Origin of the sequence: Sphaerimonospora thailandensis, from assembly GCF_016863115.1 — a bacterium.
Taxonomy (GTDB): domain Bacteria; phylum Actinomycetota; class Actinomycetes; order Streptosporangiales; family Streptosporangiaceae; genus Sphaerimonospora; species Sphaerimonospora cavernae.
In genome coordinates this window covers 113,928-170,828 of sequence record NZ_BOOG01000007.1, presented here as the reverse complement: position 1 = coordinate 170,828, position 56,901 = coordinate 113,928, and the positions used below count along the sequence as shown (strand labels likewise).

General features: G+C 70.4%; 50 protein-coding genes, 1 tRNA gene and 2 riboswitches (2 of these 53 running past the window's edge). Of the genes, 15 read left to right on the top strand and 36 right to left on the bottom strand.

The window, feature by feature from the left end:
* Nucleotides 1-749 carry the 5' portion of a glutamate synthase subunit beta gene (locus tag Mth01_RS02720; protein WP_204010558.1) on the bottom strand. Its footprint begins 718 nt before the window's first position, so only the first 749 of its 1,467 coding nucleotides appear in the window; its start codon is at nt 747-749; the stop codon falls past the left edge of the window.
* 15 nt (nt 750-764) lie between these two features.
* Entirely contained in the window at nt 765-5,321 is a 4,557-nt protein-coding gene (gene gltB / locus Mth01_RS02715) for a glutamate synthase large subunit (RefSeq protein ID WP_204010556.1), read from the bottom strand.
* 186 nt (nt 5,322-5,507) lie between these two features.
* Here gltB and Mth01_RS02710 point away from each other — a divergent pair, with 186 nt between their 5' ends.
* Nucleotides 5,508-7,100 (top strand): bis-aminopropyl spermidine synthase family protein, encoded by a 1,593-nt coding sequence (locus Mth01_RS02710; protein ID WP_204010554.1) that lies wholly within the window; start codon nt 5,508-5,510, stop codon nt 7,098-7,100.
* Nucleotides 7,101-7,115: 15 nt separating this feature from the next.
* Here the strand turns inward: Mth01_RS02710 and Mth01_RS02705 are convergent, their stop codons facing one another.
* From Mth01_RS02705 to Mth01_RS02640, 14 genes are all read right to left on the bottom strand, one after another.
* A complete protein-coding gene (locus tag Mth01_RS02705) occupies nt 7,116-7,979 on the bottom strand; it encodes a hypothetical protein (protein ID WP_204010552.1) in 864 nt (287 codons plus the stop codon).
* Nucleotides 7,976-8,698, bottom strand: a complete 723-nt coding sequence (locus Mth01_RS02700; RefSeq protein ID WP_239089283.1) for a VIT1/CCC1 transporter family protein — start codon at nt 8,696-8,698, stop codon at nt 7,976-7,978. Before Mth01_RS02700 ends, Mth01_RS02705 begins: the two co-directional genes overlap by 4 nt.
* Nucleotides 8,695-9,714 (bottom strand): prolipoprotein diacylglyceryl transferase, encoded by a 1,020-nt coding sequence (lgt, locus tag Mth01_RS02695; RefSeq protein WP_204010549.1) that lies wholly within the window; start codon nt 9,712-9,714, stop codon nt 8,695-8,697. The genes Mth01_RS02700 and lgt overlap by 4 nt, the downstream gene beginning before the upstream one ends.
* Before the next feature lie 60 nt (nt 9,715-9,774).
* Nucleotides 9,775-10,524, bottom strand: a complete 750-nt coding sequence (locus Mth01_RS02690) for a DsbA family protein (protein WP_239089282.1) — start codon at nt 10,522-10,524, stop codon at nt 9,775-9,777.
* Nucleotides 10,521-11,054 (bottom strand): MauE/DoxX family redox-associated membrane protein, encoded by a 534-nt coding sequence (locus tag Mth01_RS02685; RefSeq protein ID WP_204010547.1) that lies wholly within the window; start codon nt 11,052-11,054, stop codon nt 10,521-10,523. The genes Mth01_RS02690 and Mth01_RS02685 overlap by 4 nt, the downstream gene beginning before the upstream one ends.
* A 247-nt stretch (nt 11,055-11,301) precedes the next feature.
* Nucleotides 11,302-12,096, bottom strand: coding sequence for a tryptophan synthase subunit alpha (gene trpA, locus Mth01_RS02680; RefSeq protein WP_204010545.1), 795 nt, complete (start codon nt 12,094-12,096; stop codon nt 11,302-11,304).
* 28 nt (nt 12,097-12,124) lie between these two features.
* A complete protein-coding gene (gene trpB, locus Mth01_RS02675; protein ID WP_204010917.1) occupies nt 12,125-13,357 on the bottom strand; it encodes a tryptophan synthase subunit beta in 1,233 nt (410 codons plus the stop codon).
* A gap of 139 nt (nt 13,358-13,496) precedes the next feature.
* Nucleotides 13,497-14,309, bottom strand: a complete 813-nt coding sequence (gene trpC / locus Mth01_RS02670) for an indole-3-glycerol phosphate synthase TrpC (protein ID WP_204010543.1) — start codon at nt 14,307-14,309, stop codon at nt 13,497-13,499.
* Between the two features lie 127 nt (nt 14,310-14,436).
* Nucleotides 14,437-14,868, bottom strand: a complete 432-nt coding sequence (locus tag Mth01_RS02665; RefSeq protein WP_204010541.1) for a DUF2752 domain-containing protein — start codon at nt 14,866-14,868, stop codon at nt 14,437-14,439.
* Nucleotides 14,868-15,218, bottom strand: coding sequence for a CD225/dispanin family protein (locus Mth01_RS02660; protein WP_204010539.1), 351 nt, complete (start codon nt 15,216-15,218; stop codon nt 14,868-14,870). The genes Mth01_RS02665 and Mth01_RS02660 overlap by 1 nt, the downstream gene beginning before the upstream one ends.
* 357 nt (nt 15,219-15,575) lie before the next feature.
* Nucleotides 15,576-16,199: a TIGR02234 family membrane protein gene (locus Mth01_RS02655; protein ID WP_204010537.1), complete on the bottom strand. Its 624-nt coding sequence runs from the start codon at nt 16,197-16,199 to the stop codon at nt 15,576-15,578.
* Nucleotides 16,196-16,576: a phosphoribosyl-AMP cyclohydrolase gene (gene hisI, locus Mth01_RS02650; protein WP_204010534.1), complete on the bottom strand. Its 381-nt coding sequence runs from the start codon at nt 16,574-16,576 to the stop codon at nt 16,196-16,198. Before hisI ends, Mth01_RS02655 begins: the two co-directional genes overlap by 4 nt.
* A 62-nt stretch (nt 16,577-16,638) precedes the next feature.
* Complete coding sequence (locus Mth01_RS02645) at nt 16,639-18,432, bottom strand: ABC transporter ATP-binding protein (RefSeq protein WP_204010531.1); 1,794 nt, start codon at nt 18,430-18,432, stop codon at nt 16,639-16,641.
* On the bottom strand, nt 18,429-20,267 hold the full coding sequence (locus Mth01_RS02640) for an ABC transporter ATP-binding protein (RefSeq protein ID WP_204010915.1): 1,839 nt from the start codon (nt 20,265-20,267) through the stop codon (nt 18,429-18,431). Before Mth01_RS02640 ends, Mth01_RS02645 begins: the two co-directional genes overlap by 4 nt.
* Nucleotides 20,268-20,505: 238 nt before the next feature.
* Here Mth01_RS02640 and Mth01_RS02635 point away from each other — a divergent pair, with 238 nt between their 5' ends.
* From Mth01_RS02635 to Mth01_RS02625, 3 genes are all read left to right on the top strand, one after another.
* A complete protein-coding gene (locus Mth01_RS02635; protein ID WP_204010528.1) occupies nt 20,506-21,153 on the top strand; it encodes a TIGR03085 family metal-binding protein in 648 nt (215 codons plus the stop codon).
* Between the two features lie 98 nt (nt 21,154-21,251).
* Nucleotides 21,252-21,416 (top strand): hypothetical protein, encoded by a 165-nt coding sequence (locus Mth01_RS02630; protein WP_204010526.1) that lies wholly within the window; start codon nt 21,252-21,254, stop codon nt 21,414-21,416.
* Between the two features lie 93 nt (nt 21,417-21,509).
* Nucleotides 21,510-21,671 carry a hypothetical protein gene (locus Mth01_RS02625; RefSeq protein ID WP_204010524.1) on the top strand — a complete coding sequence of 54 codons (162 nt, stop codon included), beginning with the start codon at nt 21,510-21,512 and terminating at the stop codon, nt 21,669-21,671.
* On the opposite strand, the gene Mth01_RS02620 is transcribed toward Mth01_RS02625, so the two are convergent.
* From Mth01_RS02620 to Mth01_RS02575, 10 genes are all read right to left on the bottom strand, one after another.
* Nucleotides 21,652-21,993 (bottom strand): chorismate mutase, encoded by a 342-nt coding sequence (locus tag Mth01_RS02620; protein ID WP_204010522.1) that lies wholly within the window; start codon nt 21,991-21,993, stop codon nt 21,652-21,654. The two genes, Mth01_RS02625 and Mth01_RS02620, sit on opposite strands and share 20 nt — an antisense overlap.
* Before the next feature lie 249 nt (nt 21,994-22,242).
* Nucleotides 22,243-23,013, bottom strand: a complete 771-nt coding sequence (hisF, locus tag Mth01_RS02615; RefSeq protein WP_204010520.1) for an imidazole glycerol phosphate synthase subunit HisF — start codon at nt 23,011-23,013, stop codon at nt 22,243-22,245.
* Nucleotides 23,010-23,429: a RidA family protein gene (locus tag Mth01_RS02610; protein WP_204010518.1), complete on the bottom strand. Its 420-nt coding sequence runs from the start codon at nt 23,427-23,429 to the stop codon at nt 23,010-23,012. Before Mth01_RS02610 ends, hisF begins: the two co-directional genes overlap by 4 nt.
* Entirely contained in the window at nt 23,426-24,151 is a 726-nt protein-coding gene (priA, locus tag Mth01_RS02605; RefSeq protein WP_204010516.1) for a bifunctional 1-(5-phosphoribosyl)-5-((5-phosphoribosylamino)methylideneamino)imidazole-4-carboxamide isomerase/phosphoribosylanthranilate isomerase PriA, read from the bottom strand. Before priA ends, Mth01_RS02610 begins: the two co-directional genes overlap by 4 nt.
* 114 nt (nt 24,152-24,265) lie before the next feature.
* Nucleotides 24,266-24,898 carry an imidazole glycerol phosphate synthase subunit HisH gene (gene hisH / locus Mth01_RS02600; protein ID WP_204010912.1) on the bottom strand — a complete coding sequence of 211 codons (633 nt, stop codon included), beginning with the start codon at nt 24,896-24,898 and terminating at the stop codon, nt 24,266-24,268.
* Nucleotides 24,895-25,047 carry a hypothetical protein gene (locus Mth01_RS02595; RefSeq protein WP_204010514.1) on the bottom strand — a complete coding sequence of 51 codons (153 nt, stop codon included), beginning with the start codon at nt 25,045-25,047 and terminating at the stop codon, nt 24,895-24,897. Before Mth01_RS02595 ends, hisH begins: the two co-directional genes overlap by 4 nt.
* Nucleotides 25,047-25,646, bottom strand: a complete 600-nt coding sequence (gene hisB / locus Mth01_RS02590; RefSeq protein ID WP_204010511.1) for an imidazoleglycerol-phosphate dehydratase HisB — start codon at nt 25,644-25,646, stop codon at nt 25,047-25,049. Before hisB ends, Mth01_RS02595 begins: the two co-directional genes overlap by 1 nt.
* Nucleotides 25,643-26,728, bottom strand: coding sequence for a histidinol-phosphate transaminase (locus Mth01_RS02585; protein WP_204010509.1), 1,086 nt, complete (start codon nt 26,726-26,728; stop codon nt 25,643-25,645). Before Mth01_RS02585 ends, hisB begins: the two co-directional genes overlap by 4 nt.
* Nucleotides 26,725-28,047 carry a histidinol dehydrogenase gene (gene hisD, locus Mth01_RS02580; RefSeq protein WP_204010507.1) on the bottom strand — a complete coding sequence of 441 codons (1,323 nt, stop codon included), beginning with the start codon at nt 28,045-28,047 and terminating at the stop codon, nt 26,725-26,727. The genes Mth01_RS02585 and hisD overlap by 4 nt, the downstream gene beginning before the upstream one ends.
* A gap of 389 nt (nt 28,048-28,436) precedes the next feature.
* The gene (locus tag Mth01_RS02575) at nt 28,437-29,015 is read right to left on the bottom strand and encodes a MarR family transcriptional regulator (RefSeq protein ID WP_204010505.1); all 579 of its coding nucleotides are present in this window, start codon (nt 29,013-29,015) and stop codon (nt 28,437-28,439) included.
* 583 nt (nt 29,016-29,598) lie between these two features.
* Between Mth01_RS02575 and Mth01_RS02570 the strand changes: the two genes are divergently transcribed.
* Both Mth01_RS02570 and Mth01_RS02565 read left to right on the top strand, forming a co-directional pair.
* Nucleotides 29,599-29,880: a ribbon-helix-helix domain-containing protein gene (locus tag Mth01_RS02570; RefSeq protein WP_204010503.1), complete on the top strand. Its 282-nt coding sequence runs from the start codon at nt 29,599-29,601 to the stop codon at nt 29,878-29,880.
* The gene (locus Mth01_RS02565; protein WP_204010501.1) at nt 29,861-30,295 is read left to right on the top strand and encodes a PIN domain-containing protein; all 435 of its coding nucleotides are present in this window, start codon (nt 29,861-29,863) and stop codon (nt 30,293-30,295) included. Before Mth01_RS02570 ends, Mth01_RS02565 begins: the two co-directional genes overlap by 20 nt.
* Here Mth01_RS02565 and Mth01_RS02560 read toward each other — a convergent pair.
* Both Mth01_RS02560 and ybaK read right to left on the bottom strand, forming a co-directional pair.
* Nucleotides 30,273-30,422 carry a hypothetical protein gene (locus Mth01_RS02560; RefSeq protein ID WP_204010498.1) on the bottom strand — a complete coding sequence of 50 codons (150 nt, stop codon included), beginning with the start codon at nt 30,420-30,422 and terminating at the stop codon, nt 30,273-30,275. The two genes, Mth01_RS02565 and Mth01_RS02560, sit on opposite strands and share 23 nt — an antisense overlap.
* A gap of 9 nt (nt 30,423-30,431) precedes the next feature.
* On the bottom strand, nt 30,432-30,935 hold the full coding sequence (gene ybaK / locus Mth01_RS02555) for a Cys-tRNA(Pro) deacylase (protein ID WP_239089280.1): 504 nt from the start codon (nt 30,933-30,935) through the stop codon (nt 30,432-30,434).
* 91 nt (nt 30,936-31,026) lie between these two features.
* Nucleotides 31,027-31,104, top strand: a riboswitch (S-adenosyl-L-homocysteine riboswitch).
* Nucleotides 31,105-31,119: 15 nt separating this feature from the next.
* Between ybaK and metH the strand changes: the two genes are divergently transcribed.
* The gene (metH, locus tag Mth01_RS02550; RefSeq protein ID WP_239089279.1) at nt 31,120-34,776 is read left to right on the top strand and encodes a methionine synthase; all 3,657 of its coding nucleotides are present in this window, start codon (nt 31,120-31,122) and stop codon (nt 34,774-34,776) included.
* 34 nt (nt 34,777-34,810) lie between these two features.
* Here the strand turns inward: metH and Mth01_RS02545 are convergent, their stop codons facing one another.
* A complete protein-coding gene (locus Mth01_RS02545) occupies nt 34,811-35,242 on the bottom strand; it encodes a type II toxin-antitoxin system VapC family toxin (protein WP_239089307.1) in 432 nt (143 codons plus the stop codon).
* 2 nt (nt 35,243-35,244) lie between these two features.
* Nucleotides 35,245-35,469: a FitA-like ribbon-helix-helix domain-containing protein gene (locus Mth01_RS02540; protein WP_239089278.1), complete on the bottom strand. Its 225-nt coding sequence runs from the start codon at nt 35,467-35,469 to the stop codon at nt 35,245-35,247.
* Between the two features lie 161 nt (nt 35,470-35,630).
* On the opposite strand from Mth01_RS02540, the gene Mth01_RS02535 reads away from it, so the two are divergent.
* Complete coding sequence (locus Mth01_RS02535; protein ID WP_204010493.1) at nt 35,631-37,025, top strand: amidase; 1,395 nt, start codon at nt 35,631-35,633, stop codon at nt 37,023-37,025.
* 6 nt (nt 37,026-37,031) lie between these two features.
* Here Mth01_RS02535 and Mth01_RS02530 read toward each other — a convergent pair whose 3' ends face one another.
* Nucleotides 37,032-37,529 carry a hypothetical protein gene (locus Mth01_RS02530; protein ID WP_204010491.1) on the bottom strand — a complete coding sequence of 166 codons (498 nt, stop codon included), beginning with the start codon at nt 37,527-37,529 and terminating at the stop codon, nt 37,032-37,034.
* Between the two features lie 89 nt (nt 37,530-37,618).
* Between Mth01_RS02530 and murA the strand changes: the two genes are divergently transcribed.
* Together murA and Mth01_RS02520 are read left to right on the top strand one after the other, a co-directional pair.
* Nucleotides 37,619-38,956: a UDP-N-acetylglucosamine 1-carboxyvinyltransferase gene (murA, locus tag Mth01_RS02525; RefSeq protein ID WP_204010488.1), complete on the top strand. Its 1,338-nt coding sequence runs from the start codon at nt 37,619-37,621 to the stop codon at nt 38,954-38,956.
* A 53-nt stretch (nt 38,957-39,009) separates the two neighbouring features.
* Nucleotides 39,010-41,745 (top strand): transglycosylase domain-containing protein, encoded by a 2,736-nt coding sequence (locus Mth01_RS02520; RefSeq protein ID WP_239089277.1) that lies wholly within the window; start codon nt 39,010-39,012, stop codon nt 41,743-41,745.
* Here the strand turns inward: Mth01_RS02520 and dnaE are convergent.
* Nucleotides 41,708-45,229 (bottom strand): DNA polymerase III subunit alpha, encoded by a 3,522-nt coding sequence (gene dnaE / locus Mth01_RS02515; RefSeq protein ID WP_204010486.1) that lies wholly within the window; start codon nt 45,227-45,229, stop codon nt 41,708-41,710. The genes Mth01_RS02520 and dnaE overlap by 38 nt on opposite strands.
* Before the next feature lie 69 nt (nt 45,230-45,298).
* Entirely contained in the window at nt 45,299-46,297 is a 999-nt protein-coding gene (locus Mth01_RS30325) for a chorismate mutase (protein WP_407695911.1), read from the bottom strand.
* A 297-nt stretch (nt 46,298-46,594) separates the two neighbouring features.
* Here Mth01_RS30325 and Mth01_RS02505 point away from each other — a divergent pair, with 297 nt between their 5' ends.
* From Mth01_RS02505 to Mth01_RS02495, 3 genes are all read left to right on the top strand, one after another.
* Complete coding sequence (locus Mth01_RS02505) at nt 46,595-49,021, top strand: serine/threonine-protein kinase (protein ID WP_204010484.1); 2,427 nt, start codon at nt 46,595-46,597, stop codon at nt 49,019-49,021.
* A gap of 131 nt (nt 49,022-49,152) precedes the next feature.
* Nucleotides 49,153-50,811, top strand: a complete 1,659-nt coding sequence (locus Mth01_RS02500; protein ID WP_204010482.1) for a serine/threonine-protein kinase — start codon at nt 49,153-49,155, stop codon at nt 50,809-50,811.
* 52 nt (nt 50,812-50,863) lie between these two features.
* Entirely contained in the window at nt 50,864-52,132 is a 1,269-nt protein-coding gene (locus Mth01_RS02495) for a serine/threonine protein kinase (protein ID WP_204010480.1), read from the top strand.
* Here the strand turns inward: Mth01_RS02495 and Mth01_RS02490 are convergent.
* The 3 genes from Mth01_RS02490 to Mth01_RS02480 are packed head-to-tail and all read right to left on the bottom strand — an operon-like array spanning nt 52,116 to nt 53,978.
* Nucleotides 52,116-53,045 (bottom strand): RluA family pseudouridine synthase, encoded by a 930-nt coding sequence (locus tag Mth01_RS02490; RefSeq protein WP_204010478.1) that lies wholly within the window; start codon nt 53,043-53,045, stop codon nt 52,116-52,118. The genes Mth01_RS02495 and Mth01_RS02490 overlap by 17 nt on opposite strands.
* A complete protein-coding gene (gene lspA, locus Mth01_RS02485) occupies nt 53,038-53,610 on the bottom strand; it encodes a signal peptidase II (protein WP_308440765.1) in 573 nt (190 codons plus the stop codon). Before lspA ends, Mth01_RS02490 begins: the two co-directional genes overlap by 8 nt.
* Nucleotides 53,583-53,978, bottom strand: a complete 396-nt coding sequence (locus Mth01_RS02480; RefSeq protein WP_204010476.1) for a TraR/DksA family transcriptional regulator — start codon at nt 53,976-53,978, stop codon at nt 53,583-53,585. The genes lspA and Mth01_RS02480 overlap by 28 nt, the downstream gene beginning before the upstream one ends.
* A gap of 287 nt (nt 53,979-54,265) precedes the next feature.
* Between Mth01_RS02480 and Mth01_RS02475 the strand changes: the two genes are divergently transcribed.
* Both Mth01_RS02475 and Mth01_RS02470 read left to right on the top strand, forming a co-directional pair.
* Nucleotides 54,266-54,339 (top strand) — tRNA-Ile (locus Mth01_RS02475).
* 258 nt (nt 54,340-54,597) lie between these two features.
* Nucleotides 54,598-54,824, top strand: a riboswitch (cobalamin riboswitch).
* 133 nt (nt 54,825-54,957) lie between these two features.
* Nucleotides 54,958-56,901: the 5' portion of a ribonucleoside-diphosphate reductase subunit alpha gene (locus Mth01_RS02470; RefSeq protein ID WP_239089276.1), read on the top strand. It continues 483 nt past the right edge of the window; only the first 1,944 of its 2,427 coding nucleotides appear in the window; it begins with the start codon at nt 54,958-54,960; its stop codon lies off the right edge, out of view.

The window sequence follows — 56,901 nt, the reverse complement described above, 5'->3', positions numbered from 1 at the left end:
TCGCGCCCGGGCGCCGGCAGGTCACGCCAGGCCGTGGCGCCGCCCGCGAGCACGATGGCGTCGTACTCCTCCCGGAGCCGCGCGGCGGTGACGTCCACTCCCACGTCGACCGAGGTGCGGAACCGGGTGCCCTCGGCCGCCATCTGCGCGAGACGGCGGTCGAGGTGGCGCTTTTCCAGCTTGAACTCGGGGATGCCGTAGCGGAGCAGGCCGCCGACGCGGTCGGCCCGCTCGAACACCACCACGTCGTGCCCGGCGCGGGTGAGCTGCTGGGCGGCGGCCAGACCGGCCGGGCCCGAGCCCACCACCGCCACCCGGCGGCCGGTCTTCACGACCGGCGGCCGCGGGGTGACCCAGCCCTCGGCGAAGGCCCGGTCGATGATCTCGACCTCGACCCGCTTGATCGTGACCGGGTCGGAGTCGATGCCGAGGACGCACGCCGCCTCGCACGGAGCCGGGCACAGCCGGCCGGTGAACTCCGGGAAGTTGTTGGTGGCGTGCAGCCGCTCGGCCGCCTCGCGCCAGTCGTCGCGGTAGACGAGATCGTTCCACTCGGGGATGAGGTTCCCCAGCGGGCAGCCGTTGTGGCAGAACGGGATGCCGCAGTCCATGCAGCGGGACGCCTGCGCGGTCAGCGCGGCCGCGGGAAAGTCCTCGTAGACCTCACGCCAGTCGCGGATGCGGACGTCGACCGGGCGGCGGGCCGGCAGCTCGCGCCCGTGTGCCAGGAAACCCTTCGGGTCGGCCATCGGTGTGTGCCCTCCTTATCCGTGTGCGGCAGCCATGACGGCCTGGTCGATGTCCCGGCCCTCGGCCTCGGCGGCGGCCCGCGCGAGCAGGACCCGCTTGTAGTCCGACGGCATCACCTTCGCGAACCTGCCGAGGGCGGCGTCCCAGTCGGCGAGCAGCGTCTCGGCGACCGTCGAACCGGTCTCCGTGAAGTGCTTCTCGACGATCTGCCGCAGGAACTCGGCGTCGCTCTCGTCCGGCGTCTCCAGCTCGGCCATCTCGCGGTTGACCCGCTCGGGCCGCAGGTCCAGGACGTACGCCACGCCGCCGGACATGCCGGCCGCGAAGTTGCGGCCGGTCGGGCCGAGGACGACGGCCCGGCCGCCGGTCATGTACTCGCAGCCGTGGTCGCCCACGCCCTCCACCACCGCGGTGGCGCCGGAGTTGCGCACGCAGAACCGCTCGCCCATCAGGCCGCGGACGAACACCTCGCCGGAGGTGGCGCCGTACAGGCCGACGTTCCCGGCGATGACCTGCGTCTCGGCGGCGAACGGCGCGCCGGGGTGCGGCCGGACGGTCAGGCGTCCGCCCGACAGGCCCTTGCCGAGGTAGTCGTTGGCGTCGCCGACGAGCCGCAGCGTGACGCCGCGGGGCGCGAACGCGCCGAACGAGTTGCCCGCCGACCCGGTGAACGTCACGTCGATCGTGTCGTCGGGCAGCCCTGCGCCGCCGTACCGCCTGGTCACCTCGTGGCCGAGCATGGTGCCGACCGTGCGGTTGACGTTGCGGACGGGCAGCTCCAGCCTGACCCGATCGCCGCCGGCCAAAGCGCCCTCGGCGAGCTGGATCAGTGTGTTGTCCAGCGCCTTGTCCAGGCCGTGGTCCTGCTCGGCGACCCGGCACAGCGGGGTGCCTTCCGCGAGCTCGGGCCGGTGCAGGATCGGCGACAGGTCGAGGCCCGCCGCCTTCCAGTGGTCGACGGCCGCCGCGGTGTCGATCAGGTCGGCTCGGCCGATGATCTCGTCCAGCGACCGGTGGCCGAGCTGGGCGAGGTATTCGCGCACCTCCTGCGCGACGAACTCGAAGAAGTTCACCACGAACTCGGGCTTGCCGCTGAACCGCCTGCGCAGCTCGGGGTTCTGCGTGGCCACGCCGACCGGGCAGGTGTCGAGGTGGCAGACCCGCATCATCACGCAGCCGGAGACGACCAGCGGCGCGGTGGCGAAGCCGTACTCCTCGGCGCCGAGGAGCGCCGCGATGATCACGTCGCGGCCGGTCTTGAGCTGGCCGTCGGCCTGCACCACGATGCGGTCGCGCAGGCCGTTCAGCAGCAGGGTCTGCTGGGTCTCGGCCAGGCCGAGCTCCCAGGGGGCGCCCGCGTGCTTGATCGAGGTCAGCGGCGAGGCGCCGGTGCCGCCGTCGTGGCCGGAGATCAGCACGACGTCGGCGTGCGCCTTGCTGACCCCGGCGGCGACGGTCCCGACCCCGACCTCGGCGACCAGCTTCACGTGGACGCGGGCGCGCGGGTTGGCGTTCTTGAGGTCGTGGATCAGCTGGGCCAGGTCCTCGATCGAGTAGATGTCGTGGTGCGGCGGCGGCGAGATGAGGCCGACGCCGGGTGTGGAGTGCCGCGTCCTGGCGATCCACGGGTACACCTTGTGGCCGGGCAACTGGCCGCCCTCGCCGGGCTTGGCCCCCTGCGCCATCTTGATCTGCAGGTCGTCGGCGTTCACCAGGTATTCGCTGGTCACGCCGAACCGGCCGGAGGCCACCTGCTTGATCGCCGACCTGCGCTCGGGGTCGTACAGCCGCTCGGGCTCCTCACCGCCCTCGCCGGTGTTCGACCTGGCGCCGAGCCGGTTCATGGCCACGGCCAGGGTCTCGTGCGCCTCCCGTGAGATCGAGCCGTACGACATGGCGCCGGTGGAGAACCGCTTCACGATCGACTCGACCGGCTCGACCTCCTCGATCGGCACGGGCTCGCCGGCCGGGCGCAGCCTGAACAGGCCGCGCAACGTCATCAGCCGCTCGGATCTCTCGTCGACGAGCGAGGTGTACTCCTTGAAGATCTCGTACTGCCTGGTCCGGGTGGAGTGCTGCAGCTTGAAGACCGTCTCGGGGTTGAACAGGTGCGGCTCGCCCTCGCGCCGCCACTGGTACTCGCCGCCGACCTCCCGTCGCCGGTGCCCGTTCGCCGCGTTCGCCGCGTTCGCCGTGCGCGGGTAGGCCCGGGCGTGCCGCAGCAGCGCCTCCTGCGCGAGGACGTCGAAGCCGACGCCGCCGAGCCGGGAGGCGGTGCCGGTGAAGCACTCGCCGATCACCTCGGCGCCCAGGCCGAGCGCCTCGAAGAGCTGCGCCCCGGTGTAGGAGGCGACCGTGGACACCCCCATCTTGGACATGATCTTCAACACGCCCTTGCCGTACGCCTTCATCAGGTTGCGGACGGCCCGGCGCGGGTCCAGGCCGAGCGCGCCGGTGGCGATCATGTCCTCGACGGTCTCGATGGCGAGATAGGGGTTGACCGCGCTCGCGCCGTACCCGATGAGCAGGGCCATGTGGTGGCATTCGCGCGCCTCACCGGTCTCGACGACCAGGCCGACCCGGGTGCGTGTCTTCTCCCGGATGAGGTGGTGGTGCACCGCCCCGGTGAGCAGCAGCGACGGGATCGGCGCCCGCTCACGGGAGGACCCGCGGTCGGACAGCACGATGATCCGCGCGCCGCCCGCGATCGCCCGGGAGACCTCGGCGCGGATCTCCGCCAGCCTGTCGGCCAGGGCCTGCCCGGCATCGAACAGGCCGGACACGGTGTACGGCCGGAAGCCGGGCAGCGAGCCCTCGTCGTTGATGTGGACGATCTTCGCGAGCTCGTCGTTGTCGATCACTGGATACGGGAGCACCAGGCGGCGGCAGGAGGCCGGGCCGGGCTCCAGCAGGTTGCCCTCGGGACCCAGGGTGGACTGCAGCGAGGTGACGAGCTCCTCGCGGATCGCGTCCAGCGGCGGGTTGGTGACCTGCGCGAAGAGTTGGCTGAAGTAGTCGAACAGCAGTCTGGGCCGCTCGCTGAGCACGGCGACGGGGGTGTCGGTGCCCATCGAGCCGATCGGCTCGGCGCCGGTCCTCGCCATCGGGGACAGCAGGACCCGCAGCTCCTCCTCCGTGTAGCCGAAGGTCTGCTGCCGCTCGGCGAGCGTCTCATTGACGAACGGCGCCTCACGGGTGGGGTTCGCGTGCTCGCGCTCGGGCAGCTCCTCGAAGCGGACCAGTCCGGCGTGCAGCCAGTCGCCGTACGGCTCGGCCGCCGCGAGCTCGGCCTTGATCTCGTCGTCCTCGACGATCCGGCCGCGTGCGGTGTCGACGAGGAACATCCGGCCCGGCTGGAGGCGGCCCTTGCGTACCACCGTCTCCGGGGGGATGTCCGGGAGCACACCGGCCTCGGAGGCGAGCACGACCAGGCCGTCCTCGGTCACCCAGAACCGGCCGGGCCGCAGGCCGTTGCGGTCGAGCACCGCGCCGGCCAGCTTGCCGTCGGAGAAGGTGATCGACGCCGGGCCGTCCCAGGGCTCCATGAGGGTGGCGTGGAACTCGTAGAACGCCCGGCGCGCCGGATCCATCGCGGTGTGGTTCTCCCACGCCTCGGGGATCATCATCAGCACGGCGTGCGGCAGCGACCTGCCCCCCAGGTGGAGCAGTTCCAGCACCGCGTCGAACGACGCGGTGTCGGAGCCGTCGGGGTCGCAGATCGGGAACAGCCGCCCCAGATCACCGGAGATGAGGCCGGTGGCGAGCATGGCCTCCCTGGCGCGCATCCAGTTGCGGTTGCCGCGGACGGTGTTGATCTCACCGTTGTGCGCGACGTACCGGTAGGGGTGGGCGAGCGGCCAGGACGGGAAGGTGTTGGTGGAGAAGCGCGAGTGCACGAGGGCGATCGCGCTGACGTACCGCGGGTCGGACAGGTCGGGGAAGAACCGCTCGACCTGGGGAGAGGTCAGCATCCCCTTGTAGACGACGGTCCGGCTGGACAGCGAGGCGAAGTAGACGCCGGCCTCGTGCTCGGCCCGCTTGCGGAAGGGGTAGACGGCACGGTCCAGATCGAGGCCGGTCTCGCCGCCCGGCGAGGTGACGAACAGCTGGCGGAAGAACGGCATGACCGCGCGGGCCCCGGCGCCGGGGAGCGCGGCGTCGACCGGGAGGTCGCGCCAGCCGAGGACGGTGACGCCCTCTTCGGCCGCGATCTCCTCGATCAGCCGGACCGCCGCCGCGCGTGCCGGCTCGTCCGCCGGCAGGAACGCCGTGCCGGCGGCGTAGCCGCCTTCGGGCGGCAGTTCGCCGTGCCACCCCAGATCGGCGAGGACCTCGCGGAAGAACGCGTCGGGGATCTGGGTGAGGATGCCCGCACCGTCGCCGGTGTCGGGCTCACTGCCGCTGGCTCCGCGGTGGTCGAGGTTGCGCAGTGCGGTCAGCGCCTTGGCGACGATGTCGTGGCTGCGGCGGCCGGCCACGTCGGCCACCATGGCGACGCCACAGGCGTCATGCTCGTTGGCCGGGTCGTAGAGCCCCTGTGGCTTCGGGAAGCCGAGGCGTGCAGCAGGCATGTTGTCACTCCCGTCGTCTGCTTCTGCTGGAACAGAGGGACGACGTTGGCCCTGCTGCGGTTGTGAAAGTGCGTTGAGGCTACCGCACGGTTTTCCGGCGGCCACCTCAGGGTCACGCGACTTGAAGATTCCTTCCAGGCCGACTCGCGAAACGTCGACTCGCGACGTCCCGGATACAGTTGCCGCATGGCGGGATTCGAGGCGCTGGACGACCTGATGACAAAGGCGGGTGTGGACAGCCGCCGCCTCCGCAGGGCGGTCGCGCTTCTGGCCGGCAGACGCTGGTGGACCCTGGCCGATCTGGTCCGGGAGACCGCGACGTCGCGGCGTACGGTCGAGACGCTGCTGCGTGCGCTCCCCCTCGAGCACAGCGGCGACCGTTTCCGTATCAATCCGGTGAATTCACTTAAAGAATATCATACATCCACATCTGGCGACATTTCGGACTACTGGCCTATAGAGGTCTTAAGGGAACGACATGGCGACATCCTGGAACGCCTGGAAACGTTGATCGCCAAGGCCCCCCGGGGACGGCACGTGCTCGACCACGTCTCCGCGACCGCCGAGACCGTGCTGCGCCGCGCGCTCCTGCTCGGCGAGCGGTTCTGGCTGCCCGGGGCCCGCCTGCTCTGTGTCGGCGACCACGACCTGACCTCCCTGGCGGTACGGATGCTCCACCCCGAGGTGGAGGTCGCGGTGGCCGACATCGACGACCGGATCCTCGGCTACCTCGACGAGCAGGCGCTCGGCGTCCGCACCCGGTGGGCCGACCTGCGACTCGGCCTGCCGCCGTCGCTGCGCGGCTGGGCCGATCTGGCGATCACCGACCCGCCGTACACGCCCGAGGGCATCGGACTGTTCGCCGCGCGGGCCGCCGAGGGGCTGCGCGATCGCGAGCAGGGCAGGATTCTGGTGGCGTACGGCGCGTCCGAGCGGACGCCCATGCTCGCACTCAAAGTGCAGAAGGCATTGCTTGCCCTAAATCTGCTAAACGAAGCGTTATTTCCGGATTTCAACCGGTATTACGGGGCGGAAGCCATCGGCAGTGCCGCGGATCTCTACGTCCTGAGGGCCACCACCAAGACCTGGCCCGCCGTCGCCGCGCTGACCGACCGGGCCGCGGATCACACCGCCACCGCGATCTACACCCAGGGACCCCAGGCCGTCGAGTCGGCGCCGGGACAACTGGACGACGCCGAGCGAGCCGCCGCGGCACTGGACGGGTTCGAGCCGGGCCTGCTCGCCGGGGCCTGGCCGCGCGACCTCGCGACGCCCCGGACGAGGCTCGCCACGCTGCTGGCCAAGCCGTACGCCGCCGATCCCGAGCGGGTGGCGATCGCCGTGCCGGCCGGGCTGGAGGCGGCGCTGCCCCGCCTGCTGCTCGCGACCAGGGCGCGGCACGTGCGAGTGCTGCTCGCCCACGCGCCGGACGACCGGCCCGCACTCGCCGCGCTGCTCGCCCCCGTCTACGGCCTCACCACCCGACGCCTCAGCGGCGACGCGCACGTGCTCGACGCCGTACGGCTCGCGCCTGCGGCGGGCGGCGCCGACGCGATCATCCGGCGGATCATGGACAGCGCGCACGGCAAGATCGCCAATGTGTGGCGGGAGGCGCTGACGGGCGCCACCTCGCTCACCAAGAGGCAGGCCAGGACCGTGATCGAGGAGGCCGCCCCCTGGGCCGCCGACCTCACCCTCCTGGAGGCGCCGCTGCACCGCGTCGCCGCCCTCCCCGCCGCCGTCTCCCACACGCTGGAGGCCGCCGCTCATCTGGGCTAGGCAAAGATCACGGGGTTATTGGGGTGGCGGGTCGGTGGGGGTGGGCTCGGGCGGCTGGGGCCTGTCGTCGGCCGAGCCTGGGCCCGGCGCCTCCGAGGGCAGCCCGGCGACGGCGACGATCCGTCGATAGAGCGCCTTCTCCACGCCCCGTACGGCCAGGCCGAGCATGACGAAGTCGTCGCGTTCCCCCGGCTCGGCGCCGTCGGCTCTGGCGACCCACACCAGACCCGCGTAGTGCCCCATCGCGTGGCCGCTCGCCTCGCTGTATCCCTGGAAGGCCTGCCGGCCCTGCTCCAGCGGCAGCGTCCAGCCGCCCAGATGCATCGACTCCAGTTCGTCGACCACTCCGTTGGCCGCACGCACGTCGGCCAGATCGAGCAGCGTGTACTGGGCCACGTAGGCGCCGTCAGCGCTCCGATAGAGACCGCGGACGGCCTGCCTGCAGCCGGACTTGGCCAGCAGATCGGTCAGGTCGCCACCCCAGACCGTGCCCGAGCAGCCGGGGTCCGCCTGGCTCGCCACCCTTTTCAGGGTGACCTTGCCGGCCGTGAGCGTACGCGCGCCGAAGACCTCTTTCGTGGTGAGCGGCGCGGTGTCGGCCTGCCGGTCCGCGATCGGCCGGAACTCCTTGGGAGACGGCCATGCCTGGTAGCTCTCCGGCCGCCCCTCGCCCAGGAGGCTTCCCGCTCCCCGGACCGGCAGGCTCTCACCGCCGGCCACTTTGTCGATCATCAGGGTGAGCAGCAGCGCCGCGAACAGCACCCCCACGACGAAACCACCCCAGAGCACCATCCGCTGCTGTCCGACGGTGAGCCCCAGTTCCGCGAGGAGGCCCCACCGCTCCGCCGGCGCGGACGACCGGCGCTTACGCTTCGTCATAGGGCGGCGGCCCCGATGAGCGTGCCGAGCCCCCAGGTGAGGGCTGCCGCGACGCCGCCGACGACGAGCTGGCGCAGCCCGCTGAACCACCAGCTCCGTGCGGTCACGCGGGAGACCAGCACCCCGGCGCCGAACAGCGCCGCCATCGAGACGGCGGCCGGGATCCACAGGCCGTGGACACCCAGCAGGTACGGCAGGAGCGGGATCAGCGCGCCCCCGGCGAACGCGAGGAACGAGGAGACCGCGGCGAGGACCGGTGAGGGCAGGTCGTGCGGGTCGATGCCCAGCTCGGCCCGGGCGTGCACCGCCAGCGCCTGCTCCGGGTCACGGGAGATCTGCCTGGCGACCTCCCTGGCCGTCTCCGGGTCCACGCCGCGCGCCTGGTAGTGCAGCGCGAGCTCGTCCTCCTCGGCCTCGGGATGCCGCTCCAGCTCCCGGCGTTCGACGTCCAGCTCGGCCAGAGCCAGCTCCCGCTGGCTGGCCACCGACACGTATTCGCCGCCGGCCATGGAGAACGCCCCCGCGGCCAGTCCGGCCACACCGGCCAACGCGACGATCTTGGTGTCGGCGGTGCCGCCGGCCACACCCGCGATGAGGGCGAAGTTGGAGACCAGACCGTCCATCGCGCCGAAGACCGCGGGACGTAACCAGCCTCCGGTCACGTCACGGTGCTGGTGGTGCACCTCGGCCCGCGCCCCCACGCCGGCTTCGGTCATCATCGCTTACCGGCCTCGCCATCCGCCGTCGTGGACACCCGGCCGCCCGCGCCGTCCCCCGGCTCCGTCCTGTCCGGTTCGGCATCGCTTCCCGCCGTGCCGGCGACGTCCTGGTCGGCGACGTCCTGGTCGGCGGAGTCTCCGGAGTCGGCGGGAGGGTCGGCGGTGGACCCGTCCGCGGGCCCCTCGGCGATCTCGGTCACCCCCAGGGGCTCCTCGCCGCTCCGGCGCCGGGCCAGCCAGAAGTACGCGATGGCCGCGACGAAGACGACCACCGAGGTCCACTGGTTCAGCCGCAGGCCGAGGATCTCGTGTGCGGGGTCCACCCGCAGTCCCTCGATCCAGAACCTGCCCAGCGTGTAGCCGGCGACGTACAGCGCGAACAGGCGGCCGTACCGCAGGGCGAACCGCCGGCCCACCAGCACCAGCACCCCCGCGAGCGCGAGGTCCCACAGCAACTCGTAGAGGAACGCGGGGTGATAGGTGGCCACACCGGGCACCGTCCCGGGACGGCCCGGATCGATCTCCAGCCCCCACGGCAGGTCGGTCGGTCCGCCGAACAGTTCCTGGTTGAAGTAGTTGCCCAGCCGGCCGATTCCCTGGGCGACGGCGATGCCGGGGGCCACGGTGTCGGCGACGGCGGAGAACGACATGCCGCGACGGCGGCAGGCGATCCACACACCGAGCCCGCCGAGGGCGATCGCGCCCCAGATGCCGAGGCCGCCCTCCCAGATGAACAGGGCGTCGATCGGCCGCTTGGGCGCTTCGGATCCGAAGTAGATCTGCCAGTCGGTGATGACGTGGTAGAGACGTCCGCCCACGAGTCCGAACGGCACCGCCCACACGGCGAGGTCGGTGATGGCGCCGGGCGCGCCACCGCGGGCGCGCCACCGGCGTTCCCCGATCCAGACGGCGACGATGACGCCGAGCACGATGCACAGCGCGTAGGCCCGGATCGGTATGGGTCCGAGATTCCAGACCCCCTGCGAGGGGCTGGGAATCGAGGCGAGGAGGGGCATGTCAGGTGACGTTACCGTAAGAGGCAGCCGATTCGTGGCGTACCACGGCACTCATGCGGATCAGCCCTTGGCCGCGTTGACGATGGCGTCCCGCAGAGCACTCGGCACGAACGAGGTGTTGGAGTCCAGCGGCTTGCCGTTGACCATCACGGTGGGCGTTCCCTGAATCTTCTTCTCGCCCAGGATCTTGTTGCTGAACTCCTGGTGCGCGGCGACGTTCCGCTGCTCCCGCACGCAGCTCTCGAACCCGGAGTCGGTGACGCCGACCTCCTTGCCCCACTTCACGAGCTGATCGAGGGTGAAGCCGGTCGCGGTCTCGGACGGCTGGTTCTCGTAGAGCTTCTCATGGAAGGCAAGCCACTTGTCGCCGTCGGGGATGCACCGGGCGGCCGAGGACGCGCGCAGCGAGTTGGACTTGGCCGGCTCCTGACCGAAGATCGTGATCATGTGATAGACGACCTTGGCCTTGCCCTCCGTCGCGAGGTTCTTCAGCGTCGGGCCGCTGGTCTCCTCCATCTGCCGGCAGGCCGGGCACTGGAAGTCCTCGTAGACGTCGACCACCGGGCTCGTGACCCCGGGCTTGGCCATCACGACCGTGCCGTCCGACTGCAGGCCGATCGGTGACAGGTTCCCGGCGACCTCCTCCGACTTGCTCTGAGCGATGGACCACCAACCGATGCCCACGGCGACCACGGCGACCACGCCCACCGTCACGACCATGGTGAGCCGCCTGCGCCGCTCCTGCTTGCGGTAGGCCTCACGTTGTGCCGCGATGCGCGCCCTGGCCGCCTCGCTCGTCCGCTTGCTCACGAAATCTCTCCCTGCCTGCCGTTCTCACTGCTGGAATCGTCCGCGTCGGCGGAACCGTCGTCCTCGTCGTCGTCCGGCGCCGGCGAGCCCGTGAGGCCGAGCGCGGAGTCCAACGCGAGCCGGCCCGGCGGCTTCGCCACGATCCAGGCGGCGCATGCCAGTAGTCCGAAGTCCCGCAGAAGATCCCAGAAGTAGTTCGGGTCCTGCCCGTCGGCGAGTTGCCCGCCGCCGCCGAAGCAGCCGCAGTCGATCCGCAGTCCGCGCGCCCAGGCCGAGGCGATGCCGACGACGAACGCGGCCATCACCAGGCCGGAGATCACCCCGACCACCCGGGTGAGCAGTCCGAGGACCAGCAGCGCCCCGATGACGATCTCGACCGCCGGCAGCCCGTGGCCCACGATCTGGACGAGGCTCTCGGGCAGCATCTCGTAGGCACGGACCGCCTGCACCGATGTGGCGGGCGCACCGACCTTGAGCGCCCCGGCGACGATCAGCACGACGCCCAGCACCAGCCGGGCCGCGGTCGTCACCCACGGCAACGGACCCTGCGCGGACGGCAACCGATCAGACGCGTGTGCGTCGGACGCCAACTGAACCATGGTCTCCTCGCCCCGTTAGGCAAACACCCACTGAACAGTACCGGGGCCCAGCTCACCATGTGCCGGATAAGCGCGTGGTAAGCGGGGGCTTTACCTGGAGGCGAAAGTCGTACCCGATCTGGGACGACGGCCCGGCCGGCGTGACCGGGCTCGGCGTCGTCGGCTCAACGTCGTCGGCTCAGCGTCGTACGCCTTCGGCGAGTTCGCGGCCGAACTCGCGCACCGCGGCGAGGCCGGCCGCCTCGTCCGGCGCGTCGAGGATGCGGCGGATGAAGGCGGAGCCCACGATCACGCCGTCGGCGTAGGCCGCGACCTCGGCCGCCTGGGCGCCGCTGCCGACGCCGAGACCGACGCAGACGGGCAGCGAGGTGTGCGAGCGGGTCCGCTTCACCAGACCTTCCGCGGCGGCGCTGACCGACTCTCTGGCACCGGTCACGCCCATCAGCGAGGCGGCGTAGACGAACCCGGTGCAGCAGTCGGCGACCCGGGCGATCCGCTCATCGGTCGAGCTGGGCGCGACCAGGAAGACCGTGTCGATCCCGGCCTCCTTGCTCGACTCGATCCACGGCCCGGCCTCCTCCGGCGTGAGGTCGGGGGTGATCGTGCCCACCCCGCCGGCCGAGGCCAGGTCGCGTGCGAAACGCTCGGCGCCGTAGCGGTCGACCGGGTTCCAGTACGTCATGACGAGGGTCGCCGCGCCCGTCCTGGCCACGCCCTCGACCGTGCGCAGCACATCCGCGATGCGGGTGCCGTTGGCCAGCGACCGGTGAACCGCGTCCTGGATGGTCGGGCCGTCCATCAGGGGATCGGAGTACGGCAGACCGATCTCGATCACGTCGCAGCCCGCCTCGACCATCGCGGTCGCGGCGGCGATCGCACCGTCCTTGGTGGGGAACCCGGCCGGCAGGTAGCCGACCAGGGCCGCCCGGTCCTCGGCCCGCGCCTTCTCGAACACCGCTTGGAGAGTCGTCATCGCAAACGCCTTTGTCGGTTCTGATCGCTCAGAGGTTGAAGTACTTCATCGCGGTGCCCATGTCCTTGTCGCCGCGGCCGGAGAGGTTGACCAGGATGGTCGCCTCCGGGCCGAGCTCGCGGCCGAGCCGCAGCGCGCCCGCGAGCGCGTGCGACGACTCCAGGGCGGGGATGATGCCCTCGGTGCGGGCGAGCAGCGCGAACGCCTCCATCGCCTCGTCGTCGGTCACGCCGTGGTAGGTGGCCCGCCCGGAGTCCTTCAGCCACGCGTGCTCGGGACCCACGCCGGGGTAGTCAAGCCCCGCCGAGATCGAGTGCGACTCGATCGTCTGGCCCTCGTCGTCCTGCAGGACGTACGTGCGCGAGCCGTGCAGCACGCCGATGCTGCCCGTGGTCAGGGTCAGGGCGTGCTCGTCGGTGTCCGCCCCGCGTCCGCCGGCCTCGTACCCGTGGAGTTGGACGCCCTCGTCCTCGACGAAGGCGTGGAAGATGCCGATGGCGTTGGAACCGCCGCCGACCGCCGCGGCGACCGCGTCGGGCAGCCGGCCGGTGAGCTCCTGGATCTGGCGGCGCGCCTCGACGCCGATGATCCGGGCGAAGTCGCGGACGATCTCGGGGAACGGGTGCGGGCCGGCGACCGTGCCGAACAGGTAGTGCGTGCGGTCGACGTTGGTGACCCAGTCGCGGAACGCCTCGTTGATGGCGTCCTTGAGGGTCTGGCTGCCGTTGGCGACCGGGACGACGGTGGCGCCCAGCAGCTTCATCCTGGCGACGTTGAGCGCCTGCCGCTCGCAGTCGACGGCGCCCATGTAGATGACGCACTCCAGGCCCATGAGGGCGGCGGCGGTGGCGGTGGCCACCCCGTGCTGGCCGGCGCCGGTCTCCGCGACCACCCGGGTCTTGCCGAGCCGCTTGGTGAGCAGCGCCTGGCCGAGCACGTTGTTGATCTTGTGGGCGCCGGTGTGCGTCAGGTCCTCGCGCTTGAGCACGATCCGCGCGCCGCCGGCGTGCTCGGCGAACCTCGGGACCTCGGTCAGCGTGGTCGGCCGGCCGGCGTAGGTCCGCAGCAGGTGATCGAACTCGCTGATGAAGGCGGGGTCGTTCCTGGCCTTCTCGTACTCGGCGGCCACCTCGTCCAATGCCGGGATGAGCGCCTCTGGCACGAATCGGCCGCCGAAGACGCCGAACTTGCCGCGGGCGTCCGGATCATCACCGCGGGCCCCGCCCGCCGCCGAATCGGCGGGCGTGAGCCCCTCCGCCAGACTGGCGGAAGTTCGCAAGGTGTCTTCCGTCGCGGTCACATGGCCTCCTTGCCTGTGCGTCTTCCGCCTGACGCGGCCGCTCCGCCCGGTGCCGTACGGCGGAGCGGCGCTCTCGTTACGCCTGCTTCTCGTGTCCCTTTTAGTGTCCGCTGTCCTGGCGGGAGGCCGGATGGGCGCCGGCGGTCACCAGGTCGTTGACCGCCGCCCTGGGGTCCCTGCCGGTGACCAGGCTCTCGCCGACGAGCACCGCGTCGGCCCCGGCGCGCGCGTAGGCCAGCAGGTCGTGCGGGCCACGCACCCCCGACTCGGCGATCTTGATGACGCCCTCCGGGATCTTGGGTGCGAGCTTGGCGAACACGTCGCGGTCCACCTCGAGCGTCTTGAGGTTCCGCGCGTTGACACCGATGATCTTCGCCCCGGCGTCGACCGCCCGGTCCAGTTCCTCCTCGGTGTGCACCTCCACCAGCGGGGCCAGGCCGATCGATTCGGCCCGCTCGATCAGCGAGACCAGCGCGGGCTGTTCGAGGGCCGCCACGATCAGCAGGGCGAGGTCCGCGCCGTGTGCGCGGGCCTCCCAGAGCTGGTAGGAGGTGACGATGAAGTCTTTGCGCAGAATCGGCACGTCGACGACGGCACGCACGGCCGCGAGGTCGCTCAGCGTGCCCGCGAACCTGCGCCGTTCGGTCAGCACGCTGATGACGTGGGCGCCGCCCGCCTCGTAGTCGGCCGCCAGCGCCGCAGGGTCGGCGATCGCGGCCAGCGCGCCCTTCGACGGGCTCGATCGTTTCACCTCGGCGATCACCGAGACCCGGTCGCCGCCGAGCGCGGCGTAGGCGTCCCGGGGCTGCGGGGCACGCGCCGCTCGCTCCTTGAGCTCGTCGAGCGGCACGATCTTCTGCCGGTCTTCGAGATCCTCCCGGACGCCCAGGATGATGTCCTCGAGAACGCTCACGGCGTAAGGGTCCCTCCGGTCGACTGCTCTGTCCTGCCCTGCGATGGTATCGGTCTGCGGCCCGCCGCTCGGCCACCGGGTCGTTCCGGGACCCTTCAAGAAGCCCCAAGGGGCCCTTGGGCGGCTCTCAGGGGGCGAGGAAGCGCCCGAAGGGCAGGTTCCGCACGACCCAGAACACGATCACGGCGGCGAGGAACGCCCACAGGTACGCGGGATGCGCGAGGCTCGTCCGCGCCGGCCGTCCCTGCCATGATCGCAATGTCCAGCGGGCCCACCAGAAAGCGAGGAACGGCGCCGTGGCGACGGCGAGCGGATTCAACCCGATCGCGGCGATCACGTCGGCGTGTCCCAGCGCGTGCATCGCGCGCAGCGTGCCGCACCCCGGGCAGAACAGCCCGGTGAGGAAAAGGAACGGACAGGTGGGATAGTGCCCGGGCTGGTTCGGATCCACGGATGCGACGTAGACGAAGGCAGCCGTGGTGACCGCCGCCACGCCGAACGGCGCGAGCACGGACCGCACCCGGTCCATGCCGCGCCGCGCGTAGACGTTCGATGTCATCAGTCCAGCGAGGCGGAGGTGCTGAAGCTGATCGCGCCGAGTACGACCACGAAGATGATGTAGAGCACGAACAGCACGAGCGCGGTCAGCAGCGAGGCCAACCACCACTTCTTGGCCGACTCGGAGGCGGCCATGGCGCCCTGGTAGTCGCCGGCGGCCCACTTCGAGTTCACCTGGGTCGCGTAGACGATGGACACGACACCCAGCGGCAGACAGCACAGGACCGTGGTGACGATCGCCATGACCAGGTGGTTGTTGGGCGGTGTCGGGCCGAAGGGACCGCCGGGCGGAGGCGGAGGGAAGGCGCCGGGCGGAGGCGGGGGGTAGCCCGGGTTGTTGTCATATGCCATTGCTGAGCTCCTGTTCTAAGGGGGGTGATCGGGTGAAACCCGGGTCGGGGCTAGCCCGCGAAACCGCCTGAAGACTGGCCGCCGGGCGGCCGGACACCGAGGTCTCCGGGGCCGCTCGGCAGATATTCGTTACCCATGGCCGGCTCCTGTGCGATCATTGAGGACGGCCGGAAGTTTAGCGACATCAAGCCGCAATCGTGAATAAAACCGCATTCTGTGGGCGACTTGTGACCTAAATGTTGAGAACCCCAAAAGCCGGTCCCGCATAAACTTCCAGACGGCACTGCTGGGCTGCTTTTTTCGGTTATACGACATCGCGGCCCGTCTGTAAGTCAAAAGTCACAGAAAGTCAGAGACTCACGAAGACGTGGGGTCGATGCCCTCGTCGAGGGCGTCCCACATCGCCCGCTCGCCGGTCTTCCCCCCGCCGCCCGCCGCGGTACGGCTCCCGCCTCCGGGACGGTCGTACCGGCCGGACATTCCGGGCCAGCGCCCGCCTCTGAGCGCCGTCGCCACTCCCCCGGCCACCAGGATGAGCCCGCCCGCCGCCGCGACCGCCGGCCATGCCTGCCCCTCGATGGCGTAGGAACCGGTGGACACCAGGGCCGTCGTGATGTGCTCACGGGCCGCGTCGGCGATCGTCTGCTCCCGGGTCCCTTCCCAGGCGGCGGCGGCGATCGCGACACCGAAGAGGGCGATCGTCACGCCGATCACCCGCCGGGCGAGGCCGCGGGTCGCGAGCACGGCCACCGTGGCCGCGAGCGCCGCCGGGGCGGCGGGTGTGAGCCAGGCCACGAGATCGCCTCCGGTGAGGTCGACCCTGCCCGAGCCGATCTGGCCGAGTTCCGAGCCGTACACGGCCGTGACCCAGGTGCGGCCGGCCGCCAGCAGCACGAGGCCGGCGCCCGCCGCGCAGACGGCGAGCCAGATCACCAGTGAGCGCCGGGCCGTACGGGCCGCCGCCGTGTCGGAACCCGTCACGTGCTCGGGTCCGGGCCGGGAGCGTTCACCGCGGGCATGGTCGACTTGAGCACATCGGCATCGAAGCACGTGCGGTCGCCGGTATGGCAGGCGGCCCCCACCTGGTCGACCTTGAGCAGGATCGTGTCGCCGTCGCAGTCGAGCGCCACATGCCTGACCCACTGGACGTGCCCTGAGGTGTCGCCCTTCACCCAGTATTCGCCCCGGCTGCGCGACCAGTAGGTCGCCCGGCCCGTCGTGAGCGTACGGTGCAGCGCCTCGTCGTCCATCCAGGCGAGCATGAGCACCTCGCCGGTGTCGTGCTGCTGGACGATGGCGGGCACCAGCCCGTCGGGCGTGCGCTTGAGCCGTTCGGCGATCTTCGGGTCGAGGGCCATGGGCCAATTCTGCCGCAGCCGGCCGACCGTCCCACCACGCCGGGGGACGGCGCGTACGGGGATCAGGAGCCGATGGCGGAGGCCCAGGAGGCGTGGAGGTCGGCGTAGACGCCGTCCTGCTCGACCAGCTCGGCATGCGGGCCGCGTTGAACGATCCGGCCGTGCTGGAACACCAGGACCTCGTCGGCCGCCTCGGCGGTGGACAGCCGGTGCGCGATCGACACGGCGGTCCGACCCCGGGTGACCCCGTCGAGCGCCCGCGCGAGCCGTACCTCGGTGGCGGGGTCCACGGCCGAGGTCGCCTCGTCGAGCAGCAGCAGGTCGGGATCGGCGAGGTAGGCGCGGGCGAGCGCGACGAGCTGCCGCTCCCCCGCCGACAGCGACTCGCCGCGCTGCCCCACCGGGGTGCCCAGACCGGCCGGGAGGCCCTCGAGCCAGTCGGCCAGGCCGAGTTCGGTCAGGGCGAGCCTGATCTCCTCGTCCGACGCCGACGGCCGGCCGAACCGGATGTTGTCGGCCAGCGACGCGTCGAACAGGAAGCCGTCCTGCGGCACCATGACGATCCGCTCCCTCAGTGAGGAGAACCTGACCTCGCGCAGGTCGACGCCGTCGACGAGGATGCGGCCCGATGTGGGGTCCATGAGCCGGGTGAGCAGCTTGGCGAACGTCGTCTTGCCCGAGCCGGTCTCCCCGACGACCGCCATCCGCGTACCCGGCGTGAGCTCCACCGAGACGTCGTGCAGCACGGGCGGTCCGCCGGGATAGGCGAAACCGACGCGCTCGAAGGCGACCGAGATCGGGCCGCGCGGGAGCGTCACGCCGTCGGCGGGGTCGGCCACGTCGGCCGGCGTGTCGAGCACGCCCAGGACCCGCCGCCATCCCGCGATCGCGTTCTGCGCCTCGTTCAGCACCTCGGTCGCGGTCTGCAGCGGGCTGATGAACAGCGTGATCAGGAACAGGAACGCGATGAGCCGCCCCTGCGTGATCGAACCGGCCACGCCCAGGTGGACGCCGAGGATGATCACCGCGGCGATGGCGACGGCCGCGACCAGTTCCGTGGTCGGGAACGTGAACCCGATGATCATCTGAGCCCGGGTCTGCGCCCTGCGCTGGCCGTTCACCGCCCTGTCGATCCGCTCGGCCGTACGGTCCTCCGAGCCGTACGCCCGGATGACGGCGCTGCCGACGACCGACTCGCTCACGGCGGCCAGGACGTCGCCGGCCCGCTCACGCACCTTCGTGTACGCCCGCGAGACCATGCGCTGGAACCTGGGCAGTGCGAACATCACCGGCAGGAAGCACACCCAGACCAGCAGCGTGAGCTGCCAGGAGTAGACGGCCATCAGCACGGTCGCGACGACGAGCTGCCCGAGCGCGATGATGACTGTCAGGCCGCCCCACTGCATGAACGCGCTGATCTGGTCGACGTCACCGGTCACCCGCGACACCAGGGCCCCGCGCCGCTCGGTGTTCTGCGTCAGCACGGAAAGGTCGTGCACGTGGCGGAAACCCTTGCCGCGCAGCGTGGCCAGCCCCGACTCGGTGGATCGGTAGAGCCTGACGTTCATCAGGTAGCCGCACAGCGCGGTCAGCAGTACGGCCAGCGCGCACAGGAGGACGGCGTTCCTGATGAACGGCACGTCGGGCGTTCCGCCGCGCAGCCCCCGGTCGATCACCTGCTGGACCGCGACCGGCACGATGATCTTCCCGATCGTGGCCAGCACGGCCAGCGCCAGGGTCCCGGCCAGCCCGCGCCGGAACTCCGGCGACAGGCGCAGGCCATGGCGGATGGTCTCCACCGCGGTCCGCTCGGCCGCCCGCAGGGTCTCCCCTCCGGTCTCATCCACGGCGGTCACGCCACAACCTCCTCGTCAGTGTCGACGGCCTCGTCGACGGCCTCAGCGACGGCTTCGTCGAGCGCGGACCGTTCGGCCTCCTCGCGCTGGTAGGCCGTCACCAGCGCGCGGTAGCCCTCGCACCGTGCCAGCAGTTCATCGTGCGGCCCGTGATCGGCCACCGTGCCGTGTTCCAGGTAGGCGACCTCGTCGGCCAGCGCGATCGTCGCCATCCGGTACGCGACCACGACCACGGTCGACTCGGCCGACTCCTCCCGCAGGCCGTGCAGGATCCGCTTCTCGACCTGAGGGTCCACGCTGGAGGTGGCGTCGTCGAGGATGAGCAGCCGCGGCTCCCGTACGAGCGCCCGGGCCAGCGCGAGACGCTGCCGCTGGCCGCCGGAGAGCGTCGCGCCGCGCTCGCCGACACGGGTGTCCAGCCCGGACGGCAACGCGCTGACGAACCCCTCGGCCTGGGCCAGCCGCAGCGCCGCCCAGATCTTCTCGTCCGGCACGTCGAGGCCGAGCGTGATGTTGCCGCGCACGGTGTCGTCGAAGAGGAACGTCTGCTGGGGGACCAGCGCCACCGCGCCGCTCACCCCGCCCCTGGCCACCTCGCGCAGGTCGGTCCCGTCGATCCGCATCGCGCCGTGGTCGGGGTCGATCAGGCGGGCCAGGAGCTGGGTGAGCGTGGACTTGCCCGAACCGGTCTGCCCGACGACGGCTGTCGTACGCCCCGGCTCGATCCGGAAGGACACGCCCTTCAGCACGGGCGAGGCGGGGTCGTAGCCGTACCGCACGTTCTCGGCCGTCACCCGTGCGGGACCGTCGCCGTCGAGCGCGGCCGCGCCGTACGTCATGGAACCGGTGGCGTCGAGCACCTCGCGCACCCGGCTCCAGCCGACGACACTACGTGGCAGCTCGGCCAGCACCCAGCCGAGCGCGCGGATCGGCCAGGCGAGCAGCGTGAAGAGGTAGGCCACCTGGACCAGGTCGCCGGTGGCCACGCTGCCGGCCTTCAGGCGGGCCGCGCCGACGAGCAGCACGGCGAGCACGCCGAGTGTGGGCAGCGCCTCCAGCAGTGGGTCGAACAGTCCGCGCACCCGCCCGACGGCGATGTTCGCGTCGCGCAACTCGTCGGCCCGCGCCTGGAAGCGCGTGGTCTCGGCGTCCTCCCGACCGAGCGTCTTGACCACCAGCGCCCCGTCGAAGCTCTCGTGCGCGACCTCGCTCACCTCGGCCCTGAGCTGCTGGGCCCGCATCGCCAGCGGGGACAGCCTGCGCTGGTAGACCAGGTTGAGCAGGGCGACCGCAGGGAAGATCAGGAATCCGACGAGCGCGAGGACGGGGTCGACGAGCACGATCGCCACGGCGGCCGTCACGAGCATCACAATCACTCCGACGGCCATGGGCAGCGGCGCCAGCGGGCCCCAGGCCGCCTCCACGTCGGAGTTGGCGTTGGACAGGAGTTGACCGGTGGGATGCCTGTGGTGCCAGGAGAGCGGCAGCCGCAGGTACTGCCGGGTCACCTCACGCCTGGAACGCGCCTGCATGCGGTACTGCATGATCCCGGCGAGGATGCGCCGTCCCATGACGCCGGCCGCCTTGAACACGGCCACGCCGACGATGAACAGTGCGGCGAGAAGCAGCGCTCCCGTGGCCGCCCCTCCGCCGTCACCGCCGTCACCGCCATCCCCGCCGAACGCGGGCAGCACGGCGTGGTCGGTCGCCCAGCCCAGCGCCCAGGAGGAGGCCACGGTCATCGCACCGTACAGCGCGCTGGCGAGAACCGCGCCGGTGAACACGCCCGGCTCCGCCCTGACGGCCACCCAGATCACCCGAAGGCCCTGGAGCATGACAGAGCGGGCCGACGCTCTCGACTCCTCGGACTCTGTGGACTCTGCGGTCACGCGGCGTGCTTCCTCTCGATCGGGGGAAAGACCCGGGCGCTCACGCGCCCACGGAGGGGACGTTACACACGCGGGGACGGTGTGCGGATCGGCCCTCAGCCGGACAGGCGCCCAGCCCTTGGTCCTAGTCCCTCCCAATCACGGCGATCAATCGGTTATTCCGGCGGAGAGTTAGGCTGATCGCGTGACGCATGCCCGACGGGAGCGCGCCGCGCTCTGCGAACTGCTGGACCGGCTCGGCCCCGGCGCCCCTACGCTGTGCGAGGGCTGGACCACCGAGGACCTCGCCGCCCATCTCGCGCTCCGCGAGCGCCGTCTCGACGCCGTTCCGGGCATCGCGATCCGGTTCCTGTCCGATTACACCCGATCCGTACAGGAACGGCTCACGTCCCGGCACCCCTACCCCGAGCTCGTCGATCTCGTACGGCAGGGGCCGCCGGCGTGGTCCCCGTACGGGTTGCCCGGCCTCGACGAGCTGATCGGCACGGTGGAGCTGTTCATCCACCACGAGGACGTCCGCCGCGCCCAGCCCGGATGGACGCGGCGCACGCTCCCGGCGGACCTGCAGGACCTGCTGTGGAAGCGGCTGCGCTCCGGCGCCCGGCTGCTGCTGCGCCGCTCCCCCGTCGGCGTCGTGCTGCACCGGACGAGTGAGGGCCGGACGAACGGGGAGAAGACGGCGGGCAGGCGGGCCGAGCCCGCCGTGGTCGTCAGCGGGGAGCCGGCCGAGCTCACGCTGTTCGCCTTCGGGCGCGGCGAGCATGCCGAGGTCTCCTACTCGGGCGACGCCGCCGCGGTGGACCTCCTGCGGCGGACCCGTTTCGGTATGTGACGACTCACCCGACACGCGCGCACGGGTAGGCGAATCAGCCACATCGCCCTGGCTCCATGAGGCAGCATGTGGTCAACGCATCATGGTTGGAGCCCCGGATGAACACCAAGAAAGTGCTGACCTACCTGGCCGTCGCCTTTGTGATCTTCTATCTGTTCACCCAGCCGGCCAATGCCGCCGCGGCGGTGAAGGGCGTGTTCGGCGGCATCACCACGGGAGCCGAGCGCCTCGGGGCGTTCTTCACCTCTCTCGTTGCGAAATGAGGGGCGGTAGAGCCTCATGTCCTCGCGGCTAGTTATGATCATTTCAGTCGCCGGGTACAAACAGCCGGGAAACTGACTGCAGGAGGCTCCCCAATGCAGGTCAAGAAGGTTCTTACGTACGCGGCCATCGCGTTCGTGTGCTTCTACCTCTACAGCCAGCCGCACGCGGCCGCGGCCGCCGTGAAGGGCGTCTTCGAGACGGTCAACACCGGTGCGTCGCGATTGGCGACGTTCTTCACCTCGGTGCTGGGATGATGTCGGCCGGCCCGCCGTCCTGATCAGGGCGACCGCGGTGCTCGGCGAGTTCGTAATCGATGAAGGCGCCGATCATCGCCCGCCACACCGCCTCCGCGACATCGGGGGAAAGTCCGCCGCGGGCGGCCCGCTCACGCGCGGCCGCCACCACGCGCTCGACCCGGTCGGGTGCGCGGACGGCTCGCTCGTCCCGCTTGAAGGCCGCCGCCGCCCGGACCAGTAGCTGACGGTCCGCCAGCAGGGTGGTCAGCCGCGCGTCGATCTCGTCGATCCGGCCGCGGACCTCCTCGAGCGAGGCCGGTTGCGCCAGGGGTTCGGACATTCGAGAGTCTCCTGAGATGGCGATTCGGTGATCATCTCAGACTCTACGAGACGTCAGCAGGTTCCGCGTCCGGCCCCGTCATCCCTCCATCACCCGGCCACTCCATCCCCCCAACCCCCGTGATCTTGCGAATTCTCGCAACGCGGCTTCCTGACCTGCGCAGATCAAGACCATGGAACGAGAAATGCCTGCTCATGGCACCCACGTGCGAGTTATCGCAAGATCACGGCAAGGGGTGTGCGAAGGGGGTCAGCGGACGGGGTGGCCGGCGGACCGCAGTGCGTCCTTGACCTCTTGGATCTTGAGCTGGCCGAAGTGGAACACCGATGCCGCCAGCACGGCGTCGGCGCCGGCCTCGATCGCGGGCGGGAAGTCCGCCAGGCTGCCGGCGCCGCCGGATGCGATCACCGGCACGGAGACGGCGGCGCGGACGGCCCGGATCATCTCCAGATCGTATCCCGACTTCGTGCCGTCGCCGTCCATCGAGTTGAGCAGGATCTCCCCCACGCCGAGCTCCTCGGCCCGCGCCGCCCACTCGACCGCGTCGATGCCCGTGCCCCGGCGGCCTCCGTGGGTCGTCACCTCGAACCCCGACGGGGTGGGCGGCCCGTCGACGACCCTGCGGGCGTCCACGGACAGCACGATGCACTGGGCCCCGAACCGGCGGGACGCCTCGGTCAGCAGCTCGGGCCGGGCGATGGCGGCCGTGTTGATCCCGACCTTGTCGGCCCCGGCGCGCAGCAGCCGGTCCACGTCCTCGACCGTGCGCACGCCCCCGCCGACCGTCAGCGGGATGAAGACCTGCTCGGCCGTACGGCGGACCGCCTCCAGCATGGTCTCCCGCTCCCCGGACGAGGCGGTGATGTCCAGGAACGTCAGCTCGTCGGCCCCCTCGGCGTCGTAGCGCCGGGCCAGTTCGACCGGGTCACCGGCGTCGCGGAGGTTCTCGAAGTTGACCCCTTTGACGACCCGGCCTCCGTCGACGTCGAGACAGGGAATGACCCGAACGGCGACCGTCATCGCGTTTCCTCTCCTCGATCGACCCGATATGCCTCGACCTCCACCTCGACCAGCATCCGGGGGTCGACCAGCCCGGCGACCTGCACGCTCGTGCAGGCGGGCCGTACCGCGCCGAACACCTGGCCGTGCGCCCGCCCGACCTCGTCGAAGTCGGCGGCGTTCACCACGAACATCCGGGTGCGGACGACGTCGTCGATCGAGACGCCCGCCTTCTCGACCGCGTCGAGCGCGATGGAGATGGCGGTGAGGGTCTGGTTGAAGGCGTCGCCCACGTGCTGGACCTCGCCTCCGACGGTGGCGGTGCAGCCCGACACCAGCACGTACGGCCCGGCGACGACGGCGCGGGCGTAGCCGTACCGGTCCTCCCAGGGGCCTCCCGAGAAGATGCGGCCGTGCGCGTCGGCATCACCGCTCATCGGGCGCTCACCGCCGCCAGCGCCTCTTCCAGCGTGAACGCCTGGGCGTACAGCGCCTTGCCGACGATCGCGCCCTCGATGCCCTCCGGTACGAGCGTCGCGAGCGCGCGCAGGTCGTCCAGCGACGACACGCCGCCACTCGCGATCACCGGCCGCTCGGTCCTGGCGCAGACCTGCCGCAGCAGGTCGATGTTCGGGCCGCGGAGCGTGCCGTCCTTGGTGACGTCGGTGACCACGTAGCGCGGGCAGCCCTCGGACTCCAGCCGGTCGAGCACCTCCCACAGGTCGCCGCCCTCCTGCGTCCAGCCGCGGGCGGCCAGCGTGGTCCCCCGGACGTCCAGGCCCACCGCGACGCGGTCGCCGTGCTCTGCGATGATCTTGGCGCACCAGGCCGGATCCTCCAGCGCGGCGGTGCCGATGTTGACCCGGCGGCAGCCGGTGGCCAGCGCGGCGGCCAGCGACTCGTCGTCGCGGATGCCGCCGGACAGCTCGACGTCCACGTCCAGCCGCCCGACCACCGAGGCGAGCAGTTCACGGTTGCCGCCCCGGCCGAACGCCGCGTCCAGGTCGACCAGATGGATCCACTCCGCGCCGGCCTCCTGCCAGGCGAGCGCGGCGGCCAGCGGATCCCCGTACGAGGTCTCCGTCCCCGCCTCCCCCTGCACCAGGCGGACGGCCTGGCCGTCCGCGACGTCCACGGCTGGGAGCAATACGAGCGACATTGGAACACGACCTCCGGTCAGAGACGATGGTGCCGAGCACCGGGATCAGCGGACCCTACGATTAGGACGGGCACCGCCAGGTACAGGTTCACAGCATGGGTTCAGGAAACAGGGTCACAGCGTGCCGAGCCAGTTCGACAGAAGGACGGCTCCCGCGTCTCCGGACTTCTCCGGATGGAACTGGGTCGCCATGAGCGGCCCGTTCTCGACGGCGGCCACGAACGGCCCCCCGTGCTCGGTCCATGCGACGAGGGGTTCGGCGAAGCCGGGGCCCGCCTCCAGGCGCCACTCCCGCACCCCGTAGGAGTGCACGAAGTAGAAGCGGGTGCCGGCGTCAAGGCCGCGGAACAGGGCGCAGCCGGCGGGAGCCGCCACCGTGTTCCAGCCCATGTGGGGCAGCACGGGGGCATCGAGCCGCTCGACGACCCCGGGCCACTCGCCGCAGCCGGGAGTGTGGACGCCGTGCTCGACGCCCTTCTCGAACAGGATCTGCATGCCGACGCAGATGCCGAGCACGGGACGTCCGCCGGCCAGGCGGCGGCCGATGATCTGCTCGCCGCGCACCCGCCGCAGTCCCTCCATGCACGCGGAGAACGCGCCGACGCCGGGGACCACGAGGCCGTCGGCGTCGAGCGCCACGTCGAAGTCGGCGGTCACCGTCACGTCGGCGCCCGCCCGCGCCAGCGCCCGCTCGGCCGAGCGGAGGTTGCCCGAGCCGTAGTCGAGCACGACCACGCGCTTTCTCACTCCCACCACATCACCCCCGCGGTGATCGCCAGCACAGCTCCCACACCGGACAGCACCGCCAGCGGCTTGATTCCCTGCCGCAGCCCGGAGATGACCCCGCCGACCAGGAAGAGGCCGACGAAGATCATTCCGACCGAGGCGAAGGTCATCAGAGCACGCCCTTGGTGCTGGGGACGCCGCTCGCCCGCGGATCCCGCTCCGAGGCCTCGCGCAGGGCCCGCGCCAGGGCCTTGAACTGCGCCTCCACGATGTGGTGGGCGTTGCGCCCGTACGGCACGTGCACGTGCAGGCAGATCGCCGCCTGCGCGACGAACGACTCGAAGATGTGCCGGGTCATCGTGGTGTCGTACTCGGGCCCGATCATGGGGGCCATGCCCGCCGGTTCGGTGTGCACCAGGTACGGCCGGCCGGACAGGTCCACGGTGACCTGGGCGAGCGCCTCGTCCAGCGGGCAGGACGCGGTGCCGAACCGCCGGATGCCCGACTTGTCGCCCAGGGCCTCGCGGAACGCGGCGCCCAGCGCGAGGGCGGTGTCCTCGATCGTGTGGTGTGAGTCGATGTGGAGGTCGCCCTCGGTCTTCACCGTCAGGTCGAACAGCCCGTGCTTGCCGATCTGGGCCAGCATGTGGTCGAAGAACCCCACTCCGGTGGAGACGTCGACGATGCCGGTGCCGTCGAGCCCCACCTCGACCAGCACGGACGTCTCCTTGGTGCTGCGCTCGACCCGGCCCCGACGCTCGACACTCATTTGATGACCCCTTCCAGGGCGGCTTCCAGGGCGGCGCGGAAGGCCGCCATCTCCTCCGGTGTGCCGATCGACACCCTGAGCCAGCCCTGCGGGCCGGTCTCCCTGATCAGCACCCCGCGTTCCAGCAGCGCCTCCCAGACGGCGTGCCGGTCGGGGAACCGCCCGAACAGCACGAAGTTCGCGTCCGAGTCGGCGACCGTAAGACCGAGCCCGCGCAGCCAGTCCACCGTGGCGTCGCGCTCGGCGCGCAGCGCGTCGACCGTGCCGAGCAGCTCGGCGCGGTGCGCGAGCGCGACCCGCGCGGCCGCCTGGGTCAGGGTCGACAGATGGTACGGCAGGCGGACCAGCAACAGCCCTTCGATGACGGCCGGGTCGGCGGCCAGGTAGCCCAGGCGGGTCCCGGCCATGGCGAACGCCTTCGACATGGTCCGTGTGACGATCAGCCGAGGATGGTCCGCCAGCAGTGCCAGCGCCGACGGCGTGCCCTCCCTGGCGAACTCCGCGTAGGCCTCGTCGACCACCACCATGCCGGGGGCCGCCCGCAGGACGTGCTCGATCACGTCGAGCGGCAGCGCCGTACCGGTCGGGTTGTTCGGGGAGGTCAGGAAGACCACGTCGGGGCGGTGACGGCGGATGTCCGCGGCGGCGGCCTCGGGGTCGATCGCGAAGCCCTCGTCGCGGGCGGCCTCGATCCAGCGGGTGCCGGTGGCGCCCGAGATGATCGGATGCATGGAGTAGGACGGCTCGAAGCCGATGGCCGACCGCCCGGGGCCGCCGAACGCCTGCAGGATCTGCTGGATGATCTCGTTCGATCCGTTGGCCGCCCACACCTGCCGGGCCGTCAGGCCGTGGCCGAGGTAGTCGGCGAGGTCCTTGCGCAGCTCGACCGCGTCCCGGTCGGGATAGCGGTTGAGCGTGGCGGCGCCGTGCCGTACGGCCCGGGCGAGATCGTCGATCAGCGCCGCCGACGGCGGGTAGGGGTTCTCGTTGGTGTTGAGCTGGACGGGCACGTCGAGCTGCGGCGCGCCGTACGGCTGCTTGCCGCGCAGGTCGTCGCGGAGCGGCAGATCGTCAAGGGTCATGAGGGGATGTTCCAGTCGAACCGGGCGCGGATCGCGGCGCCGTGTGCGGGCAGGTCCTCGGCGTCGGCGAGCGCGCAGACGTACGGCGCGGCCTCGGCGAGCGCTTCGCGGGTGTAGTCGACGACGTGGATGCCGCGCAGGAACGTCTGCACCGACAGCCCGGAGGAGTGGCAGGCGCAGCCGCCGGTCGGCAGCACGTGGTTGGACCCGGCCATGTAGTCGCCCAGGGAGACCGGGGCGTACGGCCCGACGAAGATCGCCCCGGCGTTGCGCACCCGGGCGGCGACCGCGGCGGCGTCGGCCGTCTGGATCTCCAGGTGCTCGGCGGCGTAGGCGTCGACGACCTCCAGCCCGTCCTCGATGTCCGACACCAGCACGATGCCGGACTGCCGGCCGGCCAGCGCCTCGGTGACGCGCTCGGCGTGACGGGTCGCGGCCACCTGGCCGGGCAACTCCTTCTCCACCGCGTCGGCCAGCGCGGTGCTGGTGGTGACCAGCACGGAGGCGGCGATCACGTCGTGCTCGGCCTGGCTGATCAGGTCGGCGGCGACGTGCACGGGGTCGGCGGTCTCGTCGGCGAGGATCGCGATCTCGGTGGGCCCGGCCTCGGAGTCGATGCCGATGCGGCCCTTGAGCAGCCGCTTGGCCGCGGCCACCCAGATGTTGCCCGGCCCGGTCACCATGTCGGCGCGCGGGCACTCCTCGGTGCCGTACGCGAACATCGCCACGGCCTGCGCGCCGCCCACGGCGTACACCTCGTCGACCCCGAGCAGCGCGCACGCGGCGAGGATCGTGGGGTGCGGCAGGCCGCCGAAGTCCGCCTGGGCCCTGTTCGCCTGGGCAGGGGAGGTGACGGCGAGCGAGGGCACCCCCGCCTCCTGGGCGGGGACCACGTTCATGACCACGCTGGAGGGGTAGACGGCCCGGCCGCCCGGCACGTACAGCCCGACCCTGCCGACCGGCACCCACCGCTCGGTGACGGTGCCGCCGGGCACGACGTTCGTGACGGTGTCGGTGCGGCGCTGATCGCGGTGGACCAGACGGGCCCGCCTGATCGACTCCTCCAGCGCGGCGCGCACCCTCGGGTCCAGGGCGGTCAGGGCCCGGTCGAGCTCGGCGGCGGGCACGCGGGCGCGCTCCAGCTCGACGCCGTCGAATTTCGCGGTCAGCTCCCGTACGGCTGCCGCACCGCGATGGCGCACCTCCTCGCAGATGGGCCGCACCTTCTCCAGGGCGGCCTCGACGTCGAGTTCGGCGCGGGGCAGCACGTCGCGCAGGTCCCCGGGCAGGGAGCCGCGCAGGTCGATACGGGAAATCACCGTAACAGTCTACGGAGAACCGGCAGCCACTCCTTCTTCCCGTCCACCATGCGGGCACAGGGTCTCGCCCACCGGATGACCGGCGCTTGACGGGAACGGCTCCCGTAGTCCGGGGCAGCGCGGGGCCGACGTCGTAGGTCTATTGGGGACCATCCAGCAGCAAGCCCTCAACTCAATATGGGCTCATCTGGTCCAGAACTTTCACGGCGAGCGCCAGGAACTCCTCAGCCCTTGCCAGGTCCTGTACGACATCGTCGTAGGTGATCTCTGGAGTGTCGGACCGGTGCCCTGGTCGAGCAGGGTTTCGGCGTGCTCTCGGCTTGGGGGCACGCGTTCCATCTGTCCCGAAGCCAGCATCGCGTCGATCTTGTCGCGCCCTTGCGTCCATCTCATGACGCGGCCCTTTTCGCAATTTGGAGGGGATAGAGAGGTCTGCTCCGCAGGGACTTCACGAACGGGTTGTCGACGTCTTCGATCCATGATGCCCGCGAGATTCGGCTGATGTTCACTTCACGACCGAGGATGCCCTCAGCGATTCGCGCCGCGTCGTAAAGTTCGTCGTCGTCTGCGGTACCGACGATGAGGACGTCGACGTCCCGAGGGGGAGGCCCGGCCTGGTTCGCGTAGCGGGCGGCCCAGGAACCGTAGATGTACGCCTCGTCGATGCCCGAGAGCGGTTGGAGGAGGGGCGGCAGGACCGCGGCAGGACCGAAAGTCACCGCCAACAGATCAGTGAGCGGTTTCGCGACGATCGTGTCGTTGTTGGCGCGGATAAGACGGAGGTTGCCATGCCGCCTTTCGACCGTCAGCCCAGCACTGGTGAACCGGTCTACCTCACGGCTCACTGTCGACTGCGACGTACCCGTTCGTGCGGCAAGATCGGTCGTTGAGTACTCGCCCTCCGGATGGAGATAGAGCCAAGCGAGCAACTCGCCCACCGCTCTGGAGCGAAGCAGGGGCAGCAGCATGGGTGACGGCTCCCGCATAGATGCATAGTACTATGCATCTATAGCATAGCCTGTGACTCAGGGTGACGAGTAAAACACAATTTTGCTATCGTCGCGCGACCTCGACCGGCCGTAGCAGCTCATGCCGTGGTTGGCGCCCAGACCCTCCGGCCGCAGGGCGACGCACACGGCCAGCCCGCCGAACAGGCAGACTTGCCCGCCGACGACCCCCCTGGCACCATCGGCGACCACCCGCATGTGATCCTTCTCTCCCGGCACACTCCCGCCATCGACTGACAAAGTCCGATCAAACGTGTGGCGCCGCTTCCGGCCGAAGGCCTCTACCTGGTCGGGCAGCTCATCGGACCCGTACTGTTCGTCACCGGCGTCATGTTCCTCGCCAAGATCCTCCGCATCCGGACGGTCTCCCCCTGATCCCTGACGCCGTACGGCACAGTCCTCGGCCTGGTCCCGGTCGGAGGTCCCACCAAACGGACGCTGTCGTATCCGAGTCTCCCCGCCCCCCGTCAAACGATCAGAAGAGGAATTCTTCCGCTGAGGACTGGCCTTTTTCAGGCTGAGGTCCGCAGGTACCATATATGTCATGAGTATGATGCGTACTACGGTCTATCTGTCCTCTGACGCGAAGCATCGCCTGTCTCAGGCGGCTCGCCGTCGCCACCGTAGTGAGGCAGAGTTGATCCGAGAAGCAATCGACCGTCTGCTCGCAGACGAGCCCGCCAGGCCCACAGCCACCTTGCCCGTCTTCGACGCCCTGGACGCCTCGTTGCCTGATCGCGTGGAGGAGGAACTCGCCGCGGGGTTCGGTGCCGACGGCTTCTCATGGAGCGATCTAGAGGACAGCGATGCCACGTCTGATCGCTGACACCTCCGGACTGCTCGCCGGAATGGCCGCCAAGCATCCCGCACATCACAAGGTGCGCAGCGCACTGGCCGAAGCCGACGAGCCACCCGTCGTCTCTCCCCTGGTCCTGGCCGAGGTCGACTACATGCTGGCCAGCCGCCTGGGGGCCGCCGGATCACTCCAGGCCATCGACGCCCTCACCAACGGCGGCTTCGAAATCCCCACCATCGGTGAAGAAGACCTACTCGCAGCCCGTCCCCTGCTGGCCAAGTACGCCGACCTCAACATCGGCCTCACCGACGCGATCAACGTCATTCTCGCAGACCGCTATCGAACCGATTCCATCCTCACTCTCGACCATCGTCACTTTCGCGTTATTCGCCCCCTACACAGCCAGACCCCCAGCTTCCGGCTCATTCCAGCGGACCTCGGATGACGCCGATCCAGGTCCGGCGCAGGTGGGCGGGGTCGCCGGTGACGTCGATGGCGCTGATGCGCTCGCCGTCGAAGGCGAACCGCAGGACGAGCAGCAGCCGCCCGCGCGGCGCGACCACAGCTCCCACAGAGCCCCCTCAGTCGGTTCTGGAGATCGAGGCGACGAAGGCGCCGGTGAGCTCGACGAGGGTGGCGGGAGTCGTCTCGATCTGCAGGCCGCGCCGTCCGGCCGAGAAGTAGATGGTCTCGAAGCCGAGCGCGGACTCGTCGACGACCGTGGGCAACTGCTTGCGCTGGCCGAGCGGGCTGATGCCGCCGACGACGTAGCCGGTGGTCCGCTCCACCTTGGCGGCCTCGGCCATCGTCGCGCGCTTGCCGTGCAGGGCGGAGGCGAACGCCTTCAGGTCGAGCTTGCCCGCAACCGGGACGACCGCGACGGCCATCCCGCGTTCGGTCTCGGCCACGAGAGTCTTGAAGATCCGCTCGTACGGCAGGCCGAGCGCGTCGGCGGCCTCCTCGCCGTACGCCTGCGCGTTCGGATCGTGCTCATAGGTGTGGAGGGTGAAGTCTGCGCCCGCCTTGGTCAGCGCCACCGTCGCCGGAGTGCCCTGGCCACCCCTGCTCTTGTTGTTCTTGCCCACGCCTCGAAGCGTAGGGCACCGGTGCCCAGCGCTTTCGATTCCCCATTAACGAAGTAGATTTTTCTGGTCACCTTTCGGTACGGTTGAGGTCCCGGTCGAGAGGCGCTGCAACGGGCTGACGCCCGCCACGCTCGGCCGGGCGACGTTTCGTCAAGGGCGCCTCCCGAGAACCGGGAGGCGACCGGTGAACACACGTTCCAAGCACGACGACCGAGCCGACATCCGTACGCGGGCCCTGCGGGAGCTGCTGGATCGGCGGATCGCGGTGCTCGACGGGGCCTGGGGGACGATGCTCCAGGGCGCCGGGCTCACCCCGGCCGACTACCGCGGGGAGCTGCTCGGAGACCACCCGCGTGACGTCACCGGCGACCCCGACCTGCTGAACCTGACGCGGCCGGACCTCATCCTCGACGTCCACCGGCGATATCTGGCGGCGGGCGCCGACATCACCACGACGAACACGTTCACCGCGACCAGCATCGGCCAGGCCGACTACGGGCTGCAGTCGCTGGTGCGGGAGATGAACCTGCGGGGCGCGCAGTTGGCCCGCCAGGCGGCGGACGAGGCCGGCGGGCGTTTCGTCGCCGGGTCGGTCGGGCCGCTCAACGTCACGCTCTCGCTCTCCCCCCGGGTGGAGGACCCCGCCTACCGGGCGGTCACCTTCGACCAGGTTCGTGAGACGTACGCGGAGCAGATCCAGGCGCTGGCCGAGGGCGGCGTCGACCTGCTGCTGATCGAGACGATCTTCGACACGCTCAACGCCAAGGCCGCGATCGCGGCGGCCCGCGACGTCGCTCCGCAGCTGCCGCTGTGGATCTCGGTGACGATCGTCGACCTGAGCGGACGCACGTTGTCGGGGCAGACCGTCGAGGCGTTCTGGCGTTCGATCGAGCACGCCGACCCGCTGGTCGTCGGGGTCAACTGCTCCCTGGGCGCCGAGGAGATGCGCCCGCATGTCGCCGAACTGTCCCGGCTGGCCGGCACCTACACGGCCTGCCATCCCAACGCCGGCCTGCCGAACGCGTTCGGCGGGTACGACCAGACGCCGCACGAGACGGCAGGGCTGCTCGGCGAGTTCGCCACGGCGGGGATGGTCAACGCCGTCGGCGGCTGCTGCGGCACCACCCCCGAGCACATCGAGCGGATCGCGGCCGCGGTGTCCGGCCTGCCGCCGCGTCAGGCCCCCGACCCGTCGGCCACCACCCGCTTCAGCGGCCTGGAGCCGTTCGAGATCGGCGCGGACACCGGGTTCGTGATGATCGGGGAGCGCACCAACGTCACCGGGTCGAAGCGCTTCCGCCGCCTGATCGAATCCGACGACCATCAGGCCGCCGTCGAGGTCGCACTGGACCAGGTGCGCGGCGGGGCCAACGTGCTCGACGTCAACATGGACGCCGACCTGCTCGACAGCGAGCAGGCGATGACCACGTTCCTGAACCTGATCGCCACCGAGCCCGAGGTCGCCCGCATCCCGATCATGATCGACAGCTCGCGGTGGAGCGTGCTGGAGGCCGGGCTCAAGTGCGTGCAGGGCAAGGGCATCGTCAACTCGATCAGCCTCAAGGAGGGTGAGGGCCCGTTCCTGGAGCAGGCGCGGGTCATCCGGGACTACGGCGCCGGCGTGGTGGTCATGGCCTTCGACGAGCGCGGCCAGGCCGACACCGTCGAGCGCAAGGTGGAGATCTGCGGCCGCGCCTACGACCTGCTCACGCGGGAGGCGCACTTCCCCGCTGAGGACATCGTGTTCGACCCGAACGTGCTCGCGGTCGCCACCGGCATCGCCGAGCACAACGGCTACGCCAAGGCGTTCATCGACGCCCTGCCGCTCATCAAGGAGCGCTGTCCCGGCGCGCGGACCAGCGGCGGCATCTCCAACCTGTCGTTCTCCTTCCGGGGCAACGAGACCGTGCGGGAGGCGATGCACTCGGCGTTCCTCCTCCACGCCGTGCGGGCCGGCCTGGACATGGGCATCGTCAACGCCGGGCAGCTCGCCGTCTACCAGGACATCCCCGCCGACCTGCTGGAGCTCGTCGAGGACGTGCTGTTCGACCGGCGGCCCGACGCCACCGACCGGCTCGTCACGTTCGCCGAGACGGTGAGCGGGACCGCGTCCCGCCGTACGGTCGACCTGGCCTGGCGGGACGCGCCCGTGGAGAAGCGGCTGGCGCACGCGCTCGTGCACGGCATCGTCGACTTCATCGAGGCCGACACGGAGGAGGCCCGGCAGCGGGCGGCCCGCCCACTCGACGTCATCGAGGGGTCGCTCATGGACGGCATGAAGATCGTGGGTGATCTGTTCGGCTCCGGGAAGATGTTCCTGCCGCAGGTCGTCAAGAGCGCCCGGGTGATGAAGCGCTCGGTCGCCTATCTGGAGCCGTACATGGAGGCCGAGAAAGAGCAGGCCCAGCTCAAGTTCGGCGTCAGCGCCGACAGCGGCAAGGGCAGCGGAAAGATCGTGCTCGCCACCGTCAAGGGCGACGTGCACGACATCGGCAAGAACATCGTGGGCGTCGTCCTCGGCTGCAACAACTACCAGGTCGTCGACCTCGGCGTCATGGTCCCGGCGAGCGTCATCCTCGACACCGCGGTCGCCGAGGGCGCCGACGCCGTCGGCCTGTCGGGGCTGATCACCCCATCGCTGGACGAGATGGTCACCGTCGCCGAGGAGATGCGCCGCCGCGGCCTGAAGCTGCCGCTGCTGATCGGCGGAGCCACGACCTCACGCCAGCACACCGCCGTCCGGATCGCCCCCGCCTACGACGGCCCGACGGTCCACGTGCTCGACGCCTCCCGCGTGGTCGGCGTCGTGTCGGACCTGCTCGACCCGGAACGCGCCGAAGAACTGGTCACGCGCAACCTGGCCGAGCAGGAGCGGCTGCGTGAGCAGCACGAGAACCGGCGGCACCAGCCCATGCTGACCCTCGCGCAGGCTCGCGCCAACCCCGAGCGGGTCGAGTTCGAGAACCTGCCCGTGCCGGACTCCACCGGTGTCCGCATCGTCCAGCCCGACCTCGCGGAGCTGCGCGCGATGATCGACTGGCAGTTCCTGTTCCTCGCCTGGGAGCTGAAGGGCAAGTTCCCCGCCATTCTCGACCAGCCGGTGGCCCGCGAACTCTACGACGATGCCAACGCCCTGCTCGACCGGATCATCGCGGGCGGCCGGCTGCGGGCGCACGGCGCGTACGGCTTCTGGCCCGCCTGCTCGGACGGCGACGACATCGTGATCGAGACCGGCACGGGCGATGCCGTACGCCTGCCGATGCTGCGGCAGCAGACCGTCAAGCCCGAGGGCCGGCCCAACCGGTGCCTCGCGGACTACCTGGCGCCGGCCGGAGACCACCTCGGCGGGTTCGCCGTCGCCATCCACGGCGCCGACGAGTTCGCCGCCGAGTTCGAGGCCGAGCACGACGACTACCGGGCGATCATGGTGAAGGCGCTGGCCGACCGGCTGGCCGAGGCGTTCGCCGAGCACGTCCACCTGCAGGCGCGGCGGGCCTGGTTCGAGCCCGACGCCGACCCGCTCATCGAGGACCTGCACGCCGAGCGTTACCGCGGCATCCGCCCGGCGCTCGGCTACCCCGCCTGTCCCGACCACAGCGAGAAGCGGATCCTGTTCGACCTGCTCGACGCCGAGCGGGTCGGCATGGGCCTGACCGAGTCCGGCGCGATGACCCCGGGATCCGCCGTCAGCGGGCTGATCTTCGCTCACCCGTCGTCGCGCTACTTCACCGTGGGACGGATCAACCGGGACCAGGTCGAGGACTACGCCGTACGGCGCGGCCTCCCCCTGCCGGAGATCGAACACTGGCTGCGCCCCAACCTCGCCTACGCCCCGGAGTAGCCGTCGGCGTCCGCCGCCTGCCGGGCCGAACGGTCTAACCGCCCTCGGGCGGCTGATCGGCCTGCCATGGCGGCGGATAGCGGTGAATCTCCGCGCGGTGTCCGGTCGAACCTGCGAACTTCGCGTCGTCGGTGAGCAGCGGCACCCCGAGTAGTTCCGCGAGGGCGACATACATGCCGTCATAGGCGGTGAGATTGTTCCGAAGCTCCAGCACTCGTGGCTGCAAGGGCAACATGGAATGCCGGACGATCTTAAGCTGCGCGTAGCGTTCCAGCATGGTTGCGGCCCGATCCGCTGAGATGCGCACCTCCGGTTTACTGGTGATCACATGTCCACGCACCACGGACGCGATCTCGACGTCGATCAGCGCCGGTGCGTGCAGCTTCCGGGTCAACCGTCGCCGAAGGAGATCGTCGCCTTTCACGTTGGCCAGCAGGCGGAAAACGATCGAGGCGTCGACGACCATGGTCACCGGCGGCCCTCACGCATCGTCTCGCGCACGAAGTCGGGGTCGTACGGCACCGGCTCATCAGTAGCGATCTTGGCCATCACCTCGTCCAGCGCAGGAGTGGCCGCCTCCTCGTTCAGCAGGTCGCGCACGTAGGCCGTCAGCGACTTACCCTCTCGCTCGGCCCGCGCCTTGAGTGTCCGCTCAGTCACATCGGGGACATCGCGAATCTGAATTGTTCCCATGCCTGCATACTAGCATGCAGCTTGCATGCGTAGGGTGATCGGCAAAACTGACCGAGGTTGATCGGCGAGTGTTGACATCGCGGGAGGCGGAGCGGGTCGGGGAGACTCGGAGGTGACAGCCGTACGAGCCGGCCGGACGCATGCTCTTGGGGGGATTGTCGATGACCGAGTTGCACGACCTCACCGCGATCGAGATGTCCGAGCTGCTGCGCACCCGGAAGGTGAGCGCGGTGGAGCTGGCCGAGGCGTGCCTGCGGCGGATCGACGAGGTGAACGGCGAGGTCAACGCCATCGTGACGCTGGTGGCCGACCGGGCGCTCGACCGGGCCCGGCAGGCCGACGCCGACCTGGCGCGCGGCCACTGGCGCGGCCCGCTGCACGGGCTGCCCGTCGCCCACAAGGACCTCGCCGACACGGCCGGGGTCCGCACGACGTACGGCTCGCGCGCGTTCGCCGACCACGTCCCCACCGAGGACGACCCGCTCGTACGGCGGATCCGCGAGGCCGGCGGCATCATGATCGGCAAGACCAACACCCCGGAGTTCGGCACCGGCTCGCACACGGTGAACGAGGTGTTCGGCGCGACGCGCAACCCCTATGACCTGTCCAGAAGCGCCGGCGGCAGCAGCGGCGGCGCCGCGGCGGCCCTCGCGACCCGGATGGTGCCGCTGGCCGACGGCTCGGACATGGGCGGCTCGCTGCGCAACCCCGCGTCGTTCTGCAACGTGGCCGGGCTGCGGCCGACGCCGGGACGGGTGCCGTCCAGATCGGCCACGGCCGCGTGGTTGACGCTGCCGGTCTCGGGGCCGATGGCCCGGACGGTGGGCGACCTCGCGCTGTTCATGTCGGCCATCGCCGGTTTCGACCCGGCCTCGCCGTACTCGATCAGGGAGGACGGCTCGGCATTCGCGCCCCCACTGGAGAGCGACGTCACAGGGGTCCGGATCGCGTTCAGCCCGGACCTCGGCGGGCTGCCGGTCGATCCGGAGACGGCGAGGGCGACGGCGGAGGCCGCGGCGGTGCTGGCGGGCCTGGGGGCCAAGGTCGAGCAGGTGGATCTCGACCTGTCGGACGCCGAGGACGCCTTCCGGATCTACCGGGCGTGGTATTACGCGCTCAACTTCGACGGCATCCCCGGCGTCGGCCCCAACGTGGCGTGGAACATCGAGCGGGGGCGGGAGGTCACCGGGGCCGACCTCGCCCGGGCCGAGCGGCTGCGCACCGGGCTGTTCCACCGGATGCGCGCGTTCTTCGACGACTACGACTTTCTGGTGGCGCCGGTCAGCCAGGTGCCGCCGTTCCCGGTGGACGATCCGTACGTCACGGAGGTCGCCGGGCAGCCGATGCCCGACTATCTGGCGTGGATGCGCTCCTGCTACTGGATCAGCGTGCTGCACGCGCCCGCGCTGTCGGTGCCGTGCGGGTTCACCTCGGGCGGCCTGCCGGTCGGCGTGCAGGTCGTCGGCAGGCCGTGGGCGGACGCGGAGGTGCTGCGGCTCGGGTACGCCTTCGAGCGGGCGACCGAACACTGGCGCAGGCATCCCGCCCGCTCCTGAGCCGGATCAGCTCCCGCGCACCTCGCGGCGCTCCTGCGAGAAGACCACGAACTCGATGATCCAGAAGGCGGCGGTGGCCAGGATCGGCCAGGCGAACAGCACGCCGTTCGCGGTCACGCCGAGTGAGGTGGTCGTGGTGAAGCCGCCGGGGGCGGCCGCCCGGATCGTTCCCTTCGCCGTTCCGCCGACCAGGAGCGCGAGGTGACCGGCGAGCAGGCCGCCGCCCGCGAGGCCCACCAGTGCCTGGACGGGCCGCCGACGGGCCAGAGCGTACCCCGCGATGCCGCAGAGCAGGCCGAACCCGCCGGTGATGACGGCGAACCAGCCGTCGGCCTCTATCAGGGTCTGCGCCACGGGATCGGCGAGCATCGGGCCCGCGTCGGTCACGACGAACCGCGAGGCCGGCGCCACCGCCGACCATATGAATCCGGCCACCACGCCGAGCGGTGCCAGGACGAGGACGGTAAGCGCCGCCACCTGCGAATTGCCCCTCAGATACCGCACCGTCCAGATAGTACCTAGGTCCCACCTGCTACCTGTTGATCCGATCCAGCCGGTTACTCTTGGTTCACCTGCGCACTCGAGGAGACAACGTGAGCGAGCAGAGCGAGCGAGTCAACAGGCACAGCAGGGAAGAGGTGTGGCAGATCGACCCGTCGGGCCCGCTACGGGGGGACGTCGAGGTCCGCGGATCGAAGAACGCGGTGTCCAAGCACATGGTCGCGGCCATGCTGGGCACCGGCCCGAGCACCCTGCACAACGCCCCCGAGGTCGGCGAGGTGGGGCTGACGGCGGCGATGCTGGAGGCCCTCGGCATCCATGTGGAGATCACCCCGGGCGAGATCACCGTCGAGCGGGGCACCGACATCAGGCCCCGCGTCCCGGAGGAGTACACGGGCCTCAACCGCATCCCGATCCTGATGCTCGGCCCGCTGCTGCACCTGGCCGGTGAGGCGTTCGTCCCCCTCGTGGGCGGCGACCCGATCGGGCGGCGGCCGGTCAACTACCACGTCGAGGCGCTGCGGTCGCTGGGCGCGGAGATCGAGGTCGGCGACAACGGGATCACCGCCAAGGCGACCCGGCTGCGCGGCAGCCGCATCACGCTGCCCTATCCCAGCGTCGGCGCCACCGAGACGATCCTGATGTCGGCCGTGCTCGCCGAGGGAAAAACAGTCATCAAGGGCGCCGCGATGGAGCCGGAGGTGGTGGAGCTCGCGCTGTTCCTGCAGCGGATGGGCGCGATGATCGAGCTCAGCCCGGACCGGCGCATCGTCATCGAGGGCGTGGAGCGGCTGCACGGGGCCTCCACCTGGTTGGCCGGCGACCGCATCGAGGCGTTCTCCTACCTGGTGGCGGGGCTCGTCACCGGGGGCGAGGTGCGGGTGCACGGCTGCCCGCAGGACCGCCTGGTCACCGCCATCACCACACTCGCCAGGATGGGCGCGCGGTTCGAGATCACCGACGAGTGGCTGTGCGCCTCGGCCGCCGACGGGCTGCGGGCGGCCGCCGTGCAGACCGACACCCATCCCGGGTTCATGACGGACTGGCAGACGCCGCTGATGGTGCTGTTCACCCGGGCCGAGGGCATGTCGGTGCTGCATGAGACGGTCTTCGAGAACCGGCTCGTGTACGTGCCGGCCCTGCAGAAGCTGGGCTGCGAGATCGAGGTGTTCGCACAGTGCCTGGGCGGCCCGGCCTGCCGTTACCACGACACCAACGCCAAGCACTCGGCTGTGGTGCACGGGGTGTCGAAGCTGCGCGGGGCCGACGTCACGCTGCCGGACATCCGGGCAGGCTTCTCGGCGGTGCTGGCCGCGGCGGTGGCGGAGGGGACCTCCACGTTGCGCGGGGTGAACCACATCGAACGGGGATACCACCGGCCTTTCGAGCAGTTCACCTCACTCGGGTTGAAGATCAGCAGGCCGATGTAAAGCTTTCGCCGGATCGCGTTTGGACCTGATCCCGGGGTCGCACTGATATTTCCGTGACCTCTCGTCTACTCGGCGCTGTCGCCGCGTTGGGCTTGGCAGGCGCGGCCGGGGGAATCCTGGTCGCCGGTCTGGCCATGCCGCTGGTGAGCGGGGCCGGCCTGGCCGCCAGGAACGCCACGTCCATGTTCACGCGCCTGCCGCCGCCGCCCAGCGAGGACCGTCTGCCCGAGATGACCCGGCTGCTGGACCGGAACGGCAGGCAGATCGCGCAGTTCTACTACCAGAACCGGCAGTCCGTGCCGCTCGACCGGGTCGCCCCGGCCATGCGGCAGGCGATCGTGGCCATCGAGGACTCCCGGTTCTACGAGCACGGCGGGCTCGACGTCAAGGGCACGCTGCGGGCGCTCATCGCCAACACCAGGGCGGGCGGCATCCGACAGGGCGGCTCGTCGATCACCCAGCAGCTCGTGAAGAACATCATGGTCACCCAGGCGGAGACCCCCCACGAGCGCGCCCTGGCCCGGGTACGGAACATCCACCGCAAGATCACCGAGTTGCGCTACGCGCTGGCGCTGGAGCAGAAGTACACCAAGGACGAGATCCTGGAGCGATACCTCAACATCGCCTATTTCGGCGCCGGCGCGTTCGGGGTGCAGGCCGCCGCCCAGCGGTTCTTCGGCGTCGACGCCGCCGACCTGACGCTCCCCCAGGCGGCCGCGCTCGCCGGGGCGGTGCGGGCGCCGTACGACACCGATCCGTCGATCGGCGCCGAGCAGCGGGCCCGGCTGCTCGACCGGCGTAACCTGGTGCTCGGCCGGATGGCCGAGTTGCGGATGATAGGCCGGGTCGCGGCACGAACGGCACAGGGCATGCCGCTGGGGCTGCGCATGCGGGCGGAGCCCGGCGGCTGCGGAGCGAGCGCATACCCGTTCTTCTGCGTGTACGTGCAGCAGGAGGTGCTGACCAATCCCGCGTTCGGGAGCACGCGGGCCGAGCGTGAGCGGCGCCTCCAGCGGGGCGGGCTCACGCTGTGGACCACGGTCGACCCGGTGGCGCAGCGGGCGGCCGAGCGGGCCATCTCGGCCCGGGTACACCCCCGGGACACCCAGGTGGCCGCCGAGAGCATGATCGAGCCGGGCACCGGGTTCATCCGGGCGATGGCGGTCAGCAAGCGGTACGGGCGCAACCCGAAGAACCGGAGCCTCGGGGCGCGCACCACCTACAACCTGGCCGCCGATCAGGCGCACGGCGGCGGACTCGGCCTGCAGGCGGGATCGACGTTCAAGGCGTTCACGCTGGCCACCGCGCTGTCGCAGGGCATGCGGTTCGGCGACGGGTTCCAGATCCCCGGGGCTTTCGTCCCGGCCGGCGGCTACCGGGACTGCTCGGGCAAGGCCGTCAACGACCCCAGGACGACGATCCACAACGCGGGCGGTGAGGGCCGGGGCGGGCCGCTCAGCCTGGAGATGGGCACCTGGAACTCGGTGAACATCTTCTTCATGGAGTTGGAGCGCCATGTCGGCCTGTGCAACGTGGTCAGGACCGCACAGGCGCTCGGAATCGCGCGGGCCGACGGCCGACCGCTGCACGAGGTGCCCACGTTCACCCTCGGCGCCAACGAGATGGACCCGACGACGGTGGCCGCCGCTTTCGCGGCGTTCGCGGCGCGGGGACGCTACTGCCGGCCCATGGCGATCACCGCCGTCGTGGAGAAGGACGGCAGTCGCAAGCAGGTGCCGCCGGACTGTGTGACCGCGCTCGAGCCCGAGGTCGCCGACGCCGTCAACCACGTGCTGAGCGGGGTCTTCACCAGGGGGACGATGCGCGGGCAGTCCATCGGACGTCCGCAGGCGGGCAAGACGGGCACGAACAACGGGTACACCTCCGCCTGGTTCGCCGGTTACACCCCAACGCTCGCCGCCGCGGTCAGCATCGGCGACATCCGGGGCTCCTACCGCCACCCGCTCACCGGCGTGACCATCGGCGGGCGCTACTACGGCGCCGTTCAGGGGGCGTCCCTGCCCGGTCCGATCTGGGGGGACTCGATGCGGCAGGCCCTGCGGGGCACCCCGGCGTACGACTTCGTCCCGCCCGACATGGATCGGTTCGGCGGCGGTTTCACGCCTGGGTTGAAGGAGTTCGTCGAGAAGGAGAAGAAGAAGCGCAAGCGGGAGGCCGAGCGCCGCGAGAGACGGCACGACGAGCAGCAGACCAACGCCACCCAGACCGGAGAGACCCAGACGAGGGAGACCCAGACCGGCACCGTGCAGACCGGCACCGTGCAGACCGGCGAGGCGAACCCTGTCGCCCGGACGAACGCCCAGGCTCACGGAGCACAGGCCGCCAAGGTGACCCGAACCCGCGGGACCCGGACGCATGAGACCCGGACACATGAGACCCGGACACATGAGACCCGGACACATGGGACGCGGAACAGCACGGGGGTCGGGGCTCAGAGGGCTTCCGGGACGAGCCGGACCTCCCCCGGCTCAGGCCGGTCCTCACCGCGGCCCCGACGACAGGCCGACCGGGTGGCGCGCGGCCGCCGGACAGCCACCCAGCCCGCCCATACTCGACCGACCGGCACCAAGTCCGTCAAGACCAAGCCCCGCACCAAGCCGACCCGCACCAAGCCGGCCGAGGTCAGGCCCGCCGAGGCCAGGAAACAGCCCAAGCAGAACAGGAGCCGGGTCAAGCACCGGGGTGCCGAGCGCCCAGCGGCCAGGCGCCCAGCGGCCAGGCGCCCAGACGTCAGGCACCCAGACAGGCGGGGCCGAGGAGCTGCTTGAGGTCTCCCATGAGCGCGGGTGAGGGCGTCACCCTGAGCCGGTCGTCAAGGCGCATGACCGTCGTGCGCGGCCCGTTGTGGAGTTGGAGATGGACCTCGGTGGTGCCCGGATGGGTGGTCAGCACCTCCTTGAGGCGGCCGACCACCGGCGGGGTGCACCGGGCGACCGGCAGGCTGACCACCAGCGGCCCACCCGACTCGGTCGTGAGGTCCGGGGCGGTCACCTCCATCGCGATGATCTTCGCGACGTCCTCCCGCTTGTCGAGCCTGCCCTTGACGAAGACGATCGCGTCCTCGGCCAGGATCGTGGCGCACAACTGGTACGCCGACGGGAAGATCATCACCTCGATGGAGCCCTCCAGGTCCTCCAGTTCGGTGAGAACCCAGGTGTCCCCCTTCTTGGTGACCTTGCGCTGCAGGCCCGACAGGATGCCGCCGACCGTGATGATCTGACCGTCCGGACGGCTCTCGTCCTGGAGGGCGGCGATCGAGCAGTCGGCGCCCGAGGCGAGGATGTGCTCCACGCCGAGCAGCGGGTGATCCGAGACGTACAGGCCGAGCATCTCGCGCTCGAACTGCAGCAACGTGGTCTTGTCCCACTCCCCCGGCGGGATCTGCACGTCGAAGGTCTGGTCCTCGCCGCCGTCGGCCGCGCCGAACAGCGAGTCCTGGCCGATGGCCTCGTTCTTCTTGATATCGATGATCGCGTCGACGGCCTGCTCGTGGACCATGATCAGGCCCTTGCGCACGTGCCCGAGCGAGTCGAACGCCCCCGCCTTGATCAGCGACTCGATGACCCGCTTGTTGCAGGCGACGGCCGGGACCTTGCGCAGGAAGTCCTTGAAGTCGGCGAACCTGCTCTTGTCCCGGCGCGCGGCGATGACCCCGTCGACCACGTTGCCGCCGACGTTCCGTACGGCCGACAGGCCGAAGCGGACGTCGGTGCCGCGCGGGGTGAAGTCGAAGTCGGAGTCGTTGACGTCCGGCGGGAGCACCTTGATGCCCATGCGGCGGCATTCGTTCAGATAGAGGGCGCTCTTGTCCTTGTCGTCCTTGACGGACGTCAGCAGGGCGGCCATGTACTCGGCGGGGTAGTTGGCCTTGAGGTAGGCGGTCCAGTACGAAACCAGGCCGTACCCGGCCGTGTGGGCCTTGTTGAAGGCGTAGTCGGAGAAGGGCAGCAGGATGTCCCACAGCGCCTTGATCGCGGCATCGGAGAAGCCGTTCTCCTTCATGCCCTTCTCGAAGAACTCGAACTGCTTGTCCAGCTCGGACTTCTTCTTCTTGCCCATCGCGCGACGGAGCAGGTCGGCGCCGCCGAGCGTGTAGTTGGCCACCTTCTGCGCGATGGCCATGACCTGCTCCTGATAGACGATCAGGCCGTAGGTCGTGTCGAGGATGTCCTTGAGCGGTTCCGCCAACTCCGGATGGATCGGGGTGATCTCCTGCTGGCCGTTCTTGCGCAGCGCGTAGTTCGTGTGGGAGTTGGCGCCCATCGGGCCGGGCCGGTAGAGCGCGAGGGCGGCGGAGATGTCCTCGAAGTTGTCGGGCTTCATCAGTCGCAGCAGGGTGCGCATGCCACCGCCGTCGAGCTGGAAGATGCCGAGCGTGTCGCCCCTGGCCAGCAGCTCGTACGCCTTGGCGTTCTCGAGCGGGAGCTCCAGCAGATCGATCATGTTCCCGGTGTTCGCCTCGATCATCTTCAGGCAGTCGTCGATGATCGTGAGGTTGCGCAGGCCCAGGAAGTCCATCTTGAGCAGGCCGAGCGTCTCGCAGGTCGGGTAGTCGAACTGCGTGATGATCGCGCCGTCGGAGTCGCGGCGCATGATCGGGATGTAGTCGGTCAGCGGCTCGGCCGACATGATCACGCCGGCGGCGTGCACGCCGGTCTGCCGGATCAGCCCCTCCAGGCCCTTGCCGAGCTCGATCGCCGCCTTGACGTCGACGTCCTCGTCGTACAGCTTGCGCAGCTCACCCGCCTCGTTGTAGCGCGGGTGCTCGGAGTCGAAGATGCCAGAAAGCGGGATGTCCTTGCCCATCACGGCCGGGGGGAACGCCTTGGACACGCGGTCGCCCAGCGCGTACGGGTATCCCAGGACACGGGCGGCGTCCTTGATGGCGGCTTTCGCCTTGATGGTGCCGAAGGTAGCGATCATCGCCACCTTGTCCGCGCCCCACTTCTCCGTGACGTAGCGGATCACGTCGGCCCGCCTGCGCTCGTCGAAGTCGATGTCGATGTCGGGCATGGACACGCGCTCGGGGTTGAGGAAGCGCTCGAAGATCAGCCCGTGCGGGATCGGGTCGAGGTCGGTGATGCCGAGCGCGTACGCGACCAGCGACCCGGCGGCCGAACCACGGCCCGGCCCCACCCGGATGCCGTTGTTCTTGGCCCACATGATGAAGTCGGCGACCACGAGGAAGTAGCTCGGGAAGCCCATCTGCAGGATGACGCCGATCTCGTTCTCGACCCAGGCGCGGTGCTCGGAGTCCACCCCGCCGGGGAAACGGCGCTCCATCCCCGCCCAGATCTGCTGCCGGAAGTACTCCTCCTCGGTCATGCCGTCCGGGATCGGGAAGGTCGGCATCAGGTTCTTGAACTCGAAGAACCCGGAGGGATCGACCTTCTCGGCGACCAGCAGCGTGTTGCGGCAGCCCTCCTGCCACAGCTCGGAGGAGTCGACGGTCCGCATCTCGTCGGCCGACTTGAGGTAGTAGCCGGTGCCGTCGAACCGGAACCTGTCGGTGTCGCTGAGCTGCTTGCCGGTCTGGATGCACAGCAGCGCGTCGTGGCCGGAGGCGTCGGACTCATAGGTGTAGTGCGAGTCGTTGGTGACCAGCGGCGGGATGTCCAGCTCCCGGCTGATCCGGATGAGCCCGTCCCGGACCCGGCGCTCGATGTCGAGCCCGTGATCCATGACCTCCAGGTAGTAGTCGTCCTTCCCGAAGATCTCCTGGAACTTCGCGGCCGCCTTGAGCGCCTCGTCGTACTGCCCCAGCCGCAGGCGCGTCTGCACCTCGCCGGAAGGACAGCCGGTGGTCGCCATCAGACCCTCGGAGTGCTCCGCGAGGATCTCGGCGTCCATCCGGGCCCATTTGCGTACGAAGCCCTCGGTGTAGGCCCGGGAGGAGAGCTTCATCAGGTTGTGCATGCCCGCTTTGTTCCGGGCCCAGATCGTCATGTGGGTGTAGTGACCGCTGCCCGAGACGTCGTCGCCCTTCTGGTGCGGCTCGCCCCACCGGACCGGCTTCTTGTGCAGCCGCGACTCGGGCGCCACGTACGCCTCGATGCCGAGGATCGGCTTCACCCCGGCGGCGGTCGCCTGCTTGTAGAAGTCGTACGCCCCGTGCATGTTGCCGTGGTCGGTGATCGCGATCGCGGGCATGCCCAGCTCGCCCACGACTTTGAACATCTGCTTGAGCCGGGCCGCCCCGTCCAGCATCGAGTACTCGGTGTGAACGTGCAGATGAACAAACGAATCACCCATGGGACCCCCAACTCGCCGCGCCGCCCTCCGGGCCGCCCGACGCATGCCGCGCGCCCCGCGCGTCAGAGCCTACGCGTGATCCGGGGACCCGTGGGACCGGAGTCGCGCATCCCCGCGTTCCGCTTCGGCGAGCCGCAGTCCGGCCTCGATCACGGCGTTCATCACCGGTGCGAGCCGCTCCTCGCCCAGCCGGGGCGCGCGGCGAGCCATCGCGGCGACCAGCCGGCGCTCACGCTCCATGTCCCGCCCCTGGAAGCCGCCGACGGGCTTGAGACGTTGAATGGTCCCGGCCAGTGCCACCCGGCGTTCGAGGAGCGTCGCGAGCGCGGCGTCGACCCGGTCGATCGCCGCCCTCGCCTCGGCCAGCGTGGCGGGCGCCTCGGGCCGGATGAGGGGGGCCAGCACCGTCGCGGCCTCGTGCGCCGCGGTCACCACGGCGGAAGGGGCCCCGGGATCGAGCAGCAGGCCGTCGGCCCCGGCCGCCACCGCCGCGGCGGCGAGCACACCGGCATCCGCGCCGCCGTCCCCGCCGCAGTCCCCGCCGCCGATCGAAGCGATCACGGGACGGCCCGATCGCTCCCGTGCCGCCCGCATCAGCGTGAGGTCGAGCGGCACCCCCTCCAGAGGCGTACGGCTGCCGCTCTCGCAGAGCACCACCAGGTCGTTGCCCTCGGCGACGCAGTAGTCCACGATGGCCAGCCACTCCTCCAACGTGGCGGCCCGGCCGCGCTGCACGATCACCGGCAGGCCGAGCCGCGCCACCGCCCGGACCAGGGCGAAGTCCTGCATCCACGCCGCGCCGACCACCACTCCGTCGGCATGCCGCGCGATCGCGTCCAGATCCGCCGCCGAGAACGGCTCGACCAGGAGCGGCCCATCCCAGCCCGCCCGAGCCCGGCGGATCACCTCGTCAGCCGGGATCCCGCCATGATGGCCGCGCAGACTCAGCCATCGGGCGTCCTGCCCGCCGATCACGGCGACGGGCATGCCTTCGCCGATGGTCAGATCTCCCACTCGTACGGCTCGGCCCCGTACGGCTCGGCGGTCGAGTTGGACTGCGTTCGACATATGGCCTCCACTGTCAGGCCGGCCCACGAGCCGGCTGAGTCAAACCAAAAAGGCAGAGACGGGCGTCTCTGCCTTCAGCCGGCTCCGGATGGTCGCTAACTCACGATCGCGCGACCGGCCCTCCCGGAGCCGGCTGCGTAAACGTGAAGCACTGAGCCATGTCTTCGACCTTAGCACCACGTCGGCGGACCCGAAACGATCTGTCTCATATGCCGGAATAGGTGGATCGGTAGCGATTCGCCCGAGTTGATCCCTTTGCCATCCGTGGGACGATTCTTCCGTCCGGGAGGGGATTAGATGGCGCAAGCGCAAGGCCGGCTCGTGGGGGGCCGGTACCACCTGGTGGAGCAGATCGGCCGGGGTGGCATGGGTGTCGTGTGGCGGGCCCACGACGAGCTGCTGGATCGCGAGGTCGCGGTCAAGGAGGTCCGCTTCGACAGCGCCATGGGCGACGAGCTGAGCGATCTCAACCGCCGGACCATGCGGGAGGCCCGCGCCGCCGGTCGGCTCACCCATCCCAACGTGGTCGTCGTCCACGACGTGATCGAGGAGGACGACCGGCCCTGGATCGTCATGCAGCTCGTGCCGTCCCGGTCGCTCGGACAGGTGATCAGGCAGGACGGTCCGCTCACCCCGGAGCGTACGGCGGAGATCGGCCTGCAGGTCCTCGACGCCCTGCGGGCCGCCCACCGGCAGGGCGTGCTGCACCGCGACGTCAAGCCGGAGAACGTGCTGCTGGCCGAGGACGGCCGGGTGGTGCTGACGGACTTCGGCATCGCCCGCATCGAGGCGGACTCCACGATGACCCGCACCGGCCTCGTCGGCACCCCGGCCTTCATCCCACCGGAACGGCTTCGCGGGTCGGCCGCCCAGCGCGAGTCCGACCTGTGGTCCCTGGGGGCCACGCTGTACGCGGCGGTGGAGGGCAGGCCGCCCCACGACAAGGGCATGGCCATGGCGACCATGCACGCCGTGCTCAACGAGGAGCCGGTGCCGCCCAAGCACGCCGGACGGCTGGGCCCGGTGCTGACCCGGCTGCTCGCCAAGGAACCAGAGGACCGGCCGGGATACGACGAGGTCACCCGGCTGCTGCGGCAGGCCGCCCGCCCCGCCGCTCCCGCTGAAACCGCGACGAAGTCCCCGACACCCGAAGCGGGCCCGACAGATGGGGACGCCTCTCGCGCCGGGGCCAGGCCGTACGCCTCGGAGGCGGAACGGCCCGCCGAGGACGATCGCAGCGCCGCCACCAGGAAGGCCCCCTCGGGCAAGGGAAAGCCGAGCCAGGAGAAGTCGAGCCCGGGGGATCGCAAGCCGCTCCCGGGCACGGGTGCGGTGAACGAGGGGGACGCGGCAGGCCCGGGTGAGATCACCTCGCCCCTCCCCGCTCTCGGCGCCGACGGCCTCCCCATGAGTGAGGCGCAACCTGATCAGGCCAAGGCCGGTACGGCGGGCACCGACAAGGCCCGCCCGGACGAGGCGGCCGACGACAAGGCTTCGGGCAGCAAGCGCTCCGGCGCGGTGGCATCACCGCACGCCGGCAGGTTGACCAAGGACGACAAGCCCGGAAAGCCCAAGAGGCCCGAAAAGTCTGAGAAGCCCGAGAAGATCGAGGGCACCGCGGAGCCCGCCACCGGGCCGGTCGTCGATGCCTCGTCCGATCGGGACGTCGCATCGACCTCCAACGGTGTGGCTGAATCCTCAGCCGCAACCGCCGAAGGCGATGACGGCCCCGAGGCGAAGAATTCCTCCCCTGACTCCTCCCCCGGCTCCAGGAAGGCGCGCCGTACGGCCATGCCCATGCCGGAGACCGGGGCGCAGGCGCCGCCACCGGCGGCGAAGGCCGTACCAGTCGATGCCGGCAGCGCGAAAGAGCCGACGCCTGCCGTACCGGACCCGGCCAGAGCGGCGGTGCCCGCCCAGCCGAGCGCGGGGTGGGCGGCGAGCACCCGCCCGGTCGAGCGGCGGCCGATGCCCCTCGCCAAGGTGGCGCTCGTGCTGGTGCCGGTGCTCGTGATGATCGCGGGAGTGGCGGGCTACCTGGGGCTGCGTGACGGCGAGCGCTCGTCCGCCCAGATGCCCGGCCCGGCGGCAGAGGCCACGGCTACATCCCCGGCAGAGGCATCGCCCAAGAGCAAGAAGTCGCCGAAGGCCGGGACCGCCGCCTCCGAGGCCGCCCCACCGGTGGCCTCCCCCTCCGCGGAAGAGGACGACCAGGCGTCTCCCTCGCCCGAGCCCACACCCGACGACACGGCGAACCCGACCCCCGCGGCGTCGGAGCCCGCCGACGTTCCCGAGGGCTGGCACAAGTACAAGCACCCAAGCGGGTTCTCCCTCGCACTACCGAAGGGGTGGCACGTCGACGGCACGGGCAACGGCGAGGTCCGCCTCCGCGGGAACGAACACACCTACCTGGAGGTTCACCACACCTCCAGTCCCGAGTCGGACGCTCTGAAGGTCTGGCGGCGCGACGTGCCGGGCATGAGCCGGAACTTCCCCGGCTACAAGCTCATCGAGATCAGAGAGGTCAAGGGGTACTGGAAGACCGCGGCCGACTGGGAGTTCACCTTCGGCGACAGCCGGTACCGGTCTCGTGTGATCGACCGCGGCTTCGTCACCGACAAGAACAACGGCTACGCGCTGCTCTACAAGACCCGGGACAAGGACTGGAAAGAGAAGAGGAAGCTCTTCGAGACCATCGCCGCCACCTTCAAGCCCGCAAAGTGAAACAGCGCCTTGTCCGTCGGATGGTCGCCGACTCCGAATAAAAGGGGCAAAATGCAATAAACAGACCTCGACAGTCTGTTCTGTGCCGTGCTCGTACGGCCCCGCATTGCAGAGGCCCGAATTGTGGGACGATGCAGGAGTTCCAGAAGGGGGGCCGCGTGCGGGACGGGCACCGTGTGGCAGGCAGATATCACCTGCTCGAACCCATCGGCCGCGGCGGCATGGGGGTCGTCTGGCGTGCTCACGACGAGCTGCTGGACCGTCCGGTGGCCGTCAAAGAGGTCCTCTGTCACCCCATGAGCGAGGAGGATCGCAGGGAGTTCAACCTGCGGACCATCCGTGAGGCACGCGCCGCCGGCCGCATCGACCACCCGAACGTCGTCGTGGTCCACGACGTCATCGAGGAGGACGGGCGGCCCTGGATCGTCATGCAGCTCGTCAACGCCCGATCCCTGGGAGAGGTGCTGCGCGAGCACGGGCCGCTGGTGCCCGAGCGGGTGGCGGCCATCGGCCTGCAGGTGCTGGACGCGCTGTGCACGGCCCACGCCGCCGGAGTGCTGCATCGTGATGTCAAGCCGGAGAACGTGCTGCTCAGCGCGGGCAACCGGGTCGTGCTGACGGATTTCGGCATCGCCACCCTGCCCGGGGAGACCGCGCTCACCATGACGGGCTCCATCAGCGGCACCCCCGCGTTCCTGCCGCCCGAACGGCTGAACGGCCTGCCCGCCACGCCGGAGTCGGACCTGTGGTCGCTGGGGGCGACGCTGTACGCGGCGGTCGAGGGCCGGCCGCCCTTCGAGCGCAACACGCCCATCGCGACGATGGCCGCCGTCATCAACGACGAGCCGGAACCCCCACGCCGCGCGGGCCCGCTCACCCCCGTCATCATGGGCCTGCTCCACAAGGACCCCGCCCGGCGGATCGACGCGGTGGAGACCGCCGAAATGCTCGGCGCCGTTTCAGCGGGCGGTGGGACAGGCGGCCAGACGGGTGTCCGCTCCCACCCGGCGGTCCCTTCGGCCTTTCACCCGACGGCGCCTCCGGTGCGCTCCCCGGGCGGCTCGGGGAGCACCGTGCCGAGCCCGGCCGACAGCCGTACCGTCCGGCCTGCCGGCCGGAGCCGGGTGATCGTGCTCGCCCTGCTTCCCCTGCTGGTCGCCGGACTCGGAACGGGCGGCTGGTACGGGTACCACACACTGATCGCCGGGCCCTCCGCCTCAGCGGACGCGTCGCCCCCGTCCTCGGCTCCCCCCACGGCTCCCCCCACGGCTCCCGCACCGACCGAGGCGACCGAGGCGACCACTCCCCCGCCTTCACCAGTCCCCTCACCGGCCCCCAGCAGGTCGTTGCCCAGGGGCTGGGCGATGCACCACGATCCGCTGGGCTTCTCGGTGGCGCTCCCGCGCGGCTGGAAGGCGTACGACCGTGAGGCGGCCCGGGTGTGGTTCCGTCGCCCGGGGAACCCGGACTACCTGCTGATCGACGTCACCCAGTGGGAGGAGAAGGATCCGCTCGCCCAATTGGCCCTGGTCGAGGCGGCTTCGACCGGGAAAGGCCTGCTGCCCGGCTACGAGCGGATCAGGCTGGAACCGTTGCGCTATCGCGGAGTCCCGGCGGCGGACTGGGAGTTCACCGCCACCCACAGATCTGGCAAGGTCCGGGTGCTGGACCGAGGGTTCCGGCTGGCCGACGGCCGCTGCTTCGCCGTCTACTGGCAGGTCGCGGACGCCCGCTGGACCACGGGACTGTCCTACTTCCGGGTGTTCGCCGACACATTCCGCCCACGATAGCCGGGACGTCGCTGGGAGTTAGCCCCCGGATGCCGTGAGTAGCGCGTGATCCATGGCTGATGCGCAGACGATCTCAGAACGAGTCGTGGCGGGGCGCTACCGCCTGATCGAGCCGCTCGGGCACGGCGGCATGGGAGTCGTGTGGCGAGCCGTCGACCAGGTCCTGGAACGAGAGGTCGCCGTCAAGGAACTCCGGGAGGCGGCCGAGATGACCGGGCCGGACCGGGAAATCTTCATGGTACGGACCCTCCGGGAGGCGAGGGCCGCCGGACGGCTGAGCCATCCGGGCGTCGCCGCGGTGTACGACGCGTTCGAGGAGAACGGCCATCCCTGGATCGTGCTGCAGCTGGTGCGGTCGCGCACCCTGGGGTCGATCATCCGGGAGGAGGGCGCGCTGCCGCCCCGGCGGGTGGCCGAGATCGGCGCGCAGGTGCTGGCCGCACTGCGCGCCGCGCATGCCGCCGGTGTCCTGCACCGTGACGTGAAGCCCGACAACGTGCTCATCACCGATGAGGGCCGTGCCGTACTGACCGATTTCGGGATAGCCGCCATAGATGGCGACTCGCCCCTGACGCATGCGGGCATGCTGGTGGGCACACCCGCGTTCATCGCCCCGGAGCGTGCGGCGGGCACGCGGACGGAGTGGGCGTCGGATCTGTGGTCGCTCGGCGTGACGATGTTCGTGGCCGCCGAGGGGCGGTCGCCGTTCCAGCGCGGGCGCGCGCTCGCGACGCTGGCCGCCGTGTTGCATGAGGACCCCGGCCCGATGCGCCACGCGGGACCGCTGGCGCCGGTGATCAACGGCCTGCTCGTCAAGGACCCGGCGTGCCGGATGACGGCGCAGGAGGCCGCCCGGCACCTGCACAACGTGGCCACGGGACGGTCGACCGGCCCCATCGTGCCGGCTCAGCGGCCGGCTCAGCGGCCGGGTCCTCGCCACGCCCCGCGCTCCGGCACCCTCACCGAGGCCACCGCGCCCACTCCCGGCCCGCTCATCCCGGACACGCTCACTTACAGGTACGGCTCCCCCGTGCCGCAGGCCTCACCCCGGGCGCGGCGCTCGCCGTGGAACACCGTCATCGGTGCATCCGCCCTGGTCACGCTCGTCGGCCTGGCCGTGGGCGCACTGGCCTTCGTGACCGCGAGAACCGACGCCGCCGAAGTGCCCGAATCCTCGGTCGGCACGCCCACCGTGACGGTCTACGCCACCAGAACGGCCCGGCCCCCGGCCGACAAGTCAGCGGCGAAGCCCATCGCCGGGCCTGAAACCCAACCGAAGGGAGAGCCGGGCGGGGACAGGAGGATCAGCTCTCGGCGTTGACGATCTCCAGTGCGTGGGCCAGATCGGCCGGATAATCGCTGGTGAACGACATCCACTCCCCCGTCGCCGGATGCTCGAAGGCGAGGGACGCCGCGTGCAGCCACTGCCTGGCCACCCCCAGCCTGGCGGCCAGGGTGGGGTCGGCGCCGTACAGGAAGTCGCCGACGCAGGGATGCCGGAGCGCGGACAGGTGGACCCGGATCTGGTGGGTCCGGCCGGTCTCCAGCTTGATGTCGAGCAGAGAGGCCGCCCGGAACGCCTCGACGGTGTCGTAGTGGGTGACCGACTCCTTGCCTCCGGCCACGACGGCGAACCGGCCGTCCCCGGACGGATGCCGGTCGATCGGCGCGTCGATGGTGCCCCGCAGCGGATCCATGTGGCCCTGTACGAGCGCGTGGTAGCGCTTGTCGACCGTACGCTCCTTGAACGCCCGCTTGAGCCGGGAGTAGGCGTGCTCGCTCTTGGCCACGACCATCGCGCCCGTGGTGTTCGCGTCGAGCCGGTGGACGATGCCCTGCCGCTCGGCCGCCCCGCTCGTGGCCACCCGGTGTCCGGTGGCCAGCAGACCGCCGAGCACGGTGGGGCCGGTCCAGCCGACGGTCGGATGCGCGGCCACGCCGATCGGCTTGCTCACCACGACGATGTCGTCGTCCTCATAGATGATCGTCATGCCCGGCGCCGGCTCCGCCACCGGCATCGGGGCGGCGGGTGGCGGCGGGATCGTCACATCGAGCCAGGCTCCCGCGTGGACCCGGTCGGACTTCGCCGGGACGGATCCGTCGAGCAGCACCTCACCCGAGGTGATCAGTTCGGCGGCCCGGGTCCGGGAGAAACCGAAAAGGCGGGCCAGGGCGGCGTCGAGGCGCTCGCCCTCCAGGCCGTCGGGTACGGGCAGGCTACGCCGGTCACCCATCGGTCTCCTCCACCTCCTGCTCGTTGTGCCGGGTGCCGTCGATCTGGTAGCCGCGCCAGGCCAGGAACACGGCCAGGACGCCGCCGCACACGATCGCCGAGTCCGCCACGTTGAACACCGGGAACCGGGTCACGGGGAACACCTGGACGAAGTCGACCACGTGGCCCTGGAGCGGAGCCGGCGCCCGGAAGATCCTGTCCGTCAGGTTGCCCACGGCCCCGCCGAGCAACAGACCGAGCGTGACCGCCCAGGGCAGGCTGCGCAGCCGCCGTGCCGTACGGATGATCGCGAAGACCACGCCCGCGGCTATCAGGCTGAAGACGACGGTCATTCCGGTGCCGATGCTGAACGCCGCGCCGGGATTGCGGATCACGTTCAGCACCAGCACACCGGGGATGACGGTGACGGGCTCCTTGTCTTCGAGGAACTCCACCACCAGGAACTTGCTCACCAGATCGAGCGCGTAGATCACCGCCGCCAGGGTGGCGAGGACGGCTACCCTGCGCGCCCGAGGAGGGCGGTTCTGCGATTCCTCACTCAGCGGCGCTCCTCCCGCTGCTTGCACGCTACGCACAGCGTCGCCCTCGGGAACGCCAGAAGGCGCTCCTTGCCGATCGGCTTGTGGCACGATTCGCACTCTCCGTAGGTCCCTGCGTCGACACGGGCTATCGCCCGTTCGTTCTGCGCGAGCAACTCTCGCGCATTCAGGGTAAGGGCGATCTCACGCTCGCGCTCATATGTCTTCGCCCCAGCGTCAGCGGGGTCGTCCCCAGCGCCCTGGCTGACATCCCCCGACGCCAGTTGCGCCTCAGCCCTCGCGATGTCGGCGTTCAGCTCGTCGACCTCATGCAGCAGCCGCTCGCGGACCTCGGCAAGCTCATCCTCGGACCAGATGTCTTCGCTGGTGGCGGTTCTCGCCGTGCGCGTGGCCATTGCGGGCCTCCCTCTATTCAGGAGCGGTGATGGAGCACATGGGCTGGTCCGGGCAGCTCGGAGGCGACCGGTGACACATCGGCCCGGTTCCTCCTCGTCGTCCTGGACGTCCACGAAGACACACGGCGCCCGTGAAGGGCGCCTACCCGCACAACAATCGCGGCATCTCCGTATGTTCCTCCCACGTATTCCCAGGCGCGCCCGGTCCTACCCACCCGCGGCCCCTCCGCGCATCTGGCGACATCCGCGACCCCCGGGTACGCTACGATGACGCGACGGCGTCCAGCGGGGCTATAGCTCAGACGGTTAGAGCGCTTCCCTGATAAGGAAGAGGTCCCTGGTTCGAGTCCAGGTAGCCCCACCGTGAAGCATCAGTTCAGCGCCCGGATCCGAGCGGCTTCTTGATTTTTCGACCGTGAGTCGGCCGTCGCGCTCACCGGCGGCAGCGGGCGCCGACGAGTTCGAGAGAGTCTTCTCGGTGCTCTTGATCGCGGGCTGCGCCCATGTTCTCTCCCTACACCCCGGCTCTCTGCCGAAAGGCCGTTCTTGCCGGGCACGCAAAGGACATGTGACCACTGTGGCCCGACATGTTGGGTGTGACTTTTCCCAGCCCCCTATATATGGTGGTTGGTGCAGCTGGTTCGTCCGTCCATCCAGGACGGCCGAGGAAAGAGGGAACCCGGTGCGAGTCCGGGACTGCCCCGCAGCGGTGAGTGGGAACGACCGTTGTCACACGCACTGGATCCGGCCTACGAGCGATCTGGGAAGCGACAACCAGTAGGCACACGCGGCGACCTGGCCGCAGCGCCCACGAGTCCGAAGACCTGCCAGCGCGCCGCGCACCGATGAGTGGGTGTGCGGCTGGTCGGAGGCCGCGCGGGACGGCCGATGGCTCTGGCGCAGCCGTTTTCGCGAGCTCGCCGGCATGCCTCCCCCGCGCTGTCTCGGTCCTGTGGATCGAGTTCGCGAGGAGAGAGCTGTGACGGTCACCGGGGTGTCGCCGGGCGGGATGTCGTCGGCGGATGCCGAGCGGCAGGTGTCGATGCCGCGACGAGTGCAGATGCACGTACGCAAGCGCAACGGGACGAGCGAGCCGGTCGACGTCAACAAGATCGTCCGGGCTGTGGAGCGTTGGGCCGACGATCTGTCTGACGTGGATCCGCTCCGTGTGGCGACCAAGACGATCAGCGGCCTGTACGACGGGGCCACGACCGCCGAGCTGGATCGGCTGTCGATCCAGACCGCGGCGGAGATGATCGGCGAGGAGCCGCAGTACTCGCGCCTGGCCGCCAGGCTGCTGGCCGGGTACATCGACAAGGAGGTCCGCGGCCAGGGAGTGGCCTCGTTCAGCCAGGCGATCCGGCTCGGGCACGCGCAGGGGCTGATCGGCGACGTCACGGTCGAATTCGTGACCGCGAATGCCCGCAAGCTCGATGACGCGATCGACTCCGGGGGCGACCTGCGGTTCGAATATTTCGGCCTGCGCACGGTGTACGACCGTTACCTGCTGCGGCATCCCTCCACCCGGTTGGTGCTGGAGACCCCGCAGTACTGGCTGCTGCGCGTCGCGTGCGGCCTGGCGACCACGCCGGCCGAGGCGATCGGGTTCTACCGGCTGATGTCGTCGCTGGCCTACCTTCCCAGCTCTCCGACGCTGTTCAACTCGGGGACCCGGCACACCCAGCTGTCCTCCTGCTATCTGGTCGACTCCCCCCGCGACGAGCTGGGCTCGATCTATGAGCGGTACGCCCAGGTGGCGCAGCTGTCGAAGTTCGCCGGGGGGATCGGCATCTCCTGGTCACGGGTGCGTTCACGGGGGGCGCTCATCCGGGGCACCAATGGGCACTCCAACGGCATCGTGCCGTGGCTGCGCACCCTCGACGCGTCGGTGGCCGCCGTCAACCAGGGCGGCCGCCGCAAGGGTGCGGCCTGCGTCTACCTGGAGACCTGGCACCCCGACATCGAGGAGTTCCTCGAACTGCGCGACAACACCGGCGAGGACGCCCGCCGCACCCACAACCTCAACCTCGCCAACTGGATCCCGGACGAGTTCATGCGCCGGGTCGAAGCCGACGCGATGTGGTCGCTGTTCGACCCGAACGAGGTCCCGGAGCTGCCCGACCTGTGGGGAGAGGACTTCGACGCCGTCTACCGCGCCGCCGAGGACGCCGGCCGATACGTCCGTCAGGTCAGGGCCAGGGACCTGTACGCCAGGATGATGCGCACGCTGGCCCAGACCGGCAACGGCTGGATGGCCTTCAAAGACGCGTCCAACCGGCTGTGCAACCAGACCGCTGAGCCCGGCAACGTGGTGCATCTGTCCAACCTGTGCACCGAGATCCTCGAGGTGTCCAGTGATGCCGAGACCGCCGTATGCAACCTCGGCTCGGTCAACCTCGCCGCGCACCTGACCGGAAGCGAGATGGACTGGGAGCGGCTGCGCGCCACCGTGCGCACCGCGGTCACCTTCCTGGACCGCGTCATCGACGTCAACTACTACCCGAGCCCGCAGGCCGCGGCCGCCAATCCCCGATGGCGTCCGGTCGGCCTCGGCGTCATGGGCCTGCAGGACGTCTTCTTCGCGCTTCGGATGCCGTTCGACTCCCCCCGGGCGAAGGAGCTGTCCACCCTCATCACCGAGGAGATCTACCTGACGGCGTTGGAGACCTCGGCCGACCTGGCCGCGAGGTCCGGCCCGCATCCGGCCTACCGGCAGACCCGGGCCGCCCGCGGACTCCTGCAGCCTGACCTGTGGAAGGTCACCGGCACTCAGAACGAGCGCTGGACGGCGCTACGCGAGCGGATCGCCGAGCACGGGCTGCGCAACTCGCTGCTCATCGCGATCGCGCCCACCGCGACCATCGCGTCCATCGCCGGCTGCTATGAGTGCGTCGAGCCGCAGGTGTCCAACCTCTTCAAGCGC

Excerpts from the sequence above, each read along its gene's own strand:
- trpA (WP_204010545.1), bottom strand. The coding sequence starts at position 12,096 with ATGACGACTCTCCAAGCGGTGTTCGAGAAGGCGCGGGCCGAGGACCGG.
- lgt (WP_204010549.1), bottom strand. The coding sequence starts at position 9,714 with ATGCCCCTCCTCGCCTCGATTCCCAGCCCCTCGCAGGGGGTCTGGAAT.
- Mth01_RS02700 (WP_239089283.1), bottom strand. The coding sequence starts at position 8,698 with ATGATGACCGAAGCCGGCGTGGGGGCGCGGGCCGAGGTGCACCACCAG.
- hisI (WP_204010534.1), bottom strand. The coding sequence starts at position 16,576 with ATGGCCCTCGACCCGAAGATCGCCGAACGGCTCAAGCGCACGCCCGAC.
- Mth01_RS02545 (WP_239089307.1), bottom strand. The coding sequence starts at position 35,242 with ATGGTCGTCGACGCCTCGATCGTTTTCCGCCTGCTGGCCAACGTGAAA.
- Mth01_RS02710 (WP_204010554.1), top strand. The coding sequence starts at position 5,508 with ATGGCGGGATTCGAGGCGCTGGACGACCTGATGACAAAGGCGGGTGTG.
- Mth01_RS02630 (WP_204010526.1), top strand. The coding sequence starts at position 21,252 with ATGAACACCAAGAAAGTGCTGACCTACCTGGCCGTCGCCTTTGTGATC.
- Mth01_RS02705 (WP_204010552.1), bottom strand. The coding sequence starts at position 7,979 with ATGACGAAGCGTAAGCGCCGGTCGTCCGCGCCGGCGGAGCGGTGGGGC.
- Mth01_RS02640 (WP_204010915.1), bottom strand. The coding sequence starts at position 20,267 with ATGCTCCAGGGCCTTCGGGTGATCTGGGTGGCCGTCAGGGCGGAGCCG.
- priA (WP_204010516.1), bottom strand. The coding sequence starts at position 24,151 with ATGTCGCTCGTATTGCTCCCAGCCGTGGACGTCGCGGACGGCCAGGCC.
- dnaE (WP_204010486.1), bottom strand. The coding sequence starts at position 45,229 with ATGGGTGATTCGTTTGTTCATCTGCACGTTCACACCGAGTACTCGATG.
- gltB (WP_204010556.1), bottom strand. The coding sequence starts at position 5,321 with ATGCCTGCTGCACGCCTCGGCTTCCCGAAGCCACAGGGGCTCTACGAC.
- Mth01_RS02565 (WP_204010501.1), top strand. The coding sequence starts at position 29,861 with ATGCCACGTCTGATCGCTGACACCTCCGGACTGCTCGCCGGAATGGCC.
- Mth01_RS02575 (WP_204010505.1), bottom strand. The coding sequence starts at position 29,015 with ATGCTGCTGCCCCTGCTTCGCTCCAGAGCGGTGGGCGAGTTGCTCGCT.
- Mth01_RS02495 (WP_204010480.1), top strand. The coding sequence starts at position 50,864 with ATGGCTGATGCGCAGACGATCTCAGAACGAGTCGTGGCGGGGCGCTAC.
- Mth01_RS02505 (WP_204010484.1), top strand. The coding sequence starts at position 46,595 with ATGGCGCAAGCGCAAGGCCGGCTCGTGGGGGGCCGGTACCACCTGGTG.
- Mth01_RS02500 (WP_204010482.1), top strand. The coding sequence starts at position 49,153 with ATGCAGGAGTTCCAGAAGGGGGGCCGCGTGCGGGACGGGCACCGTGTG.
- hisB (WP_204010511.1), bottom strand. The coding sequence starts at position 25,646 with ATGAGTGTCGAGCGTCGGGGCCGGGTCGAGCGCAGCACCAAGGAGACG.
- Mth01_RS02535 (WP_204010493.1), top strand. The coding sequence starts at position 35,631 with ATGACCGAGTTGCACGACCTCACCGCGATCGAGATGTCCGAGCTGCTG.
- Mth01_RS02540 (WP_239089278.1), bottom strand. The coding sequence starts at position 35,469 with ATGGGAACAATTCAGATTCGCGATGTCCCCGATGTGACTGAGCGGACA.
- Mth01_RS02665 (WP_204010541.1), bottom strand. The coding sequence starts at position 14,868 with ATGACATCGAACGTCTACGCGCGGCGCGGCATGGACCGGGTGCGGTCC.
- Mth01_RS02620 (WP_204010522.1), bottom strand. The coding sequence starts at position 21,993 with ATGTCCGAACCCCTGGCGCAACCGGCCTCGCTCGAGGAGGTCCGCGGC.
- Mth01_RS02610 (WP_204010518.1), bottom strand. The coding sequence starts at position 23,429 with ATGAGCGGTGATGCCGACGCGCACGGCCGCATCTTCTCGGGAGGCCCC.
- Mth01_RS02595 (WP_204010514.1), bottom strand. The coding sequence starts at position 25,047 with ATGACCTTCGCCTCGGTCGGAATGATCTTCGTCGGCCTCTTCCTGGTC.
- Mth01_RS30325 (WP_407695911.1), bottom strand. The coding sequence starts at position 46,297 with ATGTCGAACGCAGTCCAACTCGACCGCCGAGCCGTACGGGGCCGAGCC.
- Mth01_RS02660 (WP_204010539.1), bottom strand. The coding sequence starts at position 15,218 with ATGGCATATGACAACAACCCGGGCTACCCCCCGCCTCCGCCCGGCGCC.
- Mth01_RS02585 (WP_204010509.1), bottom strand. The coding sequence starts at position 26,728 with ATGACCCTTGACGATCTGCCGCTCCGCGACGACCTGCGCGGCAAGCAG.
- hisF (WP_204010520.1), bottom strand. The coding sequence starts at position 23,013 with ATGACGGTCGCCGTTCGGGTCATTCCCTGTCTCGACGTCGACGGAGGC.
- Mth01_RS02490 (WP_204010478.1), bottom strand. The coding sequence starts at position 53,045 with ATGGGTGACCGGCGTAGCCTGCCCGTACCCGACGGCCTGGAGGGCGAG.
- Mth01_RS02570 (WP_204010503.1), top strand. The coding sequence starts at position 29,599 with ATGAGTATGATGCGTACTACGGTCTATCTGTCCTCTGACGCGAAGCAT.
- Mth01_RS02625 (WP_204010524.1), top strand. The coding sequence starts at position 21,510 with ATGCAGGTCAAGAAGGTTCTTACGTACGCGGCCATCGCGTTCGTGTGC.
- Mth01_RS02480 (WP_204010476.1), bottom strand. The coding sequence starts at position 53,978 with ATGGCCACGCGCACGGCGAGAACCGCCACCAGCGAAGACATCTGGTCC.